The sequence below is a fragment of the Paraburkholderia sp. JHI2823 genome (assembly GCF_038900695.1).
GTDB classification, from domain to species: Bacteria; Pseudomonadota; Gammaproteobacteria; order Burkholderiales; family Burkholderiaceae; genus Paraburkholderia; species Paraburkholderia mimosarum.
The window spans coordinates 1-40,400 of sequence record NZ_JAYMRY010000053.1 but is presented as its reverse complement, the minus strand read 5'-3'; the positions used below and the strand labels follow the sequence as shown (position 1 = coordinate 40,400).

Sequence of the window (40,400 nt, the reverse complement as noted above, 5' to 3'; positions counted from 1 at the left end):
GTCGCTTGAGGACTTTGCCGATGCCCGGAGGCAACGTCGCGCGTGGTGTCTTCTTCGTCTGGCCCATGCTGTTCGTCATTCAGGATCGAACGCAAATTTTAACCCGGCACCTTGGCGCGACAGAACCCCCATTCTTAGTCATCAACACCAGATCGGCGAGCATGCTCGGAAGAGCCAACGGGTCTGACGTCGGTCCGAGTATTGCTGAGATCAGCAGATTGGTTTCTGCGAACTCTGCGAGCGACGCGCTGACCCTGCCTATACTTGTTGGAGACAAAAGCAATCTCGACATATCCGATGAAATTACTTTCGTTGTATCGAAACTGCCCACCTCTCCCGGATGATCCTGGACGTAGATCAACGGAGCCCGCCGGTCCCTGGCCTGAGTCACTGTGCTTATGATTTGCTCGGCGGTACGCCTTTGTCCGGATCCCTTGAACGTACAGTCTTCCGCGATTCACGACCAGAAACGACTTGACCGAATCGATTAGTCTATCGCCGCAGAGGAAGTGAGTTTCCGCTCCTGGAGCATGGTCCACAAAGCTACCGGCGTCAAAAAGCATACCTATTCTTTGCAACGAAATCTGCATGAATTGCTTACCTCCGAGCAGTGCGTGAGCATTTGGAAGTCCAGCGACCTGCGCGGCGGAAAGTCGCGTACGCTATGAAGCAAGAATCTCCTCCGCAGCGGCTGCCATCAAGAGGAGCCGGCGGTCTTGGCCGCGTGCGGCATCAAGGCTCAATCCCACGGGTAATGCATCGTTCGGCGCTACAGGCAAGGTAATGGAGGGCATTGCGACATTGCTGGCGAGGTCGGTGTTGCGTATTACCTCTGCGAACAGCCCCGGATGCTGTGCATCGCTAACGTGAGGAGTGCTGCGCGGGACAGTGGGATAAGCGAGAAAATCGATCCCTTTGGCGTTGAGAAGCGCATTCATTTCTAGCCGCAGCGTGTTACAGTTCTGTACTGCGGCGGAATAGTCTTTTGCGGAAATCAGATTTCCGTCAAGGTGTTGATGAATGATGCTCCTCACGCACTTGTCACGGATGTTGTCGAACACAGCATTAACCCTGCTTCCCCATCCAAAAGAGAGCAGTGCGCGTGGAAAGTCCGTGAAAAATTCGTAAACTGGAATAGTAAAAGTGCCGAACTTGTTCAATTCGGAAACAACTGCGTCATCGAGGTCGACGCACTGAAAGCCTGCGCGAGTTAGACGCCTGATCGCCTGCCAGCAATGCTTCCGAACATCATCGTCCACGTCGTTCCACATAGAGCTTGGAAGACCGATTCGGCAGCGATTATTTGTTTGTCTTGACGGGATTTGGCTATCGGAGCTCAGCAAGTCATATAGAAACAATGCGTCTTTGGCTGTCCGCGTCAGGAGGCCCGGTGAGTCCTTCGTGCGTGAAACCGGAATGATCCCGGCTGAAGACCACCGGCCACTTGTTGGTCTGAAACCCGCTATGCCGCAGAAGGCCGCGGGTATCCTCACCGAGCCACCAGTGTCGGTTCCGATCGCCATCGGGACAATACCGGCTGCCACAGCTGCTGCGCAGCCGCCGCTGCTTCCCCCGGCCAAATGGCCCGGAGCTACGGGATTGCCCACGGTTCCCCAATGGGGATTGACGGACGTGATTCCAAAGCTCAGTTCATGCATGTTGTTCTTGCCGGCGACGACGGCGCCGAGGGATTTGAGCTTTTTGACCACAAGTGCGTCGCGTGTGGCTATACAATCCTCCATGCCCGGTGTCCCGGCGGTTACAGGGAGTCCCTTGACGCAGATATTGTCTTTTGTAGAAAAAGGAATGCCGTAGAGTGGCGCACCTTTCAGAGTGTCATTGGCTCTCGCGAAGTGCGCCTCCGGGCTGCGAGCACGTATGAAACAGTTTAGACGTGTCTGATGAGCCTCAGCGCTCAGTGCGCGATCCCGGATCTCCTCTGCTGTAACGGCTCCTGACCTTATGAGGTCGCAAAGCGATTCAAGTGTGTTTTGAAAATGCATAAAAATTTTGTAGGTGGAGGTCTGAGAGAGCGATATTAGTAGCAGTAGGCACTGCGTATTTCGTCAAGGGGGTTGCCCGGTAAAAGATCTCCCCCGGCGCTACGTATAACGGCGCATGCGCTGTTGATCGCTGTCTGCACGGCCCCCTCAATCCACCCACCGGTGAAAGAACAGCCGCATCCTGCCAAGTAGAGCCCTGTATCGCTTGCCGGATTGTTTGCCGTCTGGAATTGAAAAAACAGACGCTGCGAATAGACATCCTGACCCGGGTAGTTGAGCTTGAAGGCGCCGCACGAATGAGGATCGGTTAGCCAGTCATGGTGGAGGACGCAGCGTTCATAGTCCTCATCTGCAGGGACGAGGTGACGCGCAAGTTCCGGATGGAAGGTCGACAGATCGTCGACGAAGCACTCGCACCGCTCCTTCTTGTCTGAAACACTCAGCAATTTGTGAGCATCGTCCTCCCAAGTGTAGCTGAGCAAAATCACACCCCTACCATCTGGGTTGTGAGGTTCGTAGTCAAGGCAGTATACGCCTCGTGCGAAGCTGTCAGACTGGATGGTGACGGGAAGCTTCTTGTTTATCCAGAACTTGTCTCGGGTGAGCATGAAGAGCTTTGACGATCCGGTCAGATGAGTTTCTCTGACCGCTCTGGATACGTCGCGGCTGAGAAACGTTTCGTCATCCGTCAAGCAATGAACCATCTGCATCGCCCTGTTGTTGCTCGTGACGATCACCCGGTCAAACGTCGCAATTTCATCTTTATCGGTCACGAGCTTGATCTCTGCACCTTCCTTGTAGATGCGACCGACGCCGTTAAAGCGAATCCGTTCGGCGATAGTGCTTCCAGAAACATTCTCGCCTGCAATGCGCTCAGCCAACGTTGAGATTCCGCACGAGATCAGGCGTTGATCGTCCATGTAACCGTTAATGACGAGGCGCAGAATCTCGGTGAATCCGGCCTGAAAGACTGGGAGAAAACCACCCGAGCCAATCCCAAGAGATCCAAACAGTTCGAAGTCGTATGGTCTTTCCCACTGAGTACCTCCAGGTGGGCAAGGACCCGTGAAAATGGTGACGATAGCAGCATAGAACGAACTATCGCGAAATAAATCCAGCCATGTTTGCCACGCGGTGCGTGCCTCCCTAAACCGCTCCGATTTCAACATAGCCGTAATTTCAACCGGCGCGACAAGAGATATGCCGTTGATCTTGCATCCATCCTGCAAGAGAGCTCTCCACCCTTCGTGTACACGCCTGAACAGATGCGGCGGCGGATCTCCGGCCGGCCAGATATGGCGAACGCCGCGATAATGCAGTTCCGTATCAACGACTCCAGGGTCAGGGAACGCTGCCGTGGTAGGAATATCATACCGATCAAGGTAATGAAAAAGACCGCTCGCATTTGGAGGAAATCGCATTGCGCCCATTTCGGCGATGAGATGTGGGTGCTTCGAATCAAACGCCTGTGACCATAACCTGCCGCCAATACGATCACGGGCTTCAAAAACAGTAACGTCACGTACACCTGCTCGCATAAGTTCGTTAGCAGCCAGAAGGCCGCTGATGCCTGCCCCCACGATAGCAACGCGTGGATTTTCGGTACTCGAGGAAAGCGTTCCAATTGCTCCAGCAGATGAGGCCCGCTCCAAAAACGGAGCATAGTCATACAGTAAATCGACGGTCGGCGATGGGCCTTTTGAACGCGCTACGCAGTTCTTCATGGATTCTTCTCCTGTAATGGCAGTGCATCGAGGCGAAAGACGATGATGGCGGGAAGTGACGCGCGAATCTCGATAGAACACGTCGAGATCTTCATTTCGTTGACGAAAACGTGTTGCTCGCCAGGAGAAAATGCCACACCTGAATGTCTATGCAATCGACGATAGCAATCCGCTGTAGCGAAATCAAGCAAGTAAAATTGATGTCTGCAATGCGGACTATGGATAGTTGCGTCGATAGTATGAATTGTCGATGCTATACTGAGGCTTTGTTGCATTAATCAGGCGTAGAGACGACATGACCTTTGTGTTTTCTGTCTCAGGTGATACGGACGGATTGCGGGCGTGCGATGGCCGCCATGCGGTTGAGCACGCCTGCACGAATCGAGACCTCGGTTGCCTGGGAGCCAATCTCGCGAGCCCACAGGGAGGAGCCCGTAAGGATCTTGAGCCGGTACATCAGGGTCTCGGCCAGCGAGCGACGATGGTAGCCACTCGCCTGCTTCCATTCACGTCTGCTGCTTGCCGCGATCGCGTCGATGGCAGCATTGCGCCAAAACGCGCCGGGCGTGCTCGCTGGCCACGGCGTCACGCCCTCACGTGGTGGAATCGAAGGGACCGCTGCGCGCGCCACAATTTGCGCATGGCATGCCTTGGTGTCGTAGGCGCCGTCGCCGCCGATGGTATCGATTGCCACATCAGCAGGAATCTGGTCGAGCAAATCGGGCAGAACTTCGCCATCGCCTTCGTCTTGATGGGTCATCAGCGCGGCGCAGATCTGGCCCGTGTTCGCATCCATCGCCAGGTGCACCTTGCGCCACGTGCGACGTTTGGACCAGCCATGCTTGCGTACCTTCCACTCACCTTCGCCGTAGACCTTCAGTCCGGTGCTGTCGATCACCAGGTGCAAGGGCGCATTGGGGCGCTGCGTTGGCAATACGACCTTCAGCGTCTGTGCGCGACGGCTCAAGGTCGTGTAGTTTGGCACCGGCAAGCCCGGGTAGGCGAGTTGCGCAAACTGAGCGCGAAGCCCTGCACAGCGCGCAGCGGCAGATGAAAGACCTGCTTGAGGCCGAGCAGAATCTGGATCGCCGCGTCACTGTAGATGCGCGGTCGGCCGCGCCTGCTCACGCCAGCCTCGGACAGCTGCGTCAGTACGCTTTCATCAATCCACATGGTCACATCGCCTCTCGCAAGCAAGCCCGCGTTGTATTCACGCCAGTTCTTGACGCGGTACGTTCCTTTGGGCTCGCTTGCCTTGCGTTCGTCCTTGCGCATATTCCCGGTGAAAAAATCGAGAATCTACGCAGTTCGAAGTGAAGTTAACATCCTGGTCTACCCGAGCGTTGCGCGTAAACGTCACCGCGAAGCGGCCTGATTTCTGCAACAACGCCCTATACTGATATCCGACGATATCGTCCGGCTCACCCTTAACCGGGCTCACAACGCTGGTTTTTTCATCGGGTCAGAAACCTCGTCGCGCGAGCGCGATTGCTTCGGGTCACGACGGTAGCACCTTGATCCGGTGCCATTGCGTGCGTTTGACGCTTCATTGTCCTCTTGCCCAATTCATTGCTTTTGAGCTCGATGGCGCTCGACGAGCACGACCGGTGGACCGACCAGCATTGGCTTGCCTTAACTGTATAAGTGTAAGCTAAGCGTGCGCCACGAAATTCAAAGCCAAGCAGCGCATCGCTCGCCATCACGCGGCAATCATGCTGACGAAAGTACGAGTCTGCCCGCTGAGTTCGTATCTGGAATGGACGGATAGATCGCTAGCACAGATCGATAACCAGGTCATGACTGGTCCTTTGGCGTCCCTTGATGATTTGCACCCAGCAACATATACATCGCCGGTACTACGAACAGTGTGAACGCAGTCCCGATCGACAGTCCTGTGAAGATCACCAAGCCCATTGCATTGCGACCTGCTGCGCCCGCGCCCGAGGCGACGACTAAGGGCAGTACGCCGAGCACCATGGCGACCGTCGTCATGAGGATCGGGCGCAGGCGTGCAGCTGCCGCTTCCTCCACGGCTTCTCGTTTGCCGCGGCCCACGCGTTGAAGCTGGTTCGCGAATTGCACGATAAGGATCCCATGTTTGCTAACGAGCCCCATGAGCGTTACAAGTCCAACCTGCGTATAAATGTTGAGCGTCGAAAAACCGGTATTGATGAAGACGAGAGCACCGAAGAGCGCCATTGGCACGGAGACCAAAATGACCAGGGCATCGCGGAAGCTTTCGAATTGGGCTGAAAGCGCAAGGAACACAATAATCGTCGCGAAGAGGAGCGTGACCAGGAAGTTACCAGACTCTTGCATGAACTGACGCGATAGCCCTGCGTAGTCGGTGTTATAACCTGCCGGAGCTGCGTCGGTCGTGGATTTACGAAGGAAGTCGAGAACTTCCCCCTGGGAGACGCTAGGTGAGATCACAGCGGAGATCGTTGCCGCATTGAGTTGCTGGAACCGATTGATCGATTCGGGGACGACCGTTTGCTTCAGGTACGCAACCGTCGATGCCGGAATCATGCTGCCGTCCGGCGCGCGCAAGTAATAGTCGAGTACCTGTGACGGATTCAGTCGATCTATTTGCTGGACTTGCGGAATCACCTTGTATGAGCGGCCAGCGATCGAGAAGTAGTTTGCGTAATTACCGCCGAGCGCAGCGCCTAGCGCCTGTCCTACATCGCTTTGCGTGAGGCCGAGCGATGCGATCTTGTCGCGGTCAACCATGACGACGGTTTCAGGCTTGTCGATCCTTAGATCGCTATCGACAAAGAGAAACATGCCACTTTCACGCGCTTTTTGGAGCACGGTTTTCGTCACCTCGTCGAGATTCTCGAAGGGCTCTGTCGTGCTGATCACGAATTGCACGGGAAAACCCTGCGCGCCCGGCAAAGGCGGGAACTGGAACGCCGCGACGCGTGCACCAGCAATGCCATTCCATCTCTGCTGGAGCTCCTGTTGTAGCTCGGTTGCGCCTTTTTTCCGGTTGTCCCACGTCTTGAAGAGCACGCCACCGAAGCCCTGATTCATTGTTGGCAGGCCAGTCAACTGAAACATTTGGGCATACTCGGGGAAGCGCCTCGACATTTCGAACACCTGATCGGCGTATGTCTGCATTTGCTGGATTGTGGCATTGGGCGGTCCCTGGATCAGTGATAGCACGATACCTTGGTCCTCCTGCGGCGCAAGCTCTGCTTGCGATGTCGAAAAGAGATACACGGTTCCGCATAGCAGCATGACGCCCATGACGACGAACACGGAAGATGTGTCGAGAGCCGCATGCAAGAGCCGCGCATAGCCAGCATGCACACGCTCGAACTGTCGATTGACGAAAACGGCGAAACGCCCCGACTCGTGCACGTTCCGGAAAATGCGCGAGCACATCATCGGCGACAGCGTTAGCGCAATCACGCCTGATACTGCGACGGCGCTCGCAAGGGTGAACGCAAATTCAGTGAACAGGGCGCCTGTCAGGCCGCCTTGGAAGCCGATTGGCAGATATGCGGCGATCAGCACGGCGGTCATAGCCAGAATCGGCCCACCAAGCTCGCGCGCGGCAGTTAGCGCAGCTTCCATGGGGGGCTTGCCTTCATTCATGTGGCGGTCGACATTCTCGACGACGATGATCGCGTCGTCGACCACGAGCCCAATCGCGAGCACCATCGCGAGTAACGTCAACAGATTGATCGAGTAACCGAGCAACTGCATCATGAAGAACGTGCCAATCAGCGACAGCGGCATCGCGATCACGGGCACGACGACGGCACGCAAACGTCCGAAGAAGACGAAGATGACGGCCGTGACAATCAGCAACGCCTCGACGAGCGTCTTCACTACTTCGTCAATCGCGCTGTTGATGAAGTCTGTCGCGTCGTAGACGATGTCGCCAGACATCCCCGTCGGGAACTGCTTCTGCAGACCGGGAAACGCGGCTTTAACGCGTCTGGCCACATCGAGCACGTTTGCGTCAGGTGCCACCTTAATTCCGATAAACACAGAACGCTTGCCGCCAAACGCGACGCTGGAATCGTAATTGTCCGCGCCTAACACGACATTGGCGACGTCCTCGAGTCGCACTATCACGCCGTTCTTTTGTTTGACAGCCAGTTTCTGAAAGTCCTCCACCGAATGGAGGCCGGTACGCGCGTTTAGACTGACGCTGGTCATCTGGCCTTTTGTTGTGCCGAGCGTCGCGAGGTAGTTATTGTTGCCGAGTGCTGTGTAGACATCGGAAGCAGTAACATTGTGCGCTGCGAGCTTGGTTGAATCGAGCCATGCGCGCAATGCGAACTGGCGACCGCCCAGTACTTCCGCGGTCTGAACGCCCTGAATGGAGTCGAGCTTCGGCTTAACGACGCGCAGCAGATAGTCGGTGACGTTGTTGGGCGGCAGCACGTCGCTGTAGAAACCCATATACATCGCGTCGGTGGTCTGACCCACCTGCATCGTCAGCACGGGCTGCTGGGCCTCGCGAGGCAACTGGTTACGCACCGACGCTATCTGTGTATTGATCTCTGTGAGTGCGCGGTTCGGATCATAGTTCATGCGTAGCGTCGCGTTGATCGTCGACACGCCTGTGCTGCTTTTCGATGACATGTAGTCAATGCCCTGCACCTGTGCGATGGCGGCTTCAAGTGGCTGCGTGATAAACCCAGCCATTGTGTCGGCGCTCGCGCCGTAATAGGAGGTGGTAAGCGTGACTACGCCCGTCTGGGTTTGAGGATATTCACTGACCTTCAGCGTGGAGAGGGAGCGCAAGCCTAGTACGAGGATCAGCAGGCTCAGCACTGACGCGAGGACGGGCCGGTTGAGAAAAATGTCGGTCAATTTCATCGGGCGGGCTCTCACTGTTCCTGAGGCGTCGGAGCAGGACTGTCCGCGGGCAGCACGCGATTATTGATGATGAGCGGTGTTCCGTTCTTTAGCTTGAGCTGACCGCTCGTGACAACCAGCGCACCTTCGTGAAGACCCTTCAGGATTGCCACCTGATCGCCGCGCATGGGTCCCGGCGTCACGAATACCTGTTGCGCCACCGGCATCGTCTCACCGCGCGCGTTCTTGTGGTCGCCCGGTCTAATGACGAATACGGTTGCACCGTACGCATTGTGCGCGATCGCTGTTTGCGGCAAGGTCAAATAGCGCTGCTCGCTACCTACATCGATCTTCACGTTCGCGTACATGCCGGGCAACAGCTTGCGCTCGCGGTTGTCCAAAACCGCTTCGATCTCGACGTTGCGCGTCGTGCTGTCCACGCGCGGATTGATCGCGCGGACTTGGCCACCGAAGCTGGGGGTGGCAAATGTGCTCGTATTGACAGCAACGCGCTGTCCCACCTCGAGTTGCCCCAGTTGCTCCTGGGGCAGATGAAAGTCGACGTAAATGGGATCGATGGCTTGCAGGGTAACAATTGCATCCCCCGGGTTGATGTACTGGCCGGGATTAACGGTGGTGATTCCCACGCGTCCTGCGAAAGGTGCACGAATGGTTTTCTTGGCGACGAGGGCAGTTTGCTGTTCGACTTGCGCTCTTTTGCTCTTCAGTTCGGCTGTGTCGGCATCCAGCTGCGCTTTTGAGATGGCCTGAATCTCATACTGTGCCTTGTCGCGGGTGTAAACCGTTTGCGAAAGCTCCGCGGCGGCTTTTAACGATGCGAGCTGTGCACGGTCAGAGTCGTCGTTGAGGCGCAGGAGGACCTGTCCAGCTCTCACCTCCTCGCCGGAACTGAATGCGATCTCGCGCACGAGTCCTGCCACTTCCGTCGTCACGTCGACGCCGCGGGCAGCGCGCAGGCTGCCCGTGGCGGAAAGCTGTGGCTGCCAGGTCTGATAGCCGACCACAGCTGACGTGACGGTGGCACCGGCCAGGCCATCGCGCATCAGGAGCTTCTTGATCATATGCGCTTTGTAAAGATTGAAGCCGATCAGCATGCCGAGCAGACTGCCTACGCAGATCAGCATGATGATCATCCGCTTTGCTGTTGGTCTTTTCTTAGTCATCGTAGTGTCCTTGCACGGCAAACTTACGGGGCACAAGCGTCTTTGCCGCGCTGCCTCGGAAACGTATGCGGCGCGCAACAATCGTCATGAGCATTCATTGGAAGCGGGGATCGGCGTTGGCATGCCCCTTCTCGTCATATGCCGTGTCATTCCACCAACCGCCACCCAGTGCCTGGAATAACGCGGCGGTATCTGCATAGCGAGTTGCCTGCGCCTGCGCCAGATTCACGACGGCCTGCTGATATTGGCGCTGTGCGTCGAGGAGCGACAGATAGCTGACTCCGCCGACTCGAAACTGTCCACGCGCCAGATCCAGTGAACTGCTAGCCGCGCGCCAGGCTTCGGTTTGCGCGGCAAGAGCATCCGCGTCGTGATCCAGTGCGCGCAATGTATCCGCAACATCTTCGAAGGCGAGCAGCACGGCTTGCCGATATCGCGCGTTGGCCTCGTCAAAGGCGGCCTCCGCCGCGCTTTTTTTTGCGCTTAACTGCCCACCATGAAATATTGGTTGGGTGAGTCCTGCGCCGATGTTCCAGATCACGTCCGCATACTTCAGCATGCCAGCCGGTGTTAGGGACTGCGGGCCGTAATTCGCAGAGAGGATCAGTTGTGGATAAAGGTTGGCCGTTGCGACACCGACCTCAGCGCTCGCTTGGTGGAGCACGGCATCGGCGGCCAAAATATCGGGCCGCTGACGGACCAGCGACGAAGGCAGACTGACCGGCAAGGTTTGTGGTAGCGTGAACATCGACAGCGTGAATTCGGACACACTTGTATCGCTCGGTAACCTGCCCGAAAGCACGGCAAGCTGGTGTCGAGTCCGATCAAGCGACTGCCGCAGCAGCGGTAGCGTCGCTCGTGTTTGCGCGACTAACGTTTCTTGCGCGAGCACCGCAGTGCGGTCCACGCCGCCAAACTCGAACTGCTTGTGCAAGACGTCAAGCTGCGCGTCCTCGTCTGCCACGATGTTTTCGGTCGCGCCAATCTGCTCGCGCAGCGACGCTTCCTTTACCGCCGCAGTGACGATGTTTGCCGACAGCGCGAGGTAGGCGCCTTGAAGCTGAAAGCGCTCAAAATCGACCTGCGCGCCCAGCGATTCGAGCTCGCGCCGTACACCACCAAACAGATCCATATCATAAGAAACACTTACTGATGCGTTGTATAGAGTCAGTATCTTGTTGACGTTGGGCTGCCCCAACGTCGCGCCATTCAGCTTTTCGCGCATAGCGTTGAGCTTGGCGTCGATAGAGGGATAGAGGGCAGTGCCTGCTTGTGCGCGCAGATTCTCGGCGGCCTGGCGTAGCGCGGCACTGGCTGCTGCGATCGTTGGGCTGCTTTTGAGTGCTTCGCTTATCAGTGTGTTGAGCTGCTCACAGCGATAGAGCGTCCACCATTGAGCAGGCAGGTCGCCGCCGGCCGCGAACCGCTGCTCAAGACCCGCTGCACCTTGCGACGAAGCCGTGCGATCAGGTAAAGGCGTTGATGTGTAATTCTGTGTCGCGGGCGGCGCGGGCGTGTGGTATTCGGGGCCGACCGTGCAGCCGGCCAGCGGGCCGAGCAGTGAAAGCACTCCAGCGATTACTGCGGCACGCGTGACAAACCGGCCTGCCGTGCAGTGAAAAGCTACCGCGCACCATTGCGCATGTAAACGTGTACGACCGGAGCTGCAATGGACCTCGTCAATCATCTATCTACCTGGCTTGCGAGCGATGAGTGTTTAATTGTTGGATGGAGAACTTCCCCTGTTTCAACGGTGTTGCTGCGAAGCGTGCATGCAATCTACGAATGATCGCAACAGTCAGCGACTGCCGAGCCAATTCAGGACAATGTCGGCACCTTCGTCGATGGACTTGCGACATGTGTCAATGAAAACGTCCGGATCCGTCGGCTCCTCATACGGGGAGTCGATGCCGGTGAACCGCTGGATTGCGCCGCTCCTTGCGAGCCGATACAGCCCTTTGGGGTCACGTGCCTCCGCCGCAGCTAAACTCGCGTGAACATGGATTTCGGCGAAATTATGGCTGCCCGCCGTAGACCGGGCGAGTTCCCGATCGCGACGGAATGGCGAGATGAGGCACACCAACACTATGATGCCGGCGTCGGCCATTAATTTTGCGACCTCCGCGACGCGCCGTACGTTCTCGCGGCGGTCAGCATCGGCAAAGCCAAGGTCTCTGCAGAGACCGAGCCTGACGGAGTCGCCGTCAAGTATGTAGGTGAGTCGGCCAGCTGTATGGAGACGAGCCTCTACCGTGTCGGCAATAGCCGACTTTCCCGCGGCTGATAGGCCGGTAAACCAGAGAATGGCCGGCGTTTGAAGAAGCAAACGTGCTCTCGCCTCCGGGGGAACCCGGAAGCCGTACGCATACAACGCTGAAGTGGAAGGCTCATTCGCCATACTTGCCTACTGAAATGGGTGCGGTCGGGGTAGGGTGTGCGCTCACTGATTGGGGCCTTGCGGTAAAAAAAAATTCATGCGGCCCCAAAAAGTGCCAGCTCATTGACTGATGCCGAAGTCTCATTTCTGCATGTCTTGGTAAATAGCTGGCCATTGCACCAAACATGTTCGACGCGTCCCCATTCACACGCCGACGCTGCATCGGGAAAAAAGCCTCGTCCGAGGTGATTGGCGCTGGTGTTGCACAGCAAGGGAAGGCCTGTTAGCTTCTCGTATTCGATCAGCAACTGCGCCACGGGATGCCCGGATGACCTTGCAATGGTCTGCAATCGCGCAGAACCGTCGAGATGCACGACGGCAGGTATCTTGTCCCGCCATTCGTCGTGCGTTTGATGATCGAACAGCATGTAGGGATCGGGAGTGCCTGGGAGGAATACAGCACGCGCCCGGTCTTCAAGACATATGGGCGCCACAGGACGGAAATATTCCCGATGCTTGACATCGTTGAGAAGAGCCTTCATGTTCGGCGAAGTCGCAGCGGCGAGAATACTTCTCGCCCCAAGTGCTCGGGGGCCCAGCTCGGCGCGTCCGGCAAGGAAAACGACGGGTCTATTTTCGGCAAGTATTTGTGCGAGTTCAGCTAGGGAGCAAGGCGACGAAGACCAGCCGGGCACTCGCGTGCCAGTTTCAATTGCGGGGCCGCTGTATACCGACCACTCTAAGGGCATGAAGCCCTCGTCCGCGGCTATTGCGCAGCATGCGGTGCCGATCGCCGAACCGCTGTCGTTCGGAAAGGGTGGAATCCAGGTAGCATCGAACAAGCCACTTGCGCGTAATGCACTGTTCCATTTGATATTGAGTCCGCATCCGCCGGATACGCACAGGTTACGCGGCCCAGGAATAGAATGGCGCCGCAGGGCCACTTCCATTTCGCGGACGAGTAGGCGCTCGAGGAAAATATGGAACGAGGCGAGTACGTCTTCGGGAGCTTTACCCTGCAGTTGCGGCACGCATGCGTGGAAGAAATCGCGTATCGCTGCGAGCGATGTACTGGGAAGATGGAGATTCTTACGATAGTTTCGCGCAAGCACCGTGTCGCCTGCAAAGCGTTCCAGGTAAAGATGGCAAAATGTAGCAATGATGTCTTCGTCGACTGACCCCAGCGCGATATATGCCATTAGCTTGCCGGCCACCCCCAAGTCCCACTCTGCACCCGCCGCCTTTGCGTACGGCCCGAAATGATGTCCGGCCGCCGCATACATTTGACCGATGATGGGGAAGAGTTGGTCAATGAGCCGCACGTCGTCGCGTGCCACATGGTACAGCCGTGGCACCATGCCGCCATCCCACACCAGGCAAAGCGCAGGTTCCCCACGTTGCGCGAACGGACTCGTGCAGTATGCGGCGGCGACGTGGCCGGACACGTGAGGGTAGCTCCTGTACCGATATGACTTTCCGCCGATCAACAGCCCAGTTCCGTCGACAGAAGCCAGAACATCTCCGTTTTTGCGTTCCGTATAGGGCCCACCCTCGAGGACGATTGGGGTGGCGCCGCTCAGCACCTGAAACTGCGACGTCACTTCACCGTCCCAGCCGTCAATCACAAATTCGTCAATGTCGTCTGTCCGTAGACCGTGCTCGGCTAATGCGGTTTCAATTGCATCGAGGTTGCGTATATCCTGATATCTCGGATTGTTGTCCCGCTTCTCCTGTTCGATGCAAAAAATGAGCTTTCCATCCTCGACAACAGCGATTGCTCCGTCGTGTGTCAGCTTGAGGCCACAGATGCGCATAATATCTTTCAACCTAGCGAGGGAAATCTGATTGAAGGGGAAATTGCGCTTCGCTTCTGGAAGCGTGCGAGCAGGCAATCCTCATTGGACGACTGGCCTACGCATTCGACTCGCTCAATCTCGATGAACTGTTCGTTTAGCATCTTCAGCACTGTTTCAGCACCAGCGATATGTCCCCAGCGTCGACAATTGGCGTCACGTGCTGAACCGAATATCAACTGGCCGTCAGGCGCGAGCACGCACGCCAGATTGCGGATAGCGTCTCGCACTTCTGCGATGTTGGCGAGATAGTAGAAAACCTCTGCGACTACGACCAGTTCGAACCGCTCTGCGCTGGAAAAGTGCTGGACATCTGCAACGATCCAGTTAACATTCGGCCGGTGATTTAGCCGCTTGCGTGTCCTCGCAAGCGCTTGCGGCATCACATCCATCACGGTGAGCCGCTCACAGTACGGCGCCAATTTCTCTGTGAACGCACCTCCCGCACATCCGACCTCAAGGGCATGGGCAACGGGGCCTTCAGAGAGTGATAACCGAAGCATGTGCATATGACGCTCATGCTCGAACGGATTAGTGTCCAGTTGCCACGGGTCGTCCGCATCCAACTCCCGACGCAACAAGTCGAAATTCGCTACGTTTTTCAATTTTGTTTACCTGAGGAGTGCGCGTTCACATGTCATTGCAGGCTCAGATTGAGCCGCTGGTCGCGTGTCCGGTGCAGATACAGGAGAGTCATAGTTCAGGGCCATTGCGTTCGATTTCGCTCCCGTGCGGCCACTCACTCATAGCTCTATCAATCGGCATAATCACTGCCAGTACATCTTCTACACGTGTTGCCGGCAAATCGAGGTGAACGTTGGGGAGCGTTGAACGGACGCGAACCCCAGACACGACCGTTCCAATTCCATGTCGACATAACCTTGTGACATGGTTCTTCAAGGCATAGCGGACGGTGCCGAATGCGAATGGCACGCGAAGCTCCTGCAATACAGGATACATCGCGCGAATTGATTGGCTGATTCCGAGCCCCTCGAGGTCTGGCCGCACTCCATACAAACCCAGTTCCGCCACCAGCACGTCGGTTGTGCCAACCTTGATGAAGCGGCGCAACGAACCCATGTGCGCCGCTACACCTTGCGAATCGTAGGCAATGGCGCGGAGTTCGGGCCTCGCCCCGGCCCAACTTCGACCGCCGTCGAATGGCTTTGCGTTGAACGATCCGGTTGGACCATATGTTGTCCGGAAGAACTGGGCCAATTCGAGATGATCGGAAAGCTGGAGCTCATTTTCCCAGCACAGTTTCCACTGCACCTTTGAGGACATGGAAAGTCACCTTTTTCAGTTGCGTTCACGCGCAACCCGTGGCGTGCGTTTACCAAGAAGGCGGAAGCGTCGCATTCGGGATGTTGCGCCAGTAGGATCGCAAAGATCGTAAAATTACCCTTTAGATGGCAGAATTCCTAGATGAAGAGCTTTTGTGCTAATTCTAAGGAAATGAACCCGGGCCTGCATGGATCATGCGATCCCGAGAAAGTCCATCTCTCGTTGTTTCAAAAAATCTCTCATATTGCCCACCACTGAAGTGACCTTTCAACTCGTCGAAGTTGAGTACGGTCTGCTCCAGAGGTCGGACTTCCTGCCTTTGAAGAGCCGTCCTTGGAGAGCAGGGGTGCACGGAAGTTCCAAGGAATGTCTGCACCGCCTCCATGCATCCGGCGGGGTCATGGAGGAGGTTTTCATAGTCTATTGAAAGAAGATTCTCTGGCGCAAAAGAGTCGACGACTTGACGATGAAAATCGTCTGCAGCTTTGAAGTAGGCTTCGCATAATTCAATAGTCAACGCGACTTGCGGAGGCGGAGCCGACCCATTGTCCGACCCGTACTTGAGCCATTCACCACTTTGTCTCGCTTGCACCAGCGATCGCAGCGATTCCAGCGTATTCCTACGGACCACAAGCATCGCCTTCAGGCGCGGCCACTGTGCCAATTGATCAAAGAATCCGGTGCGTTCCAGAAACTGCGGTTGATTGATCTTACAACCGATATGCGTGGCGTGCGCCTTTCCCTTTCGGACCGGATAGCGGAGATAAGCCAGTTCGAGAATTTCGCGATTGCTGTACTTCAGCCGGTTGTCAGGCCAATTGGTGTCGTAGGTGTTGAGCAATTCGCCGTTGCTCAAGACGTTTGGATGAGCATTCAGCAGTTCTTCCAGATAGTGGGTGCCGGTTCTGGGCATCCCGAGAATCACGAATGGCTGAGTTGTCGGCATGAAGTGGGTCATGGCGTGAATTTCATTAGGTTGAAAGCGGCGGTTCGGATGTAGCCCATTCCGATGCTTATCACAAGACTGCTGCTGGGCGGAACGTCGTCAGCATCAAGACATCAGGCGGCGGCGGACCAGTGTCGCCGACAGGAAAAACGGCAGTATTGTGTAGACACAAAGCACGGCCAGATGCAGCCCCATGCCGCCGACCGGACGTACAAGCATCGCCGGGCGGATCAATTCGACGGAGTGGGTAAGCGGCAGGAACTGTGCAAGGAATTGAAGCGCCCGAGGCAGTTGGCCCACAGGGAAGACGACGCCACTCAGGAACAACATGGGAGTAAGCACAAGCGTTTGGTAGAACACAAAATAGTCATAACTCGGTGCGATCGCGACGAGTACCATTGCTACGCTCGCGAAAGCGAGGCCAGTTAGAAAAACGATAGGGATCACAGATACGATGCTCGAAAGCCGTGCGTAACCGAGCATCGCTGCAACCACCATCACGGCGGAGCCCGCGAGAAGGGCCTTTGTAGCGGCCCATGCCAGTTCGCCAAGAATGACATCCCCAATGGTGAGTTGGGTGCAGAGCACGGCTTCCCACATGCGCTGAACGTGCATGCGAGCGAAGGCAGCGTAAATCGTTTCGAAAGTCGCCGCGGTCATGGCGCTTGTCGCAACCATTCCGGCAGCCAGGAACGCAACGTAAGGAGTGCCGTCGATGTGACCTATCATTATTCCGACGCCGAAGCCGAGACCAAAGAGGTACATCATCGGGTCGGCCAAGTTGCCGAGAAGGGAGATAAGCGCCGCTTTTCTCCACGCCAAATAGTTACGCCGCCATACTGTGCGCCAGTTCCAGGCGTTTCCGGGCAGGGCAATCATAAAAACTTCGCGCATTATTCAATCCTTCATTTCGCGTCCGGTCAGCCGAAGAAAAACGTCCTCCAGATTCGCCGGACGCTGCACAATACGCAGACCCGTATGCTCGCGCAGTCGCGTGCATACCAGTTGCGGATCGGCCGTGTAGCAGAACAGTGCATCACCGCTTACCTCCGTACGCTGTGCAAACGGAATCAGCAGCGCCTTGAGTTCATGAGGTTTGCCGCCGTATATCTCGAGAACGTGACTTCCAATCTGCTCTTCGATTAATGCATCAGGTGCACCCTCCGCAATGCTGCGCCCTCCGTCGATTACACATAGCCGATCGCACAAGCGCTCTGCCTCTTCCATGAAATGCGTAGTCAGAAGAATTGTTTTGCCGCGCGCGAGTAAGCAGCGCAAACGATCCCAGATGAGGTGGCGCGCATGCGGATCTAGTCCAGTCGCTGGTTCATCCATGACAAGAAGTTGCGGATCGTTGATGAGCGCGCGTGCAATGGTTAGGCGGCGCTTCATACCGCCCGATAACTCGGTCACGCGTGCGTGAGCCCTGTCCCCGAGATGTGCGAAATCCAGCAGGGATGGGACCACCGCATCGATTTCGCCTCTGCTCATCCCAAAGTAGCGCCCGAAGAGCTCCAGGTTCTCGCTCACACTAAATCCTGGTTCCAGGTTGTCGAACTGCGGAACGACACCAATCCGCCTGCGCGCCAGGCGTGCCCGCGCCGGCACCGGTTCTCCCAGGACAGTAATCTCGCCTGCGTCAGGCAGTGCCATACCCAGTATCATTCGAGTGGTAGTGCTTTTGCCGGCACCATTAGGCCCGAGCAGACCGAAGCACTCGCCGGGCTCTACGCGGAAGGACAATCCGTCGACGGCAAGCTTGCCGCCGTAGGATTTCTTCACGTGGGAGAACGTGATCGTTGCATTAGACATAGAGCCAGAAATGGATACAGACCATCATCGTTTGAGGAAGATTCCGTGGCGAGCGCGGGAGGCTACGCATTACTAGCTCTTGTGAACATGGTGCTCACCTTGGCCTTGGACGGGAGAACTGCGAGAAAGCCACTCACTGTTATCCAGAGTACAGAGAGCATATGCTTTCACAGGAAGCAGGAGTAAAAGGTTTATGAGTGTGTGCACCGAGAATCCGAGAAATCGAAGCTCGCGAGCGCGGATGGCAGCAACGGAGCAGCGGACCATCGTCATTGAAGCAATGACGAAGCACGCCTGCCACGGAGCTGTGGCTGTGAGCACGATTTGCAGAAAGCCTGAAATCATTGAAATGGCGAGCAACAGAGAGCCAATGTTCTGCGCTATCACATCAAGAGTCAGATAGCGATCAAGACGAGGCAAAAGGCGAAGCGCCAGCAGCGTGTCGCGGTAGGTACTGCGCGCCCAGCGCAATTGCTGCCGCAGGTACGGTCGCAGCGTATCCGGAACCACCGTAGCGGCCACTGCATCTCGAACGTACTCCGTTCGATAGCCCGCCGCGAGCATGAGAATTGTCAGATGGCGGTCTTCGCCGAAGTCGCTGCGCTTGCCCCTGAACATTTGAGTTTCGTACTGGTCCAGCAGCAGGAGAAGCGCTGTGCGCCGGTATATCGCACACGGTCCGCAGCAGCACATCACAGCACCAAAGCGCGCTTGAGCCGCGCGCTCCTCGTTGCACGCAAGCCAGTATTCCATATCGATCAGGCGGGTCAGCCACGTGTCGCTGCGATTGCTGGCTATCAACTGACCCATGGCCGCACCGACCGTTGCGTCGCTCATTGTCAGCACGAGTTTCTTTACTGCGTCCGGCGCCAGAGTGGTGTCCGAATCTACGTTAAGTATGAGTTCCGAGGACGAAGAACGTATTGCGGCGATTTGCGCTTTACGCTTTCCCACATTCTCTGGAAGAAGGAGGAAGTTGAATCTAGGATCATGCTCGTGCTCGCGATACACGACGTTCAACGCATCGCGGTTGGCGGATCCATCATCGACCACGTGAACCCTGATGGCGCCCGCGTAGTTCTGGGCGCCAATCGAGTCGAGACACGCTCGCAGCGTTTCGGGGTTTTCGTTAAAACACGGGACGATGACGTCGATGTCAGGCAAATACTCGGTGTTGACTACGTTGACGCATGAAGGTGGGCCGCTAGTCGGAAGAGTGTGAAGTACCTGCGCGCTTTTATAGATGGCCGAAAGTGACGCATATAATAGGACAGATGTCGTGTTGATTGCGGCAGGAATGTTCATCGGGGGTCAGTGTGCCAGGAGACGTTGGGATTCTCAGTACAGGCCTGACGTGAGCGATGGCGCGGAAGTCAGGCGCGGAAATACCTTACAGGGTCACGCACGATTCGAGGGGCAATTGTTCTCGTGCCTATAGAGTTTGGAAAGACGCTGTTTGGCGTACAAGAAAAATGTCCGTTAACGCACCTCATAGTACCGAGGTCGTCCAGAACACTACCATCGGCGTCGGCTGAAAGTCAGATCAGCCAATGCCTGCATCGGGGTCAGCATTTCCTTAGTTCTAGCCGTGATCGCCAGTGCGCAGACGGCGCGCATACCTGAATCTATTGGTGAAACGTTTCTAATGGAGCATATCGTCTACTTGTCGATCAGCTCGGGGTCTGAGATTCCCATTAAGCGGGATATTCCGTTTAACTTACGGAAGCGAACTGATGACGAAGCCCATTTCCTTCAATCGTGGAATCAGGCGTGATAGTGCGATGACAGTCTGCTCGCGCGAAGCATCGTGATCATGTAAGTCGCACTCTTCGGGAGGAGACCCGTCGTGCAGCAGTACGATCGAGCCGGGCAGCACCGATGTCAGTACGGAATCGACAATCGCTTCGGCTCCCGGACTCGACCAGTCTCGTGGATCTACCGACCAGTGGAGTGACATTAGTCCCGCTTTCATGGATTCGGCTATAACTTCGTTCGTCCATTTTCCATACGGCGCACGCATGTATCGCACGGCTGCCGCTGGGCAAGCACGCTGGATAAGCGAGTTCGCTTCTGCTATTTCGTGCCGTATCTGATCCGTCTCGCATTTCGACAAGTCCCGATGGGAAAGACTGTGATTCGCGACATCGTGGCCTTCCGAAACCATGCGCTGGATCAGTTCCGGATACTCAGCCGCGTAGGCACCGAGTACACAGAAGGTCGCCGGTACTTGGTGCCACGCCAGCAGATCTAGTACTTTCGGCGTCCATATCGGGTGTGGCCCGTCGTCAAAGGTAAGGTAAACCTTACGACACTCACCCTTACGGTCACGCACGTTTAGCACTTCCGAAATAAATTGCGGCATTTCACAATCGCTGAGTCTTCTCATAGTCTTTCACTCATCTTTGGATGAGTCACCGTTTACCCAGGGACCAGCCCCAGTCGCAACCGCGAAATGCCATGTAGCAGTCAATATCTGGGAATTGATGTCGAGCCTTGTTCAGTAGAACGACGGGATTAGTCATATTTATGACTTGCATGTCAAGCTGAATTGCCGTAACTTTGCTGTACCTCAATTAATTTGTACAATCGATTGTTTCGATATGTGTCATCCACCAAGCGGATAATTAAAGATGCGCTTCAAAGGCCTCGATCTGAATCTTCTCGTCGCGTTGGACGCATTGATGGCGAAGCGTAACGTCACGCTTGCGGCACGCGATATCAATTTGAGCCAACCTGCCATGAGCGCCGCGGTGTCGCGGTTACGAGACTATTTTCGCGACGACCTCTTTGTGATGAGAGGCCGAGAATTCGTGCCCACATCACGAGCGGTAGAGCTTGCCGGACCGGTGCGGGAGGCTCTATCGCATATCCAGCTTTCCATCATCTCGCGCGACGTTTTCCAGCCGGCAAAATCGGATCGCCGGTTCAGGGTCTGCCTCTCTGATTTCATGACGCTCGTCTATTTCCAGAAGGTCATTAAGCGCGTTGCACGCGAGGCTCCGGCGGTCAGTTTCGAACTGCTTTTCCCAGACGACGAGCCTGGGGATTTGCTGCGGCGTGGCGACGCCGATTTTTTGATTCTGCCCGATCTATTCCTGCCGGATACTCACCCGAAAGCGCCGCTCTTCGATGAGAAGCTCGTGTGTGTCGGCTGTTCTGCCAACAAGCAGTTGTCGGAGCAGATTTCGCTCGACCGGTACATGTCACTGGGACATGTGACGGTGAGGTTCGGGCGGGCACGCAGGCCTTCAATCGAAGAGTTTTTCCTACTGGACCTCGGTCTCAAACGGCGTGAAGAGGTCGTCGTTCCGACCTTTCACCTTATTCCGTCCGTGATATCGGGTACTGGTCGCGTTGCGACGATCCCTCTGAGGCTGGCCAGGCATCTCGGGGAGGCCTCTGCTCTGCGGATCGCCGAAGTACCGCTTCCGCTTTCCACTTTCACTGAGGCGATCCAATGGCCTGCGCTGCATAACGGTGATCCTGCAAGTATCTGGATGCGCGAGCTATTGCTGGAGGAGGCGAAAAGTCTTGCTTAGCGTGACGGGTCACGTGTACGGCTAGTCGGTGAGCGCCGCGTTCTCCGCCAGCGTGTAGCGAAAATCACGCAACGTCGCACGAATTGCCTTGTCGATTTCTTCCTCAGATGCGCCGCGATAGCGGAAGCGTGCGAGGATGTTGCCAATGCGGCTGGAACCGTTGAATACGTGACGTCTCGCCGGGAAGACAGCTTCGTAAAGCCCCGGGATAGCATTCGGCAATTGTGCGTCGAGGAATATCTTGCCGACTGGCTCTGGCAACATCAGGAATCCCCCGCGTGTGGACGAGGTTGACGCGATTGACGCCGCCTGCGCCCGTGCGGCGAACCGCGCCTCGTCACCTGATTGGTGGGTGACCCAGAGGTCGAAGAGGTCGACGCCGTACAATTCATGGAAAAGAAAGGGGATTTCCCCACTGCCGACACGGGCACCGACTTCCAGAAAATAGAATCCGTCGCAAGCTCCGATTATCTCAAGATGAAACGGTCCGTTACTCAGGGCGAGCGCTCGCAGGCATGCGGCCGCGAATTCAAGCACAGCATCATTGTGCGGTCCCGGGTCGAGCATCACCGAGCCAAGGGGGTTTCCTTGTGCAAACTGAAGACGGGTGTTGATGTAGCGGGACACGCGCACAATTACCCATGTGCCCTCGCGCATGAAGCCGTCAACGTGATAGACGGACCCTTCGATGTACTCCTCGCACTCGTACTCAACTAGCGGTAGTGTCGGCCACAGCATATCCAACCTGGCACGCGTGTCGATGCGCCGTACGCCTAGGCTTGCTGCGGCGGTACGTGGCTTTACAATGATCGGAAAGCGCATCACAGGTGGCGAATTCACTTTCGCAAAAGCCACATCTTCCAACGCTGCAACGCGCGGTACCCGCAGGCCCGCGGCAGCAACGGTATGCTTCATAGCGGCCTTGTCGCGAAAGCGCACGACGGTATCGGGAAGATCGCCGGGAATATTGAACGAATTGCGGAGTCGAGCGGCCTTCAGAAGATCGAATTCGGACAATGCGATCAGCCTGTCGATGCCGCCGAGCGCCTCATGACAGGAGCTCATGGCCTTATGCAGTGCATCTTCATCGAGGATGTCGGATAGCTCTTCGACGTGCGCGGTTTGGGAGGCGTCGAGCGCGGCCGCGCCGTTCGGCGTGCAGATATAAGCGACGTTATTCGCCGCATGATCGATGTAGCGATGGTAGGCTGCGAAGCCGTCGGACCAACGGTGAAGCACGACTATACGGCTACGCGGGGCGGGGTAGTTGGTTGTCATGAGGTGCAAACCGCTCAAATATCGTTACAGGCGCGACGGGATCCGAGCGTTCTCAGCGCTTCGGCAAGCCGCAAATCAAGTGTCGGGCGATCGGGCGCGGTGAACAACACATGCCCGAGACGGCCGCACGTCGCCGGTCGTTGTGGCACTGTGCCGCCGATATGGGAACGGACCTCCACCTCCTGGAAAGCCGGTATGGCGCGAACGCGTTCGACGGCGGCCGCGTCGCCTACCGGTGCGAAGAACCGTACGCCGCTAACACACACGGCGCGTTTTGCGTCGGCGTCGGGGGCTGGCTCAGGATCGCCGAGGTGGCTGCGTATCGCTATTTCCGGCAGAGAGGTTGACCTGCTGAGTTCGATCAGCCGATAGGTGCGATCACCTCCGAGGCAGGCCGTGATCTTGATCAGCACCGGACCGTCGCGCGTTATACGCACTTTGGCGTGGAAAACACCGAGGGTCAGTCCAATCTGCGCGGTGGCGCGCTCGACGTATGCGACGAGCGCGGCTCCCTGGTCCGATGCCAATGAGGCTTCGACATAGTGGCCCATTTTTGCGAAATTCTGCTTTGCGCCCGAGAGATTTTCGGTTACGGCGACGACGCGGGGTCCGTACTTCCTACTGACGTAGCCTTCGATGTAGTACTCTGGGCCCTCGAGATACTGTTCAAGGAGCAACGCGTTGCCGGCCTTAGGGCCGATAGCAACAACGCCGTGATGCATGGCGCACTCGACCGCAAGTTGCAATTGGGAAAGAGAGTTGACGTACGTCGCAGGCATGCCGCCGCCGCGGACAGGCTTAAGGACGGCCGGAAAGCCTACGTGTAAAGCGGCTGTCATGACGTCGCGACGATGTGCGATGAGGGCGAACACAGGAACCGCCAGTCCGGCGGCGGCGAGATGCATGCGGCTGCGGTATTTGTCGCGCGTGAGTGCGGCCGCTTCCGGCTGCAAATGTGGAAGACCGAGGAGCGCGGCCGATTCAGCTGCGACGCCTGTTGCGCATTCGCAACCGGGTACGATCGCATCGACGCCGATGGCGCATGCGGTGACCGCCACGGCGTTCGGCGAGTCAGTGTCTATCACCGTGTACGGCACCATAGCGGCCTGCAGTTCGCATGACAGGGAGCGGGCATCGCGGTTGGCCAAAAACACGTGGGTGGCCATGCCAAGGCGCACAGCTGAGGCGACAAGTGCGGCACCGGACGACTGCGGCTCAATCACGATGATGGCGGTCATTTGAATGCTGCCTGTTCAGTGCCGGTCTCCGGCCCGGGCAGGGTCGCGACACGCAACTCTTCAAAATACTCGTGAATCATTCCGACAATGTTGTTCAAATAGATTTCTGCTTTCGCCATTCCGCCCGAGCCGCCGATCGCCAGTTTCAGAGCGATCCATGTGGAGTCTTCGAGGCTGCGCGATTCGGCATACTCAATGTGGCTGAGCGTACCTTTTGCGTGATCGTGCCCGAATGCGCGCGCGGCTGATTCCGCGATGACCTTGTTATAGCGGCCCGAATACCACGCCTGCAACCAGTTCCAGAGCATCGTAGGGAGCGGGCCATCGCGGACGATGCTTAGGTAGAGATATCCGATTAGCTTGTCGGTGCTATTGAATGGTCTAATGCTGTCCACGCTCGCTGCGGTAAGGCCGAACCTCTCGATGTCATGCAGTAGATGGCATTCTTGCCCATATTCTTGCGCGAGGTGCTGCGCGAGCATCTGCGCAAGCGAGGTATCCTTGCAGCCGATTTTGTATAGCGCGAATGCGCCTACCTCGTTGTTGAGCCGGATGCGTAACACGGTTTCGACGAGATGGCGGCGATAGTACTCACTGTCGATCCAGTCGCCTCGGTGGAAGGCAGCGGTTTCCGGCGAAACCGCGAGGATCTGGTCCATGGTGTACTGGGCAAGCTCTTCGAAGCGAACCCGATCGTTGGGTGTATTCATGTGATTTCCGGGTAAGATGAATGAGAAGGAGCGAACGCGGCGCGCTGGGTTGCGAGTCGGCGGCGAATGAACCGGAGACACGAACTGCTTGTCCTACGAGGCGATGGTGGCTCTCTCGGATTGCAAAAATCTCCACGATTGGCCTCTAAACTGTGCACCGGTCGTCGTGCGACGAGTATGGGTTGAAGGCCCCCGCGCTTGGGTGGCCCGAAATTGGGTTGCTCTTTGCAGAGCGGTGCGCTTTGGCAAACCCCATCGCATCGAAATGATTTCTGTCAACCGACAACTGACCAAATCGTTTCCTTAAACACAGCGAATCCTTTTGGCGACCCGTATCTAGGCCTCATTCTCATTCGTTTTTTTGCGCACCCGTGCTCTCTATGTGGGCGACGGAAGGATACTAACCGCAGCTGTATGCGTGGTATAAGCTGATAATGTTTATGTTTGCATGAGGGAAATTGATGATTCGCGATCTCGACAGCACGCTACTGCGTACGTTCGTGACAGTAGTGGAAGCCGGCAGTGTGAGCAATGCTGCCATGGAGCTCCATCGTACACAGGCTGCCGTCAGCATGGCCCTTCGGCGGCTCGAAGACGAAGTCGGTCAGCGCCTCCTTGAACGTTCACCGCGCGGCGTGAAGCCGACCTCTGCGGGCAACGTTCTGTTGCCCTATGCACACAAGTTGCTCGAAATCGGCCTTGCGGCCCGTTCCGCCCTTACTTCGGGTGAAGTTGCGGGTACCGTGAAGATCGGAATTCCCGAGGACATCGCCATGAGTCACCTCCGCCATGCATTGCGGCAATTTTCGACATTGTTTCCTGATGTAGCCTTGGAGATTGTCGTTGATGCGAGTCCGGTCCTATCGCAGCGGCTCATGAGCAACACGCTGGATTTCGCGATTGGTGATCCCGCCCTGATCCCGGTGGAGCCGCTCGTCACCTGGCGACATCCTCTTCGCTGGGCGACCGCGCGCACGCGCAATGCTGATCTCGGAGACGGTCCGCTGCCGATTGTTGCATTCGGCGGTGCATGCCGGTGGCAGGAGAGTTATTTTGCCACGTTGCTTGAGGCAGGTATCCCTTGGCGCGTGGCCTGCAAAAGCACGAGCCTCTCTGCGGTTCAGTCAGCCGTTGAGGCTGGGCTCGGCGTCGCGCTACTTCTGGACTGGCAGGTGCGCCGCGATACGATGCGTGCGATCGATCCCCGCGCAGTAGGGTTGCCGTTGCCGCCGGTGGCGGAATTCGGTCTCTTTAGTCCTGGGCGTTTAGAAGACCGCTCGTCTGCGGTCAACGCACTTCAGCGCTTTCTCTTCCGTTCGCTGCAACTGAGTACTCTCGGAGACGGTGCGCACGACGGAGCGTCAGCAGGCTGGCCACTACCTGGTTCCAACTGATGGGCGTCTGAGGCAAAACGCGTCGAAGGGCCGAACATCGGCGCGTCAAATGGAGATGCAGACGATAAAACGTCCTGTCTTTTGAGTCGAGCATTAACGCTACGCGGCGTGTACTCTAATTCACGCGTAGTCATGCTACCTCGTCATAAATCAAGTACGTCGCGTACATTTAAAAATAGTCGGCAGTGCAAACCTAATTTTGTCGTAAAACCTACGTCTTTTTTCGGTAGTATCCCATCTGCGTACAAAGATACATCGTGTCTTTTGTCGCATCTCTGACACCGCGACTGCGATTGTGTCGTCCTTGTCTCTTTTGTCGGCTTTCGTGCCCGTTGCGGCAGGAGCTTACCATGGCTTGCGAAAACGTAGCGCCGCCAACTATTTTGTTGGGGCTCGGGTCCCGCGGCGCTGACGTGCAATTTCCGGAGTTCAGATCTATGTCACATATTGATCTCAATCAGAGCCATCTCAGTTTTGATGTGGTCTACGAAGTAGTAAAGACGTTGACTTCATCCAGAGATACCGAAAGGACGTTGGAGAGATCTTTGCGTTACTTGTCATATGCGTGTGGATGGCGCTCCGCGTTTATTGCGGTCGCCGAACCAGGCGGCCATCTGGGCGGCGTGTGTGGCACGGGGTTGTCAGGGGACTGGCGTGAACGTCTTCGTTTCCTGCCCCATGACGGGGTGCTGGGGCGAATACACGCGAACGATTCGGCCGGTGTGGTGGCGAAATTGCGGGACGAACCACTCTTCGTGGACAGCATCGAAATCTTCGACGAATTGGAAGGGGAGCATGTGGCACTGCTCGGGGCGCCGATCAGGTACGAAGGGCGGCCGCTCGGCGTACTTGTTGCGTTCTGTGAGAATACTGACGGACAGCGCGCCTTCGCTAGTGACCTCCAACTCATGAAGGTCGTCGCGGCGCCGATGGGGCAGGCAATTCTGCTCGATCGTGCGTCGGGTCAGATGGACCAAACCGCGCGACAGGAGACGAGACGAGAGGTCAACGCTGACCGGCCTTTGTATCACATCGACAATGTGCTCGGGGAATCTGCACCCATGCAACGCGTCTTTTCACAAGTTCATCAAGTAGCACGTACGCGCACGACTGTGCTTTTGCGCGGCGAGAGCGGAACTGGAAAGGAGTTGATCGCGCGCGCGATTTATCGGTTATCCCCGCGCAAGGACCAGCCGTTCATCTCAGTGAACTGTGCAGCGCTCACAGAAACACTGCTAGAAAGCGAATTGTTCGGTCATGAGAAGGGAGCGTTTACGGGTGCGCAATTTCAACGCAAGGGGCGATTCGAACTGGCACACGGCGGGACACTTTTCCTCGATGAGATCGGCGACATCTCGCCGTCGTTCCAAGCCAAATTGTTGCGCGTTTTGCAGGAACGCGAGTTCGAGCGGGTGGGTGGCACTACCCCGGTGAAAGTCGATGTTAGGCTGATCGTTGCTACGAACCGCAACCTGGAACAAATGGTGAAGGCGGGGGAATTTCGGGCGGATCTCTACTACCGCATCAACGTCGTAAGCGTCCTTTTGCCGCCGCTGCGCGAACGCCGTGAGGACATTCCGGCAATGGCACAGCACTTTCTGGATCGTTTTAACCGCGACAATCGTCGGTCTCTGCATTTCAGTGAGCAAGCGTTTCGGGTTCTGTCCAACTGCTACTGGCCAGGTAATGTGCGCGAACTGGAAAATTGCGTTGAGCGTACCGCGACAATGGTGGATGATGACACGATAGATCGCTTTTCCTTTCTGTGTGAGGGAGGCCGGTGCCTTAGCAAAGAATTGCATTACATCGAACGAGAAGACGCTGTTCGTCCTACCCGCTCGTTGGACGCTCCAAACAATGAAATGCCGAATGCCATGGCGAACGTAAGTGCCGGTGAATGGAAGGGGGGTAGCTTCGAGACGCCAAGCGGTAGCGACATGCCGGGGAGCGAGCGGGAACAGCTTGTGTGGGCAATGGAGCGCTGTGGGTGGGTACAAGCGAAGGCCGCACGACTCCTGCATATCACGCCGCGGCAGATCGGCTACGCGCTGCGTAAGCACGGCATCAAACTGCGCCGCTTCTGACGGCCGCGGCGGTTGCGCGCATGAATTTGGAGAGACTGGGCGAGAAGACTACCGGCAGCCTCTTCCCTGTCGCATCACTGTAGTGATTGGTTCAACTTCTTCAACGCAGGTAACAAGGACGACAAATCCTGCTTCGGCATAGCGCCGCTATGACCGTTAACTTGGGCTGCGATGGTGGTACGCAATTTGCGTGTGGTCGTGGACTCTATTGTCGGGACTCCACGATGTTGCTAAAGACGACGGCTGTCGAATTCTTCAACGAACCGGGTTGCGCAAAGAACCTGGCGAAGAGCGAAAAGGAGCGCAAGCAAGGCTGTTCGAAGCAGGTTGCGCCGGGGGCGGCCGCTGGCGGATGCGCATTCGACGGCGCGCGAATCGCATTGCAGCCCGTGGTCGACGTCGCGCACCTGGTGCACGGGCCTATTGCATGCGAAGGCAACTCTTGGGACAACCGCCATTCGGCATCGTCTGGGCCCACCCTCTACCGCACTGCATTCACAACCGATATCAACGAACTCGATGTAGTCTATGGCGGCGAGAGGCGGCTTTTCAGGAGTCTGCGTGAAATTCTCGAAAAATACGGTCCGCCCGCCGTGTTTGTCTATCAGACGTGCGTGACTGCATTGATCGGCGACGACATAGACGCGGTATGCAAGCACGCGTCGGAAAAGTTCGGTAAGCCCATCATACCGGTGAATGCGCCCGGCTTCGCAGGATCCAAAAACTTAGGCAACAAGCTCGCAGGGGAGGCGATCCTCGATTACGTGATCGGCACGCGCGAGCCGGCGTACAAGACGCCATTCGATATCAATCTTATCGGTGAATATAACCTCTCGGGCGAGTTGTGGCAGATAAAGCCGTTGTTCGAGGCGCTCGGCATCCGGATCCTGTCCTGCATTTCGGGAGACGGCCGCTATAACGAGATCGCGAGCGCGCACTGTGCGAAGGTCAACATGGTGGTGTGCTCCAAGTCGATGCTCAACATCGCGACAAAAATGCAGAAGCGCTACGGTATTCCATACCTCGAGGGTTCATTCTATGGAATTGGCGACATGAGCGACGCGTTGCGCCGGGTTGCGAGGCTACTGGTGGAGCAGGGAGCACCCGAGGAGCTCATCGTGCGCACCGAGCACCTTGTCAAGGCAGAAGAGGCCCGTGTATGGGAGCGCGTTGCTCCGTACAGGCAGCGGCTCAATGGCAAACGTGTGCTGCTCATCACCGGCGGCGTTAAGTCATGGTCAGTGGTCGCGGCGTTGCAAGAGGCGGGGCTCGAGATCGTCGGCACTAGTGTGAAGAAGAGCACGGAGGGAGACAAGGAAAGAATCAAGGACCTGATGGGCGATGACACGCGCATGATCGACAATTTGACGGCACGCGAGATGTACACCATGCTCTTGGATGCGAAGGCCGACATCATGCTGTCCGGCGGGCGCTCGCAGTTTGTCGCGCTGAAGGCGCGCATGCCGTGGCTCGATGTGAATCAGGAGCGACACCATCCATACGCTGGCTACGACGGCATTGTCAAATTGATGCAGGAGATCGACCGTGCAATCCATAACCCGGTCTGGCAGCAGGTGCGTATTCCTGCGCCGTGGAACGACGAAGGCGTAGTGCATCGCGAGGGGATTCTTGGGTTTTCCGGGCACAGCGATCCGGTTCGTCAGGGAGCAGACTGCGAGGACTACGATTGTAACTTCCGCGCGGCGGTATCGAGTTGATTTTCACAGTGGGGCACATATCATGGCGATAGTCGTCGAGTCAGAAAAAGCCTGTACCGTTAATCCGTTAAAGATGAGTCAACCGCTCGGCGCGACCTACGCAGCGATGGGGCTTGACGCATGTGTGCCGGTAATGCACGGCTCGCAGGGCTGTACGTCGTTCGCGCTCGTGCTACTGGTGCGCCATTTCAAAGAAGCCATTCCGCTGCAAACAACGGCGATGAGCGAGGTCACCGCGATTCTCGGCGGATACGAGAACGTAGAGACAGCGCTGATGAACATTCGCAAGCGCGCGGCGCCTAAGATGATTGTGCTCTGCACGACGGGCCTGACTGAGACGAACGGCGAGGATCTAGAGGGGCATCTTGCGATGGTGCGAAAACGCAAGCGTGAACTCGACGATACTGAACTTGTCCTCGTTTCCACACCGGACTATGTGGGCGCCTTTGAGGACGGCTACAGGCGCGCTGTAACCGCGATCGTCGAGACGCTGGTGAAGCCGTTGCCGACGGTACGTCAGCAGATCAATCTAGTGCCGGGCAGTCATCTATCGCCCGGCGACATCGACGAGCTTCGCGAGATTATTCGCGCATTCGGGCTGGAGCCAATCGTGCTTCCAGATGTTTCCGGGTCCCTCGACGGCCACCTTGATTCTGTGTGGCGTGGCACGACGCTAGGCGGAACGACGGTTGATCAGATCCGTGCCGGGGGGGCGTCGTCATTCACAATTGGCGTAGGTGAGCAAACGCGCGACGCCGCTGAGATGGTCGAAGCGATTGCCGGCGTGCCATTCGAGATCTTCGAGCGACTAACGGGGCTGGAGCCGAACGACCGCTTCTTGCATCGCCTTGCACACCTTTCGGGGCGTGCAGTCCCGGCGCGATATCTCCGGCAGCGCAGCCAAGTACTGGATGCGATGCTCGACAGCCATTTTTATACTGGTGGTCTCAAGGCGGCGATCGGTGCAGAGCCTGACCTGCTGCTTTCGATCGGTTCGCTGCTCCGTGAAATGGGTGCGGAACTATCTGTTTGCATTAGTACCACTGATTCGGCATCGCATGCGCTCTTGCCGGCAAGCGAAGTCATATTGGGGGACTTGGAGGACATGGAACGGGGCGCGAGTCATTGCGACCTGCTGATCACGCACTCGCACGGCAGGCAGATGGCCGCTCGCCTCGGAAAGCCGCTCATGCGCGCGGGCTTTCCGGTATTTGACCGCGTGGGGAACGCCCATCGTTGCCAGGTAGGTTATCGCGGCACGATGAATCTTATTTTCGAGATCGCCAACGTCATGATCGAGAGGATACCGCAACCTCATCCCGGCGAGTGGAAACTGCCGCAATCATCGGGCGGCCTTGATGTTTCGATTCAGGGTTAGGTTTAAGAGAAGGATGTTATATGCCGTAATTTGAACGTGATGAGGTGGCCAGCGCATGAAGATCGCATTTGCGACACAGGACAAAGTGCACATCGACGCTCATTTTGGCTGGGCGAAAAGCATTGCAGTCTACGATGTGACGACGGAAGGGCATACGCTTTTACAGGTTTTTGATTTCGGCGAGAAGCAGGTGCCGGACGGCGATGATGAGAAATTTGCGCCGAAGCTCGAAGTGATCCGCGACTGCGCGATGTTGTTTGTCGCGGCCATAGGCGGTACTGCGGCTGCGCGCGTCGTAGCGCTTAAGGTCCATCCAGTGAAAGTGCCGCAGCCGTTGCCGATCGAAGACATTCTGATCAAGCTGCGCGGGGTTCTGAAAGGAACGCCGCCTCCGTGGTTGCGCAAGGTTCTCATCAGGGAACGTGGCAGATCGTACGACTTTGCAGGCGACGATGAGTCGCCCCTGGGCTAAAACCGATCTCCGTAGTATGGACGGTTCTTGTTGCCAGTGACGCCTGTAATGCGTCGTCCGATAAGGAGGACAGGATGACTAATGATCAGCGGGAACTTAAAACGCGCCTTAAAAAACTCAACGCGTGGGCCATGCAGGCCAAGATGGATCTGCATGATCTGTCAGAAGATCTGCCAACGGGTTGGGAGCAGATAATGGTGGTCGCGCAACGCTGTCACGACGCGCATGCCGCGCTGATGCGGGCGCGTCAGACCGCAGTTTCGGCTCGCGATTCAACTTCCGGAGCTCGAGATGAGCCATCTGTTTAGTGTAGTACTCCCAAGCGGAGAGGTCTGGGTGCCTCACTTTGTAGATTCACTCGATGAACAAAAATGCATCGGTTGCGGGCGATGCTTCAGGGTGTGTTCTCGCGGCGTCCTTCAACTGTTAGGCGTCGATGAGGAGGGCGAGCATGTTCCACTGGATGAAGACGATGATGAAGACGAGGGCGAGCATGAAAAGAAGGTCATGACAATTGCGCATCGTGGTCTCTGTGTTGGCTGCACGGCATGTGCAAAGATATGTCCGAAAGGGTGCTACACACATGCTACGGGTGAAGTGTGAGAAAGCGAGGAGTCTTTATGGATTACCACGCGGCGTTGATGCGCCATGCGACAGACCCCGATGACTTGACGGTGCTTGCGGTCGCCGGCGTTCTCGCAGCGGCGGTCGACGAAGGCGGTACGGAGAGATTGCCTATCCCCGGACTGCACGCCGAAGAGATACACTGGCTGCTTGCTCGCTGGTTCCCCGATGCCGAGAGTTCGCTAGGTCTTGACTTTGGCGCGTCCGCTTCGGAGAAACAAAGACGACCGTCTTATGACGACATTGCTCTTGTAGTGTTGTTAAAGGCGCACGCCAATCCGGCGGCAGGCACAACGACCGAGATCCATTGCATCTCGCACACGCTGGCATCCGCTTGCGCAGGTAGCAAACACTTGTGGCAGGAGTTGCGCCTTCCTTCGCGCGGCGAATTGTCAGCGCTGCTCAATTACTGGTTTCCGACGCTTGCTGAAAGGAACGTTCACGGCATGAAGTGGAAGAGATTTCTCTACAGGGAACTTTGCGGGAGCGAGGGGTTGAACCTCTGTCGGGCATCAAGCTGCGGGGAGTGTTCGGAATATTCCAGCTGCTTTGGTCTGGAATAAATGTGCGGGTCAGCGGATCGGATTAAGTCAGGTATATTTGATGCCCTCTTCTGGCGGTTGCACGAAGGGCGGCGCAGTTTGTGGTTGGCAGTACGGTGAGTGATATAAATCGAAAGTGGTTAGCGATTTTAACGTTATCCGAACAGGAAACAGTTATGGAAAGGTTAAAGATGGTGCTCTGTGGTGCGGTGATGGCTGCTGCGCTGGTAGGGGCGGCGGCGCTGGCTGCCGCTGCCTCGGAAAAGGAATGCACGTGGGAGGACCTGAAGAACACTTTTACGAGTCTGTACCTCTATTGGTGGCCCCGCGGGGGGGATGGCCCGGGAGTTCATGTGGGGGAGGCCCGGATGGGCAGTTCAAACTCCTCCATTTGTGGGCGGCTAAATTCCCCCTGGCAGGACGAGCGGATTATGCGTCGGATTCCTCAGTGACGGCAAGTCTGGTGGCAGCTTCCCGCAGGCGATAGCTCTTGACTTCGAACTCAAGAAGTTTGGAGCGATGAGCAGTCGATCAAGGATCGTCGAAGCCATGGTGCTGTCGCGCAGGTAGCGCCCCCCAATCCTGGACGATGCGGTTGGACGTGACGAGGATGCTGCGGCGCTGCTTGTAGCGTTGATGGACCAGGGTCTGCAGCAGTTCGGCCGCGGCATCGGGAATGCGTTTGGCGAGGAACAGATCGTCAAGCACGAGGAGTTCAGGCTCAACGAGAGCCTTGAGCAACCGGTCCTGATCGGCGCGCGTTTCCACGGCATAGCCGGCGAACATGATCGGCAAACCTGGCACTGGCAAGAGCCACGTTGCGAAGGCCATCGCCTACAACGCCACCCTGCAGGGTATGAAGGTGCGCTATGTCGAGTCCGACACCGTATCCGAATCGCAAGGGTACCGTCGAGAACGCAATCCAGCATACCCAGGGTACGGCCCTGAAGGGACGCCGGTTCGAGTCGATCGAGGAGCAAAACGCCTTCCTCGATCAATGGGAATCGAACTGGGCAGCCAGAAGAATTCACGGCAGCACGCGTCGCCAGGTTCAGGCGATGTTCGAGGAAGAGCGCCCCCATCTGCGCGCATTGCCCGCCCGCAACTTCGAATACTTCACCGACAAGGTCTACACGGTCTGCGACGACACTTGCGTACGGGTGGACCACAGCAGCTACGCAGCCCGACCGGCTCCCATCGGCAGCCAGGAGCTGGTGCGTAAATTTGCCCGGCGCCTGGAAATCCGCAACCTCCAGACACAGGCATTGCTGCGCACCCACATTCTGGCCGAGAGGCCGGGAACGGTGGTACTGCCGCAGGACGAGCGTCCGTTCAATCCCTCCCGCGAAACGCGCCGCATCCTCGCGCAGGCCAGGACGATCGGGCCGTCAGCCGAGCGCCTGTGCCAGCATCTGTTCGACACCGAAGGCCGGGTCGGTCAGCGCAAGCTCTGGGGCATCGTTGGCCTGGTCCGGCGCTACCCCCGCCGCCTGATCGAATCCGCCTGCGAGATCGCCATGAGAGAAGGCGTGCCCAGCTACAAGCACGTCAAGGCGCTGACCGAGCGTCTGCTGGAGCAGGCGCTGGCTGAACTGGACGCGCCCATCCAGGGCGAACTGCCCTTGACTCAGGAACATCACCTCATCCGGGACGGCGACGACTATGCCGACCTGTTCACCCTCGGCGCGAAGCATAGCGCCGCCATGCCATCACCCCACGGAGATCTCTCTTGAGCATGAGCCTTGTTGAAATCGACCGCGCCCTGCGCGAACTTCGCCTGTCGGGCATCAGCGCGACACTCGAAACCCGGGTACTGCAGGCCCAGGCCAGTCAGCAGCCGTTCCTCGAAACCTTCTCCATGATTCTGCAGGACGAGCTCGATCGCCGGCAGTCCCGGCTGCTCGAACGGCGTTTCCAGCAATCCGGACTGGACGAGCGCAAAACCTTGACCGACTTCGACTGGTCCTTCAATCCGAAAGTGCCCCGTCAAGCCTGCTTCGAGCTACACACCCTGAAGTTCGTCGCCGACAGCGACAACGCGCTGTTTCTCGTACGCGGGCTGGGTCCGCCACCACGCCGTAGTGAGCGAGCATGGCGGCATACACCGGATTGAGCTCCGGCTCGTACAGGTCCGGTTTGACAACGCCTTCCTTTAGAATGTCGAGGACGACGTATTGCGTGACGCCACCAAAGTGGCGCCAGGCCTGCTCGTGCAGTTCGGCCCAGACCTGTTTGCTGGACTTCCACACGACGCGGCGGAAGCTGCGCCGCGAGTAGCGGAGCGTCATCACGAACAGCCGCGGCTTGCGGTAGCGGTTTGTGCCCGGGACCTTGGTCAGGGCGCCCTCGCCATAGTCAACCTGGGCTTCCTCGCCTAATCTCAAGGAAGCCATAATCGGAAGGAAACTGTCGGGTCCGCCGGCGGGCCTTATTTTTTCGCGATTGTGCTTACCATTACGGGCACGTGGCATCCTCAGGCTTGGTCTTGTCCGAGGAGGTTCCTATGTCCGCTCCGCTATCAACTGATGAGTTGTTGATCGAGAAACTGCTGGCACACCTGAGGGCCGAGGGATACTCCCTACGGATCCAGCAGTGGTATCCGGCTCGCGTGCGTCAGTTACTGAATTACTGCAACCGCAATGGACTGTCTATCGAAACCGTCCGCTCGGAACATTTGACACGGTTCTTACGGGGGCAATATCGACTATCGCGGCAACGGTACAGCAAGCTGCCACCGTTCCAGCAGTGGCGACATCGATACACCGGTGCCATCAATATGATGCTGCGTCTTGTGCGCGGTGCATGGCCGGTCCCGGACCCACCAAGCACCGCGCTCGAAGGGTTTCATCGAGACATCGTTAGGGACTACGACACATGGTTGCGCGAACTACGCGGACTGCACCCACTGACTCGAGCCAAGCGCGCAAAGCATGCGTTGCAATTCCTGGCTTCACTCGGGCAGCGCGCAGACCAGCAGGGTCTTACGGACTTGAGCGTTCGCGAACTTGACGCGCACTTGAAGCAATGTTGTGATGGGCTGCGGCGCGGTTCCATCGAAGATCGAACCGTCTGCCTCCGTGATTTTCTTCGCTACTTGTGGCGCACGGGCCGAACTGCGATTGATCTCGCTGGCACTGTGATTGGGCCGCGCATCTATGAGCTCGAAGGCATCCCAGTCGCTCTTCGGACAGAAGAAGTGAAGCGAGTACTGGAGGTGACTCGGAAGGATCTCTCTCCGGTCGGCCTGCGCGACTACGCCATCTTGACCCTGTTGTCGACCTACGGCTTGCGGGCTGCAGAAGTCGTCAATCTACGCCTGGAGGACATCGACTGGAAGCGTGACGTCCTTCGTGTGCGCCACACAAAGACCGGGACCTACTCCGAGCTGCCATTGCTACGCGAACCTGGCGAAGCCGTGCTCCGATATGTGGAGAAGGCGCGACCGCCAAGCGTACATCGAGAGGTATTCCTGCGCATCCAGGTGCCACACCGCCCGTTCAAGAACGGATCGATCCTCAACTGCATTACGAGTGCTCGTCTGCGAGCAGCCGGAGTCACTCCGCAAGGAAGGAAGGGCCCTCACGCCTTTCGCCACGCTCGCGCCGTGAGCTTGCTGCGAACTGGTGTGCCGCTAAAGATCATCGGCGACGTGTTGGGTCACACGTCTGCGGGCGCGACCGTAACCTATCTGAAGCTCGCGACCGAGGATCTGCGATCCATCGGACTGGATCTGCCAGGAGGAAGTTTGCCATGACTCATTTACCGTTCATCGATGCAGCACTCATCGAGCGATTTTTGCGGGCGCAAGGTTTTCGCCATCCGGCAACGCACAAGAACTATGCGGGCATTCTGCGCAACTTCAATAGCTTTCTCACGGACCACGGCGCGATTACATCACCGGACATCTCAATCCTAAAGCAATGGCTGAAGGAACATAGTCTCAAGTGGCAGGCGCACATCCTTTATCACCGGACCCTCCTGATCGAGCGATATGTCCGGTGGCTGCATGACTAGGGGATGATCGCGTCGAACCCATTTGCAGAACTGCATCGACAGTATGGACCGCGCACTACACCGATTGTGCGAGCCCTCGTGGGGGGCGCCAATTATGTTGGCCGGTCGTTGACGTTTGTTTTGGCCGGTGGTGAGGAGTCGGAGGCGGCGTAGCCGCCGGAGACGACGAACCACCGGCGGCGCCGCGTCGGCGGGGCAATAGGATGGCTGATCGATTCTTAAATAAGAAGCGGTCAGCACATGTCTGGAACCCGCATCACCGACCAACAGGTTCGCCTCTACATGAACAAGCGCAAACACCATCCGCAGGAACTCGCGGCCGCGAAGGCAGGAATACAAGCGTAAGAAAGGGAGCAAGGTGCACATGGCGGTAGATACATAGGGGCAGCTGCTTGCGGTGCATGTGACGCCGGCTAACGAACAGGAGCGTGCACAGGTCGGTGAACTGGCGCGACAGGTCCAGCAGGCCACGGGGCAGACAGTGAAAATCGCGTTCGCTGACCAGGGCTACACCGGCGAAGAGCCTGCACAGGCCGCGCTCGATGAAGGCATCGACCTTCAATTGGTCAGGTTGCCGGAGGCGAAAAAGGGCTTTGTACTGTTGCCGCGTCGTTGGGTGGTGGAACGCAGCTTCGGCTGGCTTAACCGCTTCCGCCGACTGACCAGAGACTACGAGCGCTTGCCCGAAACCTTGGCAGGTCTGCATTTCGTCGTGTTCTCCGTGCTTATGCTCGTCCACTTTGCATCCCTTAACAAAAGTGCATAACACCTTCTAGTCTCTAGGTGGGGGATTTTGAGGTGCCCACAGGTGGAATGATATGAACGGCCCCGCCGCCTACCGTGAAGGAGCCTGCGGGGGGGCGGATCCTCACGGGCCGACGGCATCAGAGTGCCCAGATTGGAAGATCATGAGATCTTCACAGGCAACCGGAGGATCCAAAGTGAACTATACGACCATCGGCGTGGACATCGCCAAGAACGTGATGCAGAAGCACTGGATCGATCCCGACACCGGGGAGGTTGTTAACAAATCGATCAGGCGCACAGCGTTTCTCGAGCATTTCGCGAACTGCACGCCCTGCTTGATCGGAATGGAGGCGTGTGGCGGCGCTCAGCACTGGGCTCGCGCCCTGACGAAAATGGGGCACCAGGTCAAACTGATGCCCGCGAAATTCGTCAAGGCCTTCAACATCGGTAACAAGAACGATCCGGCGGATGCACGGGCGATCTGGATGGCAGTTCAGATGTCCAGTAAGGCCGTGGCCGTCAAAACCGAAGATCAGCAAGCAGTCCTCGCACTGCATCGCATGCGGCAGCAACTGGTGAAGTTCCGTACGATGCAAATCAACAGCCTTCGAGGACTGCTGACCGAATATGGTGAAGTCATGGGCAAGGGTCGGAGCGCATTAGACAAGGCAATAACAGCCATTCTGGCCAAGCTGTCAGAGTGTTTGCCGGCCATGCTGATCGATACGCTGCGCGAACAATGGAATGGCTTGACCACGCTCGATGAGCAAATCCTGGTCATCGAACGACGGCTGCATGCCTGGATGAGGCAGGACGCGGCGTCCACGGCGATTGCTGCGATACCCGGCGTTGGGCTATTGAGCGCAACGGCGGCTGCGGCGACCATGGGTGATCCCCGAGCCTTCCGGTCGGGACGTGAATTTGCTGCCTGGCTCGGTCTGGTCCCCGGGCAAACTGGAACCGGTGGCAAAGTCAAGCTGCTGGGCATAAGCAAGCGCGGCGACACCTATTTGAGAACCTTGCTGATTCATGGTGCCCGCAGCGTTCTGTCTCACGCGAAACAGCCTGGAGAATGGCTCGATCAGCTTAAAAAGCGGCGACCACAGAAGATCGTCGCAGTCGCGCTCGCCAACAAGATGGCACGAATCATCTGGGCAATGCTTGCGCACGATCGCCCCTACAACAAGGATCACGTGAGCACGAAGCCAGTTTGAACAGTCGTTGTCTTTTAACAAGCAGCTCTCTGAAACAGGATAGTCCGTCAAAAGTTGCGTTGGCAATTGAGTGTAATGACAGCACAGGTAGGACCGGGACTTGTGAAACCTGGAAATTCCAACGAGCTTCGAGCTCTTAGGTGGAATGAGGCACGAGTCAGCGGATTTCATAGGGACCCGCAGCGGCAGCATGGCTGCAACAAGGTCGCATATAGAGCTGCAACCTATCCTGCTTGTCAGTACATGAGAAACCTAGCGCAAAAGGGGCCGTTCATATAGGGGAATTTGCCCGCCCATCGGGGGGGAGGGTATCGACTGATTATTGAGCTTCACGAATGGTGGGGGAAAACCAGTGCGATGAAAAGATGGCTTGCGCATTCATCAGCGGCCCAAGGAAAAGGTAGGCATTGCCTCCGGTTCGATGCGAAGGCGCACTTGTCGTACTGGCTCAGCGGTTCGGCGTTCACGGGAACCAGATAGCTAGGAACGCGCGGCGATCGTGTCGAGATTAGGCACGGGTAGCTGGTCCGTGTGCTGCGCCTCGCTGGCGTGCGTGTGGAGCCCGGCGACAACAGCAGTCCGGCTACAGGCAGCGGCCGTAGCCTTTACGGATCAGGGAGATACCGGCGAAGTGAGCCTGCGCGGGCGGGATTCGACGACGCCATCGAGTCCCGAGTCATCGATCTGCCGGACGCAAAGAAAAGTTCGTGCTGCTGGCTTTGAGCGGAATTTGAGCCAATCGCTTCGGCCGACTGGCCAGATACAGAATGGTCGCGGAAAACGTGGCAGCTTGCAGTTCGTCGTACTCTGCGTGCGTACATCTGTTCACTCTGTAACCCTTTACAAAAGTGATACACGCTCTCACGCACAGCCCGATTCGGCGGCCTTGGTCACAGGATCGTTGGGCCCAATTGGCTATCGAGTTGATGCGGCGTGCGTCAACCAGATATGCGGCAGCACGATGAAGGGCGTGCCCAGTTGTGTTGCCAGTTTGCGGCAGCGAACCGTCGGTCGGCTTACGCCGCAGCATAGTCGAGCGTTCCCGCTTCAAGGTCGCGGCGCACATCGGCAGGATGTCTGCCGCATAGGTCGGCCGGGCGCTCACTGTCGAACTGTGTTTGCCGCGCTGTGATAAAACGCGCGGATCGTATTGCAATTCGGTCACGATCCCGCGCGCGAGGCCTCTTCTTCGAGTAGCAAGATCAATCACGGACGCTTTGCTGCGTGGCTCCTTTGCATGGCATCAGCTCTACACGCTGAGGTCACATGAGCTCCGTGTTAGCAATGCACAATCAAAGCAGTGCAATTTGGTCGGCTCAAGTGAGCGTGAGCACGTAAATCGATGGGGCAATGAGCAAGCTAAATGATGTTCAAGGCACGAAGTAAAACGGGGGTGATGAAGCCCCCGTTGTTGTTTCAGAACGGCTCGTCGACGACCTGATCCGGC

32 protein-coding genes and 7 pseudogenes are annotated in these 40,400 nt (G+C 57.1%); 18 read left to right on the top strand and 21 right to left on the bottom strand.

What is annotated here, in order from left to right:
* A partial coding sequence (locus VSR34_RS33890) for a hypothetical protein (protein ID WP_342964717.1) occupies window positions 1-344 on the top strand: 344 nt, incomplete at its 5' end.
* Between the two features lie 318 nt (window positions 345-662).
* Here VSR34_RS33890 and VSR34_RS33885 read toward each other — a convergent pair.
* From VSR34_RS33885 to VSR34_RS33875, 3 genes and pseudogenes are all read right to left on the bottom strand, one after another.
* A complete protein-coding gene (locus VSR34_RS33885; protein WP_342964716.1) occupies window positions 663-2,003 on the bottom strand; it encodes an amidase family protein in 1,341 nt (446 codons plus the stop codon).
* A gap of 35 nt (window positions 2,004-2,038) precedes the next feature.
* Window positions 2,039-3,727: an NAD(P)/FAD-dependent oxidoreductase gene (locus VSR34_RS33880; protein WP_342964715.1), complete on the bottom strand. Its 1,689-nt coding sequence runs from the start codon at window positions 3,725-3,727 to the stop codon at window positions 2,039-2,041.
* A gap of 316 nt (window positions 3,728-4,043) precedes the next feature.
* Window positions 4,044-4,870 (bottom strand): annotated as a pseudogene (locus VSR34_RS33875) (IS5 family transposase).
* Between VSR34_RS33875 and VSR34_RS33870 the strand changes: the two are divergent.
* Window positions 4,778-5,044 carry a hypothetical protein gene (locus VSR34_RS33870; RefSeq protein WP_342964718.1) on the top strand — a complete coding sequence of 89 codons (267 nt, stop codon included), beginning with the start codon at window positions 4,778-4,780 and terminating at the stop codon, window positions 5,042-5,044. The pseudogene VSR34_RS33875 and the gene VSR34_RS33870 overlap by 93 nt on opposite strands.
* Before the next feature lie 477 nt (window positions 5,045-5,521).
* Here VSR34_RS33870 and VSR34_RS33865 read toward each other — a convergent pair whose 3' ends face one another.
* The 12 genes from VSR34_RS33865 to nodB all read right to left on the bottom strand — a co-directional run bounded on the left by VSR34_RS33865 (window position 5,522) and on the right by nodB (window position 20,363).
* Window positions 5,522-8,566, bottom strand: coding sequence for an efflux RND transporter permease subunit (locus tag VSR34_RS33865; protein ID WP_342964714.1), 3,045 nt, complete (start codon window positions 8,564-8,566; stop codon window positions 5,522-5,524).
* Window positions 8,567-8,577: 11 nt separating this feature from the next.
* Entirely contained in the window at window positions 8,578-9,729 is a 1,152-nt protein-coding gene (locus VSR34_RS33860; protein ID WP_342964713.1) for an efflux RND transporter periplasmic adaptor subunit, read from the bottom strand.
* A 94-nt stretch (window positions 9,730-9,823) separates the two neighbouring features.
* Window positions 9,824-11,416 carry an efflux transporter outer membrane subunit gene (locus VSR34_RS33855; RefSeq protein WP_342964712.1) on the bottom strand — a complete coding sequence of 531 codons (1,593 nt, stop codon included), beginning with the start codon at window positions 11,414-11,416 and terminating at the stop codon, window positions 9,824-9,826.
* A gap of 111 nt (window positions 11,417-11,527) precedes the next feature.
* Window positions 11,528-12,127, bottom strand: coding sequence for an adenylyl-sulfate kinase (cysC, locus tag VSR34_RS33850; RefSeq protein ID WP_342964711.1), 600 nt, complete (start codon window positions 12,125-12,127; stop codon window positions 11,528-11,530).
* 74 nt (window positions 12,128-12,201) lie between these two features.
* Entirely contained in the window at window positions 12,202-13,998 is a 1,797-nt protein-coding gene (nodU, locus tag VSR34_RS33845) for a nodulation protein NodU (RefSeq protein ID WP_342964710.1), read from the bottom strand.
* Window positions 13,929-14,564: a nodulation methyltransferase NodS gene (nodS, locus tag VSR34_RS33840; RefSeq protein WP_342964709.1), complete on the bottom strand. Its 636-nt coding sequence runs from the start codon at window positions 14,562-14,564 to the stop codon at window positions 13,929-13,931. The genes nodU and nodS overlap by 70 nt, the downstream gene beginning before the upstream one ends.
* 88 nt (window positions 14,565-14,652) lie before the next feature.
* Window positions 14,653-15,243: a NodA family N-acyltransferase gene (locus VSR34_RS33835; RefSeq protein ID WP_342964708.1), complete on the bottom strand. Its 591-nt coding sequence runs from the start codon at window positions 15,241-15,243 to the stop codon at window positions 14,653-14,655.
* A gap of 163 nt (window positions 15,244-15,406) precedes the next feature.
* A complete protein-coding gene (locus VSR34_RS33830) occupies window positions 15,407-16,201 on the bottom strand; it encodes a sulfotransferase (RefSeq protein WP_342964707.1) in 795 nt (264 codons plus the stop codon).
* A gap of 93 nt (window positions 16,202-16,294) precedes the next feature.
* A complete protein-coding gene (locus tag VSR34_RS33825; RefSeq protein ID WP_342964706.1) occupies window positions 16,295-17,083 on the bottom strand; it encodes an ABC transporter permease in 789 nt (262 codons plus the stop codon).
* Between the two features lie 3 nt (window positions 17,084-17,086).
* Entirely contained in the window at window positions 17,087-18,001 is a 915-nt protein-coding gene (gene nodI, locus VSR34_RS33820) for a nodulation factor ABC transporter ATP-binding protein NodI (protein WP_342964705.1), read from the bottom strand.
* Between the two features lie 72 nt (window positions 18,002-18,073).
* A complete protein-coding gene (gene nodC, locus VSR34_RS33815; RefSeq protein WP_342964704.1) occupies window positions 18,074-19,306 on the bottom strand; it encodes a chitooligosaccharide synthase NodC in 1,233 nt (410 codons plus the stop codon).
* A gap of 412 nt (window positions 19,307-19,718) precedes the next feature.
* Complete coding sequence (gene nodB, locus VSR34_RS33810; RefSeq protein ID WP_342964703.1) at window positions 19,719-20,363, bottom strand: chitooligosaccharide deacetylase NodB; 645 nt, start codon at window positions 20,361-20,363, stop codon at window positions 19,719-19,721.
* 268 nt (window positions 20,364-20,631) lie between these two features.
* Between nodB and VSR34_RS33805 the strand changes: the two genes are divergently transcribed.
* Window positions 20,632-21,540 carry a LysR family transcriptional regulator gene (locus tag VSR34_RS33805; protein WP_342964702.1) on the top strand — a complete coding sequence of 303 codons (909 nt, stop codon included), beginning with the start codon at window positions 20,632-20,634 and terminating at the stop codon, window positions 21,538-21,540.
* Between the two features lie 21 nt (window positions 21,541-21,561).
* On the opposite strand, the gene VSR34_RS33800 is transcribed toward VSR34_RS33805, so the two are convergent.
* From VSR34_RS33800 to VSR34_RS33790, 3 genes are read right to left on the bottom strand one after another with little or no spacing between them, the layout of a single operon-like run.
* Entirely contained in the window at window positions 21,562-22,818 is a 1,257-nt protein-coding gene (locus VSR34_RS33800; protein WP_342964701.1) for an ATP-grasp domain-containing protein, read from the bottom strand.
* Between the two features lie 14 nt (window positions 22,819-22,832).
* Window positions 22,833-24,056, bottom strand: coding sequence for an ATP-grasp domain-containing protein (locus VSR34_RS33795; protein WP_342964700.1), 1,224 nt, complete (start codon window positions 24,054-24,056; stop codon window positions 22,833-22,835).
* Window positions 24,053-24,766 carry a hypothetical protein gene (locus VSR34_RS33790; RefSeq protein WP_342964699.1) on the bottom strand — a complete coding sequence of 238 codons (714 nt, stop codon included), beginning with the start codon at window positions 24,764-24,766 and terminating at the stop codon, window positions 24,053-24,055. Before VSR34_RS33790 ends, VSR34_RS33795 begins: the two co-directional genes overlap by 4 nt.
* Window positions 24,767-25,227: 461 nt before the next feature.
* Between VSR34_RS33790 and VSR34_RS33785 the strand changes: the two genes are divergently transcribed.
* The 8 genes from VSR34_RS33785 to VSR34_RS33750 all read left to right on the top strand — a co-directional run bounded on the left by VSR34_RS33785 (window position 25,228) and on the right by VSR34_RS33750 (window position 32,999).
* Window positions 25,228-26,160, top strand: coding sequence for a LysR family transcriptional regulator (locus VSR34_RS33785; RefSeq protein ID WP_342964698.1), 933 nt, complete (start codon window positions 25,228-25,230; stop codon window positions 26,158-26,160).
* A gap of 437 nt (window positions 26,161-26,597) precedes the next feature.
* Complete coding sequence (nifA, locus tag VSR34_RS33780; protein ID WP_342964697.1) at window positions 26,598-28,244, top strand: nif-specific transcriptional activator NifA; 1,647 nt, start codon at window positions 26,598-26,600, stop codon at window positions 28,242-28,244.
* Between the two features lie 224 nt (window positions 28,245-28,468).
* Entirely contained in the window at window positions 28,469-29,962 is a 1,494-nt protein-coding gene (gene nifE / locus VSR34_RS33775) for a nitrogenase iron-molybdenum cofactor biosynthesis protein NifE (RefSeq protein WP_342964696.1), read from the top strand.
* Window positions 29,963-29,984: 22 nt separating this feature from the next.
* Window positions 29,985-31,340 carry a nitrogenase iron-molybdenum cofactor biosynthesis protein NifN gene (gene nifN, locus VSR34_RS33770; protein WP_342964695.1) on the top strand — a complete coding sequence of 452 codons (1,356 nt, stop codon included), beginning with the start codon at window positions 29,985-29,987 and terminating at the stop codon, window positions 31,338-31,340.
* A 55-nt stretch (window positions 31,341-31,395) separates the two neighbouring features.
* Window positions 31,396-31,812, top strand: coding sequence for a nitrogen fixation protein NifX (gene nifX / locus VSR34_RS33765; protein WP_342964694.1), 417 nt, complete (start codon window positions 31,396-31,398; stop codon window positions 31,810-31,812).
* Between the two features lie 74 nt (window positions 31,813-31,886).
* The gene (locus tag VSR34_RS33760) at window positions 31,887-32,120 is read left to right on the top strand and encodes a CCE_0567 family metalloprotein (protein ID WP_342964693.1); all 234 of its coding nucleotides are present in this window, start codon (window positions 31,887-31,889) and stop codon (window positions 32,118-32,120) included.
* A complete protein-coding gene (gene fdxB, locus VSR34_RS33755) occupies window positions 32,104-32,415 on the top strand; it encodes a ferredoxin III, nif-specific (RefSeq protein WP_342964692.1) in 312 nt (103 codons plus the stop codon). The genes VSR34_RS33760 and fdxB overlap by 17 nt, the downstream gene beginning before the upstream one ends.
* Before the next feature lie 17 nt (window positions 32,416-32,432).
* Window positions 32,433-32,999, top strand: coding sequence for a nitrogen fixation protein NifQ (locus tag VSR34_RS33750; protein WP_342964691.1), 567 nt, complete (start codon window positions 32,433-32,435; stop codon window positions 32,997-32,999).
* A gap of 408 nt (window positions 33,000-33,407) precedes the next feature.
* Here VSR34_RS33750 and VSR34_RS33745 read toward each other — a convergent pair.
* Window positions 33,408-33,761, bottom strand: a pseudogene (locus VSR34_RS33745) (ATP-binding protein); the annotation flags it as partial.
* Here VSR34_RS33745 and VSR34_RS33740 point away from each other — a divergent pair.
* From VSR34_RS33740 to VSR34_RS33730, 3 pseudogenes are all read left to right on the top strand, one after another.
* Window positions 33,757-33,864, top strand: a pseudogene (locus VSR34_RS33740) (ATP-binding protein); the annotation flags it as partial. The pseudogenes VSR34_RS33745 and VSR34_RS33740 overlap by 5 nt on opposite strands.
* Window positions 33,865-33,868: 4 nt before the next feature.
* Window positions 33,869-34,711 (top strand): annotated as a pseudogene (locus VSR34_RS33735) (IS21 family transposase); the annotation flags it as partial.
* A pseudogene (locus VSR34_RS33730) lies at window positions 34,708-35,022 on the top strand (ATP-binding protein); the annotation flags it as partial. The pseudogenes VSR34_RS33735 and VSR34_RS33730, both read left to right, overlap by 4 nt.
* 7 nt (window positions 35,023-35,029) lie before the next feature.
* Here the strand turns inward: VSR34_RS33730 and VSR34_RS33725 are convergent.
* Window positions 35,030-35,353, bottom strand: a pseudogene (locus tag VSR34_RS33725) (DDE-type integrase/transposase/recombinase); the annotation flags it as partial.
* A 128-nt stretch (window positions 35,354-35,481) separates the two neighbouring features.
* Between VSR34_RS33725 and VSR34_RS33720 the strand changes: the two are divergent.
* The 4 genes and pseudogenes from VSR34_RS33720 to VSR34_RS33705 all read left to right on the top strand — a co-directional run bounded on the left by VSR34_RS33720 (window position 35,482) and on the right by VSR34_RS33705 (window position 38,953).
* On the top strand, window positions 35,482-36,732 hold the full coding sequence (locus VSR34_RS33720) for a site-specific integrase (RefSeq protein WP_342964690.1): 1,251 nt from the start codon (window positions 35,482-35,484) through the stop codon (window positions 36,730-36,732).
* On the top strand, window positions 36,729-36,992 hold the full coding sequence (locus VSR34_RS33715; protein ID WP_342964689.1) for a hypothetical protein: 264 nt from the start codon (window positions 36,729-36,731) through the stop codon (window positions 36,990-36,992). The genes VSR34_RS33720 and VSR34_RS33715 overlap by 4 nt, the downstream gene beginning before the upstream one ends.
* 334 nt (window positions 36,993-37,326) lie before the next feature.
* A pseudogene (locus tag VSR34_RS33710) lies at window positions 37,327-37,758 on the top strand (transposase); the annotation flags it as partial.
* A gap of 175 nt (window positions 37,759-37,933) precedes the next feature.
* A complete protein-coding gene (locus tag VSR34_RS33705) occupies window positions 37,934-38,953 on the top strand; it encodes an IS110 family transposase (protein ID WP_342964688.1) in 1,020 nt (339 codons plus the stop codon).
* Between the two features lie 676 nt (window positions 38,954-39,629).
* On the opposite strand, the gene VSR34_RS33700 is transcribed toward VSR34_RS33705, so the two are convergent.
* Window positions 39,630-40,163: a hypothetical protein gene (locus VSR34_RS33700; RefSeq protein ID WP_342964687.1), complete on the bottom strand. Its 534-nt coding sequence runs from the start codon at window positions 40,161-40,163 to the stop codon at window positions 39,630-39,632.
* Between the last annotated feature and the right edge of the window lie 237 nt (window positions 40,164-40,400).

What these genes read in the sequence shown, in the direction of transcription:
- VSR34_RS33885 (WP_342964716.1), bottom strand. Translation starts at nt 2,003, where the DNA reads ATGCATTTTCAAAACACACTTGAATCGCTTTGCGACCTCATAAGGTCA.
- VSR34_RS33880 (WP_342964715.1), bottom strand. Translation starts at nt 3,727, where the DNA reads ATGAAGAACTGCGTAGCGCGTTCAAAAGGCCCATCGCCGACCGTCGAT.
- VSR34_RS33870 (WP_342964718.1), top strand. Translation starts at nt 4,778, where the DNA reads ATGAAAGACCTGCTTGAGGCCGAGCAGAATCTGGATCGCCGCGTCACT.
- VSR34_RS33865 (WP_342964714.1), bottom strand. Translation starts at nt 8,566, where the DNA reads ATGAAATTGACCGACATTTTTCTCAACCGGCCCGTCCTCGCGTCAGTG.
- VSR34_RS33860 (WP_342964713.1), bottom strand. Translation starts at nt 9,729, where the DNA reads ATGACTAAGAAAAGACCAACAGCAAAGCGGATGATCATCATGCTGATC.
- VSR34_RS33855 (WP_342964712.1), bottom strand. Translation starts at nt 11,416, where the DNA reads ATGATTGACGAGGTCCATTGCAGCTCCGGTCGTACACGTTTACATGCG.
- cysC (WP_342964711.1), bottom strand. Translation starts at nt 12,127, where the DNA reads ATGGCGAATGAGCCTTCCACTTCAGCGTTGTATGCGTACGGCTTCCGG.
- VSR34_RS33835 (WP_342964708.1), bottom strand. Translation starts at nt 15,243, where the DNA reads ATGTCCTCAAAGGTGCAGTGGAAACTGTGCTGGGAAAATGAGCTCCAG.
- VSR34_RS33830 (WP_342964707.1), bottom strand. Translation starts at nt 16,201, where the DNA reads ATGACCCACTTCATGCCGACAACTCAGCCATTCGTGATTCTCGGGATG.
- VSR34_RS33825 (WP_342964706.1), bottom strand. Translation starts at nt 17,083, where the DNA reads ATGCGCGAAGTTTTTATGATTGCCCTGCCCGGAAACGCCTGGAACTGG.
- nodI (WP_342964705.1), bottom strand. Translation starts at nt 18,001, where the DNA reads ATGTCTAATGCAACGATCACGTTCTCCCACGTGAAGAAATCCTACGGC.
- nodC (WP_342964704.1), bottom strand. Translation starts at nt 19,306, where the DNA reads ATGAACATTCCTGCCGCAATCAACACGACATCTGTCCTATTATATGCG.
- nodB (WP_342964703.1), bottom strand. Translation starts at nt 20,363, where the DNA reads ATGCCGCAATTTATTTCGGAAGTGCTAAACGTGCGTGACCGTAAGGGT.
- VSR34_RS33805 (WP_342964702.1), top strand. Translation starts at nt 20,632, where the DNA reads ATGCGCTTCAAAGGCCTCGATCTGAATCTTCTCGTCGCGTTGGACGCA.
- VSR34_RS33800 (WP_342964701.1), bottom strand. Translation starts at nt 22,818, where the DNA reads ATGACAACCAACTACCCCGCCCCGCGTAGCCGTATAGTCGTGCTTCAC.
- VSR34_RS33795 (WP_342964700.1), bottom strand. Translation starts at nt 24,056, where the DNA reads ATGACCGCCATCATCGTGATTGAGCCGCAGTCGTCCGGTGCCGCACTT.
- VSR34_RS33790 (WP_342964699.1), bottom strand. Translation starts at nt 24,766, where the DNA reads ATGAATACACCCAACGATCGGGTTCGCTTCGAAGAGCTTGCCCAGTAC.
- VSR34_RS33785 (WP_342964698.1), top strand. Translation starts at nt 25,228, where the DNA reads ATGATTCGCGATCTCGACAGCACGCTACTGCGTACGTTCGTGACAGTA.
- nifA (WP_342964697.1), top strand. Translation starts at nt 26,598, where the DNA reads ATGTCACATATTGATCTCAATCAGAGCCATCTCAGTTTTGATGTGGTC.
- nifE (WP_342964696.1), top strand. Translation starts at nt 28,469, where the DNA reads ATGTTGCTAAAGACGACGGCTGTCGAATTCTTCAACGAACCGGGTTGC.
- nifN (WP_342964695.1), top strand. Translation starts at nt 29,985, where the DNA reads ATGGCGATAGTCGTCGAGTCAGAAAAAGCCTGTACCGTTAATCCGTTA.
- nifX (WP_342964694.1), top strand. Translation starts at nt 31,396, where the DNA reads ATGAAGATCGCATTTGCGACACAGGACAAAGTGCACATCGACGCTCAT.
- VSR34_RS33760 (WP_342964693.1), top strand. Translation starts at nt 31,887, where the DNA reads ATGACTAATGATCAGCGGGAACTTAAAACGCGCCTTAAAAAACTCAAC.
- fdxB (WP_342964692.1), top strand. Translation starts at nt 32,104, where the DNA reads ATGAGCCATCTGTTTAGTGTAGTACTCCCAAGCGGAGAGGTCTGGGTG.
- VSR34_RS33750 (WP_342964691.1), top strand. Translation starts at nt 32,433, where the DNA reads ATGGATTACCACGCGGCGTTGATGCGCCATGCGACAGACCCCGATGAC.
- VSR34_RS33720 (WP_342964690.1), top strand. Translation starts at nt 35,482, where the DNA reads ATGTCCGCTCCGCTATCAACTGATGAGTTGTTGATCGAGAAACTGCTG.
- VSR34_RS33715 (WP_342964689.1), top strand. Translation starts at nt 36,729, where the DNA reads ATGACTCATTTACCGTTCATCGATGCAGCACTCATCGAGCGATTTTTG.